The sequence below is a fragment of the Cribrihabitans neustonicus genome (assembly GCF_048820895.1).
Taxonomy (GTDB): Bacteria; Pseudomonadota; Alphaproteobacteria; order Rhodobacterales; family Rhodobacteraceae; genus Cribrihabitans_A; species Cribrihabitans_A neustonicus.
In genome coordinates this window covers 110,448-165,885 of record NZ_JBMERQ010000004.1, presented here as the reverse complement: position 1 = coordinate 165,885, position 55,438 = coordinate 110,448, and the positions used below count along the sequence as shown (strand labels likewise).

Here is a 55,438-nt window from a genome sequence, read left to right as displayed (position 1 = left end):
CAAAAAAAGAGGCAGGCCCTGCAAGGCCCGCCTCAGACCGCCCCGGATCAGGAGGGCGGTGTAACAACCGGGTACAGAGTACCATGTTCCCGGGGATGTAGCAACCTAGCACAACTTAAAAAGTGCATAACGGCGAAGTTTTTGGCACATGTATAAGGATCACAATGAATAAGACTGTGGCGGCTCAGGCCGCAAATGAACTAACCGAAGAGCAGGCAAAGCAAACAGGCGACCTAATCGACCTTGGCGAAGAGATGCGCCGGGAGCAGACCGCGAATGGTCGCCGCCTAAACGACGCAATTATCCGTGGCGAGGATTCCCCGGAATGGCAGGCCCTTCTGGATCGCCCTCTTACATTTATGCGCGGCGGCAAGGCAGAAGCAAAAAAATGGAAGCCGGAAACGTATACCCTACGCGAATGGCTCAGCCGCGCCGATAGCAGCGGGCGGCAGCTTGGTCTTACTGCACACCCTGAAGACGCTAAGAAGGACGGAAAGTGCATCGTCACCGGCGTAGGTGCTGACGGTGTGCGGAAGGCCGCTGCCATGGACACGATGGACGCCATCGGTCTCGACGTGGACAACGGCAGCGACCTGCGCGAGGTGGTCGCAAAGGTGGTAGAGCGCGGGCTTGCCGCTCTGGTTTACACGACGCACTCGCATCTCTCCGACGAACTGGACGTGAAGCGCGATAACGTCCTGCGCAAACTGGACATCGACGGCGATGACCTGACCGACGAACAGTTGCGCCGCTATTTCCGCGAGCACGACAACCACCATTACACGGAAGCAGTTATCGACGCGCTGACCATCGAAGACCCCGACCGCCTGACGGCGGACGGCAGCAAGATCATTGCGCGTACCATTCCGATCCAAAAATTCCGCGTGGTCCTTTTTTTCAGTGAGACCGTGACCCGGCACATGCGGGGTGCAGACGACCGCGCGCGCAAAAAGAACTGGGCTGCTGCGGTGAAGGAATTGGGGGCGGACCTTGGCGTCAAAGTGGACGACGCAGCGACCGACCCGTCCCGCCTGTTCTACACGCCCCGCCATAAACCGGACGCGGCGTTTGAGATGTACCTTGTGCGCGGTCGGGGGGTAACGTGGGAGGAAATCCAGCCTTCTGCAAATCCGTTCGAGGGAGCGGGTGCCGAAGAGAAAGGGCGCAAGAGCTACGCGGCGCCGTCAGGCGCAGACCTTGTGCAGTGGGTCGCCAAACACGGGCGCGGGTTTCAGCCGGCGGCGTTACTGGAAGGGTCCGATTTTGACACCGGTAAAGGCACCGGTGACTTTCTGGACGTTATCTGCCCGTTTGGTGGCGAGCATTCGAACGACGAAGGCGGCGGTTACGTGAAGGACGCGGAGGACGGCGCTTGGCAGTGGGGCTGTCAGCACCATTCCTGCAAACCCCGCGACCGGCTTGAGTACGTCGAAAAGGCGCTGCAAGACGGCTGGTTTGTCGAAGACGACATCGCGGCGGATAGCCCGTTTATTGTACTGAGCGACGAAGAGCTAGCCGAACTGGAGCCGGGCGAGGAAGTGGGAGAGAACGGGGCCGCGTCAGCGGGCGAGTTTGAACCGGTTGAAGACTGGCTGCCCTCCTACAAGTACACCGCGAACGGTTTTACTATCGCCCTCAAAGCAAGTGAAGGCGAGGACAAGGGCAAGCTGATCTGCGGGCAGTTCGACGTTGTCGGGCGCTCTTCAAATGCTGATGGCACTGAGGGCGCGGGACGGATTATCTCGTTTCAGAACGAGAACGCCGAGCGGGTGGAAGTGACCATCTCCCGCGCCGATATTATGGCGGACGGGAACGCTGTTGTGCGAATGTTGGCTGATCGCGGAATGAGGATCGCGGGGCGCGGAAAGAGCGCGAATGATCGTCTGCTGGACCTGCTGCACGACATCACGCCGAAGCGGCAAGTCCCGGTTGTTCATGTGCCCGGGTGGGTGCGCGATAGGGCGGACCAGATCACCGGCTTCATGTGCCCGACCGGCGAGCATATCCCCGTTCAGGAGGGTGCCGTCCGGTTGCACAGCGATGCGCTCGTAAAAGACCGGGGGAAGATGGGAAGTTTCGCTGGGTGGCGCGATAGTGTGCACGCTGCGATGGATGTCCATGAGAACTTTTATTGGTCGGTGGGAGCCGCTGCGGGGTTTGTTGGGCCGATCATGGGGCTTATGAAAATTGATCCGGTAGGCCTCTATTTCTTTGGGGAGTCCGGTCAAGGCAAGTCCGATGCGGAGCGTCTGGCCATATCGCCCTGGACGACAATTACAGCGAAACGCGGGCTGTTCAGGACGCTGGATTCAACAACCAACGCGGTCGAGGACTTGGCGGTGATTGGCACAGGTTCAGTATGTGTGCTGGATGAGGTGGGAGCCATGAAGCGCCCGCAGGACCTGCCCGCAACGCTTTTCGGCCTATCAACCGGTGCAGGCAAAGACCGCAAGAAAGGGCGCGGAGCGGGTTTGGCTGAGACCGCCGAATTCTGTCCGTTCTTTCTGCTTTCGTCCGAGCGTTCCATGCGGGACGTGATCGAGAGCGCAGGCGGGGAGTACAAGAATGGGCTGGGACGGCGGTTTCCTACCATCGACACCAATGCCGGAGTGAAGATCGACGACGACGTGCTAGCCAAGGTCAAAGGCGTAGAACGCAACTTCGCCCACGCCGGGCCTATGTTCGTCCGGTGGCTTGTGGCGAACGGCTACCACGAAAGCCCGCAGACGCTACACAAACGGCGGAACGAACTCACTTCTAAATTGGTGGGAGTGACGAAAAGCAACCGCCTGAAGGAGGCCGGCGCAGTGTTCGCGCTGGTGGCGCTCGCGGGCGAACAGGCCAAAAAGGCGGGCATCATCGACCGCGATGTCTTCCCGGCGGTCAAGAAGGCGTTTGTGGCGTTCAAGGGTACTGATGAAGGTGAGGGCCTTGAAGGCGACGACAAGCTTTTGAGTGAGTTTCGCGCGTGGTTGGTGGGGGAGATGGGTAAAACCGTCGTTAAGGCGGACGCGTTCTCCGACCCTGATGCCCGTCCCAATTACCAAGCGGTGATCGGCTGGTATACAGATGACCAAATCATTCTGATGTGGGACAAACTGGCGCCTTTGCCGAAAGGTATCAATGGCACCAGAACAGGCCTTGCGAAGGCATTGAATGCACTCCAAGCCATCGAGAAGAGCGGCGGTAACAACGCGCACAGGTCACTACCTGAGGCGGTCGAGACGGACGGCGGGGGAGTCCGCAAGGTTTCCAACGTGCGTATCTGGCGAAGTGTGCTGGAAATGTGACCCGGTAATATTGGGTGAGGGTGAGGGTGAGGGGCCGCGTTAGCGGCCCTTTCGCATTCCCCCTGCCGAACGGATTATCTGAACGGGCTGAACGGAAAAACGGATAACCAAATTCCGTTCGGTTTCGTCCATATAAATAAGGGGTGAACGGGCAGGACGGGCTAGACGGGATAGATATTGCATAGTTCTTCAAAACAAGGCCAACTACCCAAACTCTGCGAGGGGCTGGGCCGCTCTATGTGCGTGTATTTACAGCCCGTCCAGCCCGTTCGGCCCGTTCAGGTATAAAAATCAGGGGTTTGTCTGAACGGCTTACGTGGATCGTTTTTCCGTTCAACCCGTCCGGGCGTGCATTAGCAGCGAAGATACTACTCTAAAGGAGGGTGAATTAATCTCCTTTAGGAGATTTCTTCGCGGGATCTACCCCTGTACTAATTCTCACCGCGTCCTCTGATGAGATGTTGAATATCGTACCGGAACCAGGACTCTTAGTGCTCCAGTCGGCCAAGGCATTGCGCTGCGTTCCGAACTGAACGGGTTCGTCTACGTACGTGAAATAGCGGCCATTTGCGAGGGCGTTTTCTTTTTCTCGTTCAATTTTCAGATCTATTACGTCCGATTTCAGTTCCTCCACACGCTTCATTAGGTGCACGACGAGCTTTTCCTGTTCTGTGCCGCTCTTTTCGACTGCGGCGTAAGCACCGGCGACGGTCACGGGGTTGCTAACCCCCTTTTCCTCTTCCATCTGCTGTATCTGATTTTGAATTCTCTCGATGGCGGTTTTATGCGTACCGGGATCATCATGAACGAAGCGAATGATGTTGACCCCTGAAACGTCGAAAGGCGGCGCAGGATTCCAGTTCGAGAGCATGATGCAGGGCTTCTGCGCTGCGTGACGGATACCTAACTCATAGAAGACGTTAGGATTCACGCCTGAAAGGTCTGCGATAACTAAGTCGGCATCCATCAAGTGTTGGATTATGGTTGTCGTGATGTGTGCGGACTTGTCCAGTTTGTCCACCCGGACTGGTTCACCGTAATCAGTACCCTGAAGCGCTGGCTTTGCGATGTACTCAAGAAAGCAATCGGCATGCCTGCGAACCTCGCTGTGCTCTTCACCAATCGGCGAGATTACGAAGCACGTCTTTTCCTTCTTTGCCTTGCCCACGATGATATCCCCGTCAAACCGCTACAAAATTTCTAGCTAAGGGGTAAAACAGCCTGATGGAAATGTCGAGAATGCCTTCTGCAGTGGCCGCCGGTCTCAAGGGATACAAGCATATAGGTAAGCAAAGTTGACCCATTATCAGCACCGCACAGCTCGCTGACGCGGGCACCTACCAACTCTCCACCACCCAACCCCATTTATCTTTCGAAATTAATGACTTAGACCGAATCTAAGCATTGTGCGCTGACGCGCACAACCACCATTTCAACCGTTTTGAGAGACATGCGCGCTGACGCGCGGAAGTACCCCAATACCGCTTTCGAAACTTAACATAATTAAAGATTATAGCGCATTGTTACACTTGCGACTAAATCGCTGTCTTTCTAGTTTAGCATATCTCCAAGGCGGCGGACAGGGCAGGAGAGAGGCGTGGGGAGGCGGTGATTTGGTGGAGGCCCGCGGGAGCGGGGCAGGGTCAACATCCACTGTGTAAGCCGCTGGGGACCCGTCACGGGGATACCCGTGGCGCCCGTGAGGGCGCGCAGCACCCGGGACTCGCTACCAGAGTAAGTAGGGGACCCGCCCCTCGGCTTGTCGGACCAGCACCCCCCTCCCCAAAAAAAACTGGGACTCGCACTTAGGCAGGATTACAATTCCACAGTTTAGTTAGGTATCTGTTTGACGTCTACAGCATCCCAAACGCATCCGTTTAGCTCCCGACGGTTACCGGCTTTCCGCCCATGTCAATCAATGCTTTCATCGCATTGTTAAATTGCGCGTTTCCGTTAATTTCTAGCTTTTTAACTTGACCAAAAGCCATTTGTGTTTCGACCCACTGGTGAAGTTGCACCCTCGTTTGTCCATTCACGGGGTAGATGGTAAATCTCGCATACTGTTCAGGCGTGGTTGAGTATGAGTTTCCTATCAATAACTGTGTCATAACAGCACCTCCGCCTTGCATGGTGCCGCCGCATACAACCTCTTGCGGTGAAGATTTTTGGATAAGCCAACCCTTTTGTGCGCACATAGCCGTAAGTTTTTCACTGACCGATGCTGCACTCTTAGACGCAAAACTCACTTCCGGCCGCCCCGATGGGGTCTGTACCATTCTCTCTACCGGTTCCGCACAGCCTGCTAGCGCTATGGCCGAAAACATGGCAGCCAATACTTTCTTCATCTAAGAAGCCTCCTGTTCCAAGAATTTACAGGCCAACAGAAGCTCTGAAAGACATCGCAGTCAACTAGAAACTGAACTCAGATCTTTCATAAGCTCTGAAAGTGTGGGGTCGGAAGGTGCATAGTTCTCCGTGTTTGACCTGCCAACAGCAAAGACAGACTTGGCGGAAGTCGGAATATAATCACCAAGCCGATAACCCGGTATCTGGCTCTCCCACGGTTGACCCTTTTCTGAGCGAAATTAGGAAATTTAGTAAAAATTTGCTACAATGTCAGAAACGATACTGACATCGAAGACCCGAAAAAATAATGTCATTTTCTACCAATCCGCGCGCAGGCATCGCGGCACAGTTTCATATTATCCAGACGGGTGCCCTGCATCCAGATTACACCTATTGGGCGCCGATTTGGTTGAAAATCCGCGATGCGGAACTCGGTGAAGTGCAGATCAAAAGTAAGGGGCAGCAATACCTGCCCAAGCTCGCCGGCCACGACGCGGAACAGTACAAATCATTCCTCCAGCGGGCCACGTACTTCAACATGACGTCCAAAACGGTGAACGCGCTGTACGGCAGTTTGACAAGTAAAAAGCCGGTGGTGAACACCCACGGCTTCGATATCCCGGGGCGGCTGACCAAGGACGGCCTATCGCTCCCGCTGGCAGCTAAAACAGCCTGCCGCGAGGTCGTGACGCTGGGCCGCTTCGGGATGCTTGTAGACGCTGACGCTGACGGCAAGGGGTCCCCGTTCGTCGCCACGTATACCGCTGAAAACATAATGGACTGGGAAGTGGCGGAGCTAGATGGCGAGGTGAAACTCAGCCGCGTTGTACTGCGCGAAGCTTCCTTCGACCGGTCCCCGGATGCATCTCCACACCAGATAAACAGCCGCTTCCGGGTCCTGTGTCTGGAGCCATCGCCCTCCGGGTGGCAGTACACAGTATATCTATATGACGACCGCGACGGCTCCGGGATTCCCGACACCCGGGGGCTTCCGGATCAAAGCTTTATGCCCACCGTCCGGGGACGCACCCTCGATCATATTCCGTTCGTCATCGTCGGCCCGGTCACCATCCATCCCGATGTACAGAAGCCGCCGCTCCTAGACATCGTGACTTTGAACCTCAGCCACTATCAGTCCTACGCCCACTTGGAGCAGGGACGCTTCTATACCGCGAGCCCAGTTTACACCGTGAGCGGCGACACCGGCGACGGCGAAGCTGGCGAGTACTTCGTCGGACCGGACATGGTCTGGGAACTGGGCCAGAATGGCGAGGCCAAGATTCTCGAATTTGCGGGCAAAGGCCTGACCTCCCTTGAACATGCCCTGACACAAAAAGAGGCTCAAATTGCCGCCATTGGCGGACGCATGATGCCCACCACCGATGGCGCTCCCGGCGAGGGTAAGAACGCGCTGCGCCGCCGGGAGTTTGACGAACGGACTCTATTGCTGAACATCGCGGACTGCGTCGATGGGGCCTTCACGCAGGTCCTGCGATGGCTGGCGGACTGGAGCAACGCGCCCAAATCAGCCCAAAATCTGACCTTCAAGCTACCGCGCGATTTCGTGACGAAAAAGCGGAGCGATGCGCGGGAACTGCGCGCCCTTCATATGCTCTACAAAGAAGGCCACATTCCTCTGACCGTGCTGTTTGATGCGCTCCAGAATGCCGATGTCATTCCCGATTGGATGGACCGCGAAGAGTTCGAAAATCTCCTTAATGACGAAGATCAGTTCCCGAACCTCCCAGATATCAAGGCGCGGATGCGGGGCTATCCAGATGCCGAAACGATGATGGGGGCGACATGAACACCGCCCTCCAGAACCTAAAAGAGCGCTGCCTAGGCTACCGCACGCGCACCGAACTTATGCGGAAAGACCCGGCATTGTATCGCCGGATTCACAGAGCAGGCCCGGCGGCAGTCGAGACCTGTTTTCGGCACATGCCGTCCCGCCGCCGCTGCTGGGATGTCGAAGAACTAATCCGCGAGGCGCGGAAATATGAAACCCGCACTCAAATGCTCCGGGAGAACCCGGGGCTTTACATGGCCCTGACCCGACGCGGGCTGCACCACCTCCTACCACCATCCCGCAGAGGCCAGAAAGCTAAATGACAACCGAACTAAAATTGGGCATCGACGCCCGCCTCGCCAAGCAAGGCGCCCGGGAGTACACCGCCGCCATAAAGACGATCAAGGCAGCGATGGCGGACCTAGAGCGCGACACGGACGGCCTCTTTAAGAAGGTCTCCGCCACCGCCAAAACAGCCGCGCCAAAGAACGTCAAAGCGCAGTTCACTGCCATCAATTCCGCGCTCCGCAGCGCCGAGTCATCGGCATCCACGCTCCACAGGCAACTGAACAAAATCGGCAATGTGGCGGGGCTGAAGAAGACCGACGCCGCGCTGGAAGCCTTTCGGCAAGAGACCACCCAAGCCGCCCTCACCACCACTGAACTACGCGCCGCGCAGGACCGCCTTGCGCAGGCCTTCCACGAAGTGCGGCAGCAGGCCCGGGACGCCACCGAGATACAGAGGCTGCGGACTCAGTTCCAGCGCGCGACAGCAGCACTCGACGCCACCACCACCGGGACTCATGCATATCGGCGGGCGCAGCTAGCCATTGAACAGGCCCATCGCTCCGGGGCTATCAGCACCGCGCAGATGAATAGAGCGCTCGCCGCCGCGAAGCAGGAATATATCAGCGTCGGCGCCGCCGCCGCGAATGCAGCGGCCCAGAAAGCTAGGCTCTTCGGCACCCGGGCCGGTTGGGGGCAGAACATGGACGCCCGGCAGATCGCGATGCAGCTTAGCCAAGTTGGCCAGCAAGGCGCCGTGACTGGCAACTATTTGCAAGCTCTGGCCGTGCAGCTTCCAGATTTGGCGCTAGGCTTCGGGCCGGTGGGCATCGCGGCGGGCGCCGTGGCTGGCGTGCTTGGCACGACCCTGATTGGCGCCATGGGCGCGACGGAAAAAGAGACCGACCGGCTAGGGGACTCCCTCTCCACATTGGAATCCGCCGTGCAGGCCCTGTCACTTGACGCCATGGCAGAGAAATACGGAGTCGTCACCGACGCGGTGAAGGGCCTCACCCGCGCGCAGGCTGAGCTAGCACTGTTCAACGCGACCGACGCCCTGAAGGGAGCGCAGGAAGAACTAACCGCTGACTCGTTCTTTGACACGTACGCAGACAATGCGGCGGGCCGGATGCGCAAACTTCAACATGAACTGCACCTATCCGTTGGCGCCGCTGGTGAACTGTACCAAGGACTCGAGCGCGCAATGAGCGCGGAGACTCCCCGCGAGGCGGCGGAACAATATGCAGCGGTGCGCCAATTGCTCCTAGATGCAGCGGGCGGCACAGAGAACATGACCGCCGCCCAGCGGTCATTCTACGGCGCGATCCTTCGCACTGAAGAGGCGCAGCGGCGTGTTGCGGACCTGACCGGCGATGTGACTGGGCAAACAGAAGCATGGGCGTCCCGAATGGCAGGCGTCCGGTCGGAGATCGACGCCATCAAAGTCAGTCTAGGTGGGATCGGCGGTGGGCTGGTAGACAATGCCGCAAAGGCTGCGGAACTAGCCGGCCTGAAAGAGGGCAAAGGTATCCGCGAGGCCGCGTCAGCGGCAGCCCGCGCGCGGAAAGAGATCGAATGGGGTGCCCGCAGCCAAGGTGCAAATTGGTTTGAGCGGCAGCTTATCGGCGCCGAAAAGTACCAGTTTGAAAGAGGCCAAGCGCTCGATGCGCAGCTAGACGCGGCGCGCGCCGCCGCCCGGGAAGCGGCCACATCCGCCGGCAGCGGCGGCAGGTCCAAGAGTCTTTCCGATGGCATCACCCGAACCACGCAATCGCTGCAGGAGCAGGCGCTCGCAACCGCCGCGCTGACCTCCAAGCGATACGAGTCCCGCGAGGCTGCGCGCCTCTGGGCTGAGGCCATGGCCGAAGGGAAGGGGACTATCTCTGAGCAAACCGCCGCCTTGATCGAAAATGTGGACAAGCTGGCAGTTCGGAATGCCGAGATGGCCAAGAGCGGCAACAACTTCGGCGAGGCGCTGGCGGCGGGCACAGAGAATGCCCTCGAAACCGCCATCCGAAACGGCCTCACCGGTAACGAGGTCTCAATAGCAGACTTCGGCAGGGCCATTCAGGGTGAGGTGGCAAGCTCAGTTGCCAAGGGCATGGCGTCCAAAATTACCGACGCGCTGGGGCTGGACCAACTGTTTGATGTCGGCGCCGTGACATCGGGCCAGACGATTGCCAGCGCGATGATTTCCGCCTCTGCGACCGGGGCGTCTCTGTACGCGCAGGCGATAGCGACAGGCTCAGTTGCCAGCGCGCCGGCGTCAGCCGGAAACCTGTTTTCCTTCTTCGGATTCTCCGAAGGTGGCTATTCAGATCGCCCCGGGATGACCGTTCACTCGGCCCCCCTGAGGGCGTTCTTGAACGCCCCGCACTATGCGGAAGGAACTGCAAACACCACAAACGGGATTCCGTCGATCCTGCACCCGAACGAAGCTGTCGTGCCATTGTCGCGCGGCCGGAAAATCCCTGTGGAACTGGGGGGAGGCGGCACCGGCGGCGGGCTGACCCTGAATGGCGGTATCAACGTGCAGGTCGAGTCCAATGGTGAGGACGACGACGGTCTCGCGATGAAGATCGGCGTCCATATCCGGGAAAGTTTGGAGGGGCTAATCGAAGAAAAAATGGCAGAGGGCATGATGTACGGCGGCGCTCTGAATCCGCGCGGCGCGCGCCTCCAAGAGCTATGATTTCGTCATTTTCGCAGGTGATCCGATGAGCGTCATATTGAACAAAGCGCAGTTCCTGAAGTCTCTCGACTTTGCAGAAATAGAGGCAGAAGACCGGTTCCGCGACCGCGTCCGAGATACCGTCCGCGAAGGGCTGCGCAGGCTCATAGCGCGGACGCCGGTCTGGTCCGGGCAGACCGTGGCTAACTATGTCGTGACGGCAGGCGCCCCGTACAGCGGCCTAGTAAAGGCCGGATTTGAGCCGACCCCCGGAACCAACAATATGCCGCTCGGCACCGAACCGAACCGGCCCCAAGCGGAGGCGATAGCTTGGGCGACCTTCGAGTCCGTCTCCTTCGACGATCCATATCAGCAATTTTATATCACAAACCGGGCACCGCAGGCCGCGCTATTGGAAATCGGGGCGGCCCCAGACGTGGCCCGCAGCCGCAGTCCCAATGGCATGTTCGTGGTCACCGCAGCCGAACTCGAACTACTCCTACAGAGCAACAAACTATGACGCTGAAGAACAAGAAGCACGAGCAATTCGCCCAGCTAGTAGCCAAGGGCGCTAACCAGACGACGGCTTACAGGTGGGCGTACGGGGGTAAGGTCTCTGGCGCCAAGCAGTCCGCGCAGCGCCTTGTGCAGCGCGGGGACGTGGCGGAGAGGATCAGCCAGCTTAGAGAGGATCGCCGGGCGGAGAGACGGGCTGAGACGCTGCCGCTGGAGCTTTCGCCGCTGTGCGCCAACCCTCAAAGCCTCACAGAGGCCGGTTATAATCGTCGCTATTTCGCCGAGTGCTACCGGCGGCTGGCTGAAGCGGCGGAAGAGGCCGGGCAGATGAACCATGCCGTGACGGCGCTATCCAAGATTCAGGGGATGTATGAAGCGGAAGTGGGGCCGGCTGGCGCTAACGCGCCCGCGCCGCAATCCGCCGCCCGGGTGGACGTCGAAGCGCTCGGCGCTATCCTCGACAAAGTTACCAGCCTCGTCGCTAAAAGCACCGGGCGCGATGGTGACTCGGCAGTCCACACCCACGCGGATTTTAAGGCTCTGAGCGCATCAGAGAACGAAACTTAGGCCTCAAAAACGTCACACAAAACGTAGCATTTTGCCGTGTGACGTTTCCAAATTTTCCTTTTAAAATCAATACTTGCGAGAAAAGTCCGAGACTCGAGTCTTCTCGACCGCACCATCTGGCCCCCTGGGGCCAAGTTCCCTTTCCAAGAAAATCAGAATTCACGAGATCTTGCGGCCTGTGCCGCCGGCATAGCGCTTCGCGGCGGGGCCGCGGGACAGGCGCTTTCGCCCATGCGCCGATGCCGGGCCGCTCTTGTGCCTGCCGGTCCCGGTCCGGCTCAGGCAAAGCGGTTCGGGCTGAACGGGCGCATGTCGGTGTTGATCGGCTGGCCCGCGATCAGGGCGGCCACCATCCGGCCGGTCTTGGCGCCGCCGGTGAGGCCGATGTGGTGGTGGCCGAAGGCGGCGTAGACGCCGGTGGAGGCAACCTCGCCGATCAGGGGCAGGCTGTCGGACGGGGCAGGGCGGTGGCCCATCCACTCATCCACGCTTTCGGCCTGCATCTGCGGGAAGACCTCGCGCACCTTGCGGCGCAGGAAGCCGAGCGGCGCCTTCGAGCGTACCTCGGTCAGCCCGCCGAACTCCACGACACCGGCGCAGCGCAGGCCCTGCTCCATCGGGGTCGCCACGAATTTGGCCGAGGCCAGCATCATTGGGTTCTGCGGCCGCTGACTGGGGCCCCGGAAGGTGAGGTGATAGCCGCGCTCGGACTCCAGCGGCACCCTGAGGCCCAGCTTCCGCATCAGGGGCTTCGACCAGACCCCGGCGGCCAGCACCGCGGCGGTGCAATCGAACCGGCCCGCGCTGGTCTCCACTGCGGCAAGCCGCCCGCCCGCGAGATCGAAATCCCTGACCTCGGCCCGCACGAAGCGCCCGCCCATTTCCTCCAGCAGCGTCACGAGGTCCTGCACGTAAGACGCCGGGTTCAGGATGTAGCCATGGTTTTTGTTGACCGCCAGCAGTTGGATCGCATCCGACAGGATCGGCTCCTTCTCCTGCACGGCGGGGCCTTCGATAATTTCGGGGATGAAGCCGGCCTCGCGCCGCAGCGCCCAGCCATAGGCGTCCGCCTCAAAAGCGGCGCGGCTCTCGTAGGCGAAGTTGTACTCGCTGGGCTGCACCCATTTCGCGGCGGGCGTGCCGGCGGTCAGCGCCTGGTGCTGCTCCAGGCTGTCGGCGGTGATACCGGTGAGCGCGCGGGCGATGCGGCGGGTGCCGCGGTCGTTGGCGTGGGAGAGATAGCGCGCCAGCCAGGGCAGCAGGCGCGGCGCGTAGGGCCAGCGCAGGAACAGCGGGAATTCCGGGTCGAGCAGGTATTTCGGCCCCTTCAAGGCGAGCCCCGGCACCGTCACCGGCACCATCGCGCAGCTCGCCAGCAGGCAGGCATTGCCATAGGAGGTGCCCATGCCCGGTGTGCCCTTGTCAATCAGCGTCACCTCATGGCCCGCACGGGCAAGCCAGATCGCGGCGGCGGCGCCATTGATACCGGCGCCGATGACAACAGTCTGCGGCGCATTCATGCCGGGTGGCCTGTGCGGAAGGTGAGGGCGGTCATGCGGCACTCCTGCCTGATGCTTGCGCTGACCATGCACAGCGCCGCGGCGCTTTTCAACGCCGGAGTTGCAGTGCGCGAAGCCGGCAATGCGCTCAGGCCAGCAGCAGCAGCCAGAACCACACCGTAAAGATGCTGGCCCCGGTGGCTATCAGCACCGACGACGCCGCCACCCGCTTGGCCCGCCCGTACATGTTCGCAAAAATGTAGCCGTTGAAGCCCGTCGCCATCGCCGCGTTCAGGACACCCGAACGGAACAGGTCCTGCGGTAATGCCAGCGCTGTCCCCATGCTCCAGACGATCGTGGGGTGAATCATCAGCGAGGTCAGGCACACGAACAGGATCGCGCGCAGATCGCCCTCGGGCCGGTAGCGCACCAGCACGCCGCCAAGCGCAAACAGCGCGCCGGGCAGGGCAGCGCGGATCACCAGCTGCAGCGCCTCATCCACCACCAGCGGGATCGTGAGGCCGGAGAGGTTCACCGCAAACCCCAGCGCAATGCCGAGGATCAGCACGTTGCGGAACATTGCGGTGAGCACCGACGACACCATCCGCACCCCGCCCGCGCCGCGGCTGCGCACGATTTCCATCACGGTGATGCCGATGCCGTAACAGAACGGCGAGTGGAAGGCGATGATCGCGTAGTTGCCGGTGAGGTTCTCCGCCCCGAAGGCGCGCTCGGTGATCGGCAGGCCAAGGAGAACGGAGTTGGAGAACAGGCAGCAGAAACCGATGGCAACGCAGTCCTCCCAGTCGCGCCGGAAGAAATAGCGGGCGCCGAACAGGCCGATCAGGAAGCAGGTGAAGGCGCCGGTGTAGAAGCTGGCCAAGAGTGCCGGGTGGAAGCCCGCCGACAAATCCAGCGTCGCCATGGCCCGGAACAGCAGGCAGGGGATGGCAAAGCCCTGGGTGAATTTCGCCAGCCCGTCGATGTGGCTTTCGCTGAACACGCCCTTCAGCGTCGAGAAATACCCTGCGCCAATGACCAGGAACACCGGCAGGATAACGTCGATCAGGCTTTGAAACATGGGGCCTCAAATCGCGGGCATCGCAGGAGCGCGCCCTGGCGCGGCAATTCAGTCAATATAGCCGGCCGCCGCCCGGGCGGGGGCGGCGGCCGTTCAAATCTGGTAGCGGATCACCATGCCGTCATAGGCAGGAGTGATGTGGTCCGGAGTCTCCGCATCGACGGTGGCGTAATCCATGTCGATATGCATGTTGGTGAGGATTCCGCGCTTGGGCGCCATGCGGCGGAACCACTCCAGCGCCTCGGGGTAGCTGAAATGGGTCGGATGCGGGGTGCGGCGCAGCGCGTCGAGAATCCAGCAGTCCAGTCCGCGCAGCGCGGGCAGCGCGCTGTCGGGGATTTTCGAGACATCCGGCAGATAGGCCAGCCCGCCAATGCGGAACCCCAGCGCGTCGATCGAGCCATGCTCGACCTTGAAGGGGCGGAAGCCGATCTTGCCGCCCGCACCGCTCACCGTGAAGGGGCCGTCGATAGAGCGCAGCTCCAGAATCGGCGGGTAGGGCGAGCCCTCGGGCTGCACGAAGGCATAGCCAAAGCGCGACAAGAGGTCGTTCTGGGTATCGCCGTCGGCATAAACGGGGATGCGGGTGCGGGTGTTGAAATAGACCATCCGAAGATCGTCCAGCCCGTGCAGGTGATCGGCGTGGGAATGGGTGTAGACCACCGCGTCCAGCTCGCCCGTGCCGCTGTCCAGGAGCTGGCTGCGCATGTCCGGCGTGGTGTCGATCAGCACCCTGGTGGTGCCCTTCGGCCCCTCGCGCTCCACCAGCAGGGAGCAGCGGCGGCGGCGGTTCTTGGGGTTTTCCGGGTCGCAATCGCCCCAGTGCCCGCCGATCCGCGGCACCCCGCCCGAGGAGCCCGAGCCAAGGATGGTGAAGCGCAGCTCTCCCATCAGGCGGCGGCCTCGTACTTTGCGGCCTTCCAGAACAGCCGGTCGAAATTGGCCTGCGTCTGCGCCGCGAAATCGGCGTAGTCCATCCCCAGCGCCTCTGCGCCCGCCTTCGCGGTATGGACGGTATAGGCCGGCTCGTTGCGCTTGCCGCGGAAGGGCGGCGGCGCGAGGTAGGGGGCGTCGGTCTCCACCAGGATGCGATCGGCGGGGGCGGCGGCAAAGATCTCGCGCAGCTCGCGGCTTTTCGGGAAGGCGGCGATGCCCGACATCGACAGGTAAAATCCCATGTCCAGCGCCGCCCGCGCCAGTTCCGCGGAGGAGGAGAAGCAGTGCATCACGCAGCTATAGGCGCCGTTCTTCATCTCTTCCGAAAGGATACGCGCCATGTCATCATCGGCGGCACGGGCGTGGATAATGAGCGGCAGGCCGGTCTCCCGCGCCGCCTCGATATGGATGCGCAGGGACTCCTGCTGCACGGCGGCGCTGTCAGCGGTGTAGTGGTAATCCAGCCCGGTCTCGCCGATGCCGACGAATTTCGGATGTTCCGCCAGCGCAACCAGCTCGTCCACCGTCGCCAGCGGTTCGCCGGCGGCGCTCATCGGGTGGGTCCCCGCGGCATAGAACACCGGCGCGTGGGCTTCGGCGATGGCGCGCACCGAAGGCTCGTTCCGCAGCTTCGTGCAGATCGTCACCATCCGCGTCACCCCGGCCTCGGCGGCGCGGGCAATCACCTCGTCCAGCTGGCCTTCGAAATCGGGGAAGTCCAGGTGGCAATGGCTGTCGGTGATCTGGGCCGGGGATTCGGAAGTCGTCTGGGGGGAAGTCTCGGTCATGGGTCCTCTGCTGGCCTTGCCAATGCGCGGCGTGGGACAAGCAGCGTCCGGCGCTTCTCAGCGCGACGCGGTGTCCTGCATCTTGAAAACCGTATCTAGGACAAGCGCCGCCGGGTCAAGGTTCACCGCCTGGCCATGGCGCGCGCGCGCCGTGGCTTCCGCCGCCAGGTCCGCCCAGGCCCGCCCCTTGCGCGGATCGGGCGCCAGGCGCGCCAGAACGGCGGCCTCCCCCGCTGCCGCCTCGGGCGCTGGCGGAACGCCGGTGGCCCCGGTGCGCGCGAGCCGGGCCAGCGCCATCTCCACCAGCGACAGCAGAAGCTCGAAGCGCGCCGCCTGGCCGCGCTGGGCGGCGGCCTCGGCCAGCGCCATCGCCCGCTGCCGGTCCAGCCGCGGCATCGAGTTCAGGATCTGCACCAGTTCCGCGTAGATCTTCAGCCCGCCGAGGTTGATGAGCCGCAGCGCCGCCCCGACCGACCCGGCAGACAGCGCCGCCAGATGCTCCATCTCGTCCGGCAGTTCCACGCCCGACTGCGCCAGCGCCGCCTGCATGTCATGGGGCGGGAGCGGTCCCAGCCGCAGCGTCCGGCAGCGCGAGCGGATCGTCGGCAGCAGCCGCGAGGGCTGGTGCGAAATCAGCAGCAGCGTGGTGCGCGCGGGCGGCTCCTCCAGCATCTTCAGAAGCGCATTGGCCGCGCTCACGTTCATCTCGTCCGCGGCATCGACGATCACCACCCGCCGCCCGCCATCGGTGGCGGAAAGGCCGAAGAAGCGGTTCAGCGCGCGGATGTCCTCCACCACGATTTCATTGCGCAGCTTTTCCTTGTCGTTGTAGCTGCGGGTGATGACCGCCAGCCCCGGTTCCGCCAGCGCCTGAATGCGGTGGGAGACCGGGTGGTCCGGGCTGATGTCCAGTGTTTCGGGCGGCGGCGGCGCGCCGAACAGGCCTTCCTCCGCCGGAGGCGTTGCCAGGAGGAACCGCGCGATGCGCCAGGCTAATGTTGCCTTGCCGACGCCCTGCGGGCCGGTCAGAAGCCAGGCATGATGCAGCCGGCCGGAGTTGTAGGCGGTCAGGAAATCACGCTCCGCCTCATCCTGCCCGATGAGGCGCTGGGTTTCGCGCGGGTGCGGCGCGCCTTCGGCCTGGTCGGCGCGGGGCAGCTCGTCCGGAGTGCTCATCCGCCGCTGTCCTTACGGGCGGCGCCCTTCACGGCTGCGTCTGCCAGCGCACGCACGTCCGCGGCTACGTCCTCCGCCGGGCGGGCGCCATTGACCGTGCGGAAGCGGGCGGGAAACTCCTGCGCCAGCGCCAGGAAGCCCGCGCGCATCTTCTCCTGCAGCTCCACGCCGAAATCCTCAAAGCGTTCCTCATGGCCCTTTCGGCCCTTGGCACGGGCAAGCCCCTCGGCCGGGTCCATGTCGATCAGGATGGTGAGGTCCGGCTCGCGCCCGATCATCAGCGCGTGCAGCTGGTCCACCGCGGCGCGCAAGTTCCCGCGCGACAGGCCCTGATACATCCGCGTGCTGTCGGCAAACCGGTCGCAGATCACCACCTTGCCCGCCTTCAGCGCCGGTTCGATGGTGCGCTCCAGGTGGTCGCGCCGCGCCGCGGTGAACAGCAAGAGCTCGGTCTCCGCCGACCAGCGGTCCGGGTCGCCCTCAAGCACCAGGCGGCGGATCTCCTCCGCCCCGGGCGAGCCGCCGGGCTCGCGCGTCAGCACCACCTCGCGGCCGGCCGCGCGCAAGCTGTCCGCCAGCAGGCGGCATTGGGTCGACTTCCCGGAGCCGTCGATGCCCTCGAAGGTGATGAACAGGCCGCGCGGCAGCAGGGCTGCCGGACCGCCGGAAGATCCAGTACTCACGAGGCGTCCCCGGGGCCCCGCAGGAAGCGTTTCATCAGCACCTGCGCCGCTGTCTTGACCCGCACCGCAAAGCCGCCCGCAGGCACGTCCTCCGCGGCCACCAGGGGCAGGCGCACCTCGGGAAGGTCTTCTGGCTTCATTACCAGCTCGGCCAGCCGCTGGCCCTTCTTCACCGGCGCATCCACCGGGCCGGTATAAACCACCTCGGCCTCGATCTTGTCATCGGAAAGGGCAGGGAGCAGGATCTCCAGGTCTTCGGTCGGCACCAGCCCTACCGATCGCTTGGCACCGCGCCAGATCTCGGCCTCGGCGACGGGGACGCCTGCCTTGGCGACGGTCTTCTTGGCAAATTGGCGAAACGACCAGTTGACCAGCGCCTCCGCCTCCTCGGCGCGGGAGGAGGTGCTGGGCATGCCGGAGATCACGAAGATCACCCGCCGGTCGCCCTGCTTGGCCGAGCCGACGAGCCCGTAGCCCGCTTCCTCGGTGTGCCCTGTCTTCAGCCCGTCCGCGCCGATGCCCAGCTGCAGCAGCGGGTTGCGGTTGCGGGTGTTGGAGGGCGCGCGGCCATCAAACTCGAAGCGGGTTTCGGCAAACAGCGGGTAGTATTCCGGGAAATCCTCGATCAGCCGTTCGGCCAGGATCGCCAGGTCCTCCACCGACATCCGGTGACCAGCCGCGGGCCAGCCGTTGGAATTGGCGAAGTTGGAGTTCTCCATGCCCATGTCCTGGGCGCGTTTGGTCATGTAGCGGGCAAAACCCGCCTCGGTGCCATCCGGGCTCAGCGCCTCGGCGATCACCACGCAGGCGTCGTTGCCCGACAGCACGATGATGCCGCGCAGCAGGTCCTCGACCCGCACCCGGTCGGTGGTGTCGAGGAACATGGTGGAGCCGCCGTAGCTCATCGCGTGCTCGCTCACAGGCAGCCGCTCGTCCAGCGTCAGCCGCCCGTCCCGCAGCGCCTCAAACGCCACATAGAGCGTCATCAGCTTGGACATCGAGGCAGGCGGAAGCGGCTCCTCGGGGTTCTTCGACAAAAGCACCGTGTCGGTGCCCTGGTCCACCACATAGGCCGCGCGTGCCTTGGTCTCGAAGGCGGCGGCGGCGAGGGTGGAGAGGCCAAGCGACAGGCTCGCGGCGAGGCTCAGCCGCAAGGCAGGGGCGAAGACGCCGCGCAGGCGGGCAAGCGGAAGTCCGTTGCGGACGCGGGCGGGGACGGTTTTAGCTGGAGACGGCATAGGCATCCGAAAATCCGGTTTCCTTTACGCTGTTAAGCAATTGGCTGCGTTCGGACTTGTTCTGCGCGGGGCCGACCAGCACCCGCCAGAAGGTCTTCCCGCTTGAATTCTGTTCCTGCACCGAGGGCACCATGCCCGCACTGCGCATCATGCCGGCGGCGCGTTCGGCATTGGCCTCGACGCTGAAGATGCCGATCTGGATATAGGGTTTGTCCAGGCCCGAGGCCTGCGGTTTCGGGCGGGCGGGCGCACGGGCCGGCGCCTCCGCCGCAGCGGCTGCCTCCACCGAAGCGGCTGCGGGGGCCGGGTCGAGCGCGGTGGCAGTGATCGCCGCGGCGGCGTCGGCCGCCAGCGCGGCAGAGCCGCCCTCCGCCGCATCCGCTTGCGCATCCAGGTCCAGACCGGCCGCGTTCAAGTCCTCAGCGGGAGCCTCGTCCTCGACGGCCTCGCGGCGCAGCGCCGTCACGTTCAGCTCCACCGGCGCACCCGCCAGCATGCCAAGCGCCGCCGCCGCGTCCGAGGATACCTGCAGCCGCGGCCCCGGGATCTCGCGCTCGCGCCGGAACAGCGCGCCGATCACGAACTGGCCGTTGGCGTTGTTGCGGATGATCACCCGCTCGGGCTCCTTGGTGTCGGGATGCGCCACCCAGACGCCGCCAACCGAGGGCCGCCCGTCCCAGAGCCCGGCCTCGGTCACCTGGAACACCTCCGGCGCCTCGACATCGCGCTCCACCAGCCGGGTGCTGCTGGACTGGGTGACGGGTTTGTCCTTGGCTTGCAGGAACGGCAGCTGCGGTCCTTCCGCGCAGCCCGCCGCAAGCAGCAGCCCGGCCACGGCGGCCACCAGCCGCGCATTGCGCCTGCGCCCGGCGGCGGCCTGCCGCACCTGACTGCCCGGCGGAATTCCGGCTTGATGCCCGGCCGGTTCTCCAGCCTGGTTTCGGGCAGGATTGGGGTTTGTCATGCTTTCTTCCTTGCCTGTCTCGCCTGCACCCGCCGCGCTGCTGCGCGCAAGCGTCCGGGTTTCCCGGTCCTTTTTCGCTTGCGCGGATCATAGCCTGCCCGCGGGAGCATGAAAACCCTGACCGGCCCCGGTAATAGGGCCTGCGGAGAGGGCGGCATGATTTCGCGCGCCTTCGCAGGCCCTGCCAGGGATGGGGCGCCCGAATTTCCCCACTGTTTTCCCCTTGCCAGCCCGGAGGAGGCGTCTTAAACCGCAGGCGGACCGGGGAGGTGGCAGAGTGGTCGAATGCGGCGGTCTTGAAAACCGTTGAACGTGAGAGCGTTCCCAGGGTTCGAATCCCTGTCTCCCCGCCACTAAATCAATACTTTAGCTGCCACCTGATCAGATCGCTTTGAGGCGGTGTTTTGGGGGTTTCCCAAAAAGTTTCCCACGTTCATGGTCTGTTTTTGTTCCGTTCTCTGAGGTCTTAGGCTTCTTTGGCGAGGCGTTTCTGGCCGGCGCCCTTCGAATATTTCTGGACCACCGAAAGGCTTTTGTGCCCCGTGATGGCCGCGATCTGCTGATCGGTGCAGCCAGCTTCCGCGAGTTCGCCAGCCGCGCTGTAGCGAAGCCCGTGCAACGAGTATGCGGTCAGACCTGCAGCTTTCCGCACGGCCATCACTTTCTTTTGTAGCTGGTCGTAGTTCAGCGCCCGGCCGAATTCGTCGGCAAGTATATAGCGCAAGCAGGTGCGCTTAGTGTTCGCCAGCGTGGCAGCCAAGCGGGCGGTGACGGGTATCCAAAGGCGGGCTTGCGTCTTGCCTTGGGTAACCCAGATGCCGCCATCCTCGATATGGTCCCATTCCATTCGGGTGAGGTCTGAGGCGCGCTGTCCTGTACCTAGTGCAAGCTCGAAAATCAGCAGGGCCAGGCCATCGGCATGCTGGCGGAAGATCGCAATGGCCGAGGCGGGCCAAGGCTTGTGGCCCTCACCAGTTTTGATCTTGGGGATCCCCTTGGCCGGGTTGTCCCGCTGCCAGTCCAGATCGATCGCGTGTTCGAAAAGGATGGACAACATGTGCGGGATGTAGTTCGCAATGCGTGCCCGGTGCCGGTTTGCCATTTGCGCTTCTATGATGGTGGAGCGCCGCATCTTGGTCGGATCTCTGCTACCAATGGTGTCGGACAGATATTCCAGAACCTTCGAATAGTCCGACTTGGTTCGCGCGGCCAGACGGTCCCATTTAGGTGACTGCTTGTAGCTTGAGATCAGCTTTTCGAAGGTAAACTTCGCCGAGAGGACGCCACCGCCTCGCATCAGCCGCCAATACTCGCGGTCATACTCTTCGCTGGTCGGGTCGTCAGGTAGCCGAACATAGCGGCCGTCCTTACGAAAATACTGGTACAGCCGCCCTTTGACTTTCTTGGTCGTCGTGAATTTCTTCTTCACCATTTCACATCCTCGAACCCATCGACGAAGTCGCCGCGCATCACCGCTCGCAGCTCTTCTGCATCCCAGCGTTCATAGGGGCCGACCTTGCGGGGCCGGGGTAGCACGCCCTGGGCGACGAGCGCGCGGAATTCGGCGGGCTTCATGTCCAGAAGCTGCGCTGCGCCTTTCTCCGCAACTGCAATGGGTGCAATTCTCCCCATAATCGTCTCCGTGTTCTATAGGGGGTGCTTGGTAAGGAGGGATGAGTTGGGCTGGATCATGCCGCAGCCGCCTGTGTATTGACCCAGCTGCCCCATTGATCGGCCGCGGCATTCATCATCCCAGGGAAGGAGCGGCTGCGCAGACGTGCGCGCTCCGCGCTGGGCGGCATCCGGTGGATCCGGTTCCATTTCTTCCATGCGTCGGTGCCCCGCTCAGGTTCCGGCAGGCGCTGGGTCTCGGTCAGCTGCGGTAGGCCTCGCAAGTACCAGCCTGTCGCGTTATAGGCAGCTTCGCCAAACCAGAATGGCTGCACCATCTGCGGGGCTGGCAGATCGGCGGGCATCCGGTCGCGGGCGAGATCGTTCATCTCAGGGTTCTCGATCGCCACGCGCGGGATCGGCGCCGCAGAGCAAGCGGTGAAGATGCTGACGCCCTCTTCGAACTCGGCGCGCATATCGTTCCAGCTACGCCCTTTCGGCAGCTGCTTGGGTCTCGTCCATTTGCCCGGCCCGGACATCCAGCGGCGGCCGGACCGGCAGAGGCGGGTGCAGGGCGGATGCATCACCGCGAGCAGATCCCAGTCTTCCTGCAGGATGCCATCGCGAATGTCGCAGGGGATATGCCGGTTTGAGCCGTCCTCGGCCGCCTCGATGTCGCAGGACCACACGTCATGGCCACGATCGGTAAAGGCGCGGCGAGCAATGCCAGAGGTCTCACAGCCAATCAATACACGCATTGGTGCCATCGTGGTCTTTCCTGTTGGATTGAGAGTGCTGGGCGCGGCCGGTTCGTGAGTGGTGGCTGCCGCGCCCGGGCATAGCGGGTGCCAGCCCGCGGGGCGTGCGGAACAGTAGAGAGTCTATTTTTGTGCAAGTTGTTGCGGGGGCGTGTTTCTAGCTGCCGCAACAGGGAGGTTTTCGGTCAAGGGTGCCTGGCCACTATAGGGGCAATCGGAGCGCCCATCGGTCGCTCGGCGTGACCCGTCGAGTGTATGGAAAAGGCGCGCTGCCCGGATCCACGCATCAAGCGCGTTGGGCATGTCCTCGCCGCTGGCTGAGATATTCAGCAGGGTGACGTGCCACCGCATCGCATCGAAATCGAAGCGGTCGCCACAATGGATGCTGCCAGGTGTGATTTTGCCACCCAGCGACCAGAGCAGCATCGCCTGGCCGAACCTGTCGCGGTTTTGCATGTCCTGAACCGCGGCGTAGATTTGTTGGCGAGGCGCAGCCATCATTCCGCTCCTGTGGTCTCGGCGGGCGTGGGGCACGCCTTGGCGATCCAGTTGTCGATTGCTTCGGTGACGGCGCCGCGCCGCCGGGGGCAGCGCATGTTTGCCGCGGCTGAAACTGACCGCATGACCAGCGGTTGGACCAACACGCCTATGCCTGCTGATCAGATCATCCGCCGCAATTGGCGGGTGCTGGTGGCGCGATCGCGCGAGCAGGCCGCCAACAACGGTTATGCCAAGGCTTTTAAGGCGAGCGCGCGCCGCAATCTGATCGGCCAAAAGGGGCTGGTGCTGCAGGCGCAGGTGTCCGAGGGAGATGGCAAGCCAGACGCAGGCGCAAACAAGGCAATCGAGGCGGCATGGCTGAACTGGTGCAAAGCCCGCAATTGCGATGTGAAAGGCCGCCGCACCTTCCGCCAGATCCAGAAAACTCTGGTGAACGGTCTTTGCACCGATGGCGAGTTCATGGTGCGTCTGGTCTATGGGCGCGATGCCGGGCCTTGGGGTTTTGCATTGCAGGTGCTCGATCCGGTTCTGTGCCCGGTGGATTTCGACGAGGAAAAGCGGCCCGGCGGGCGCTTCATCCGGGCCGGTATCGAATACAGCAAGATGGGCCGTCCCGTGGCCTATTACTTCACCACGCTGGAACCGTCGCAGGCGGATTACCACTATTCCGGGCGGGCGTCCATCCGGGTGCCAGCCGATGAAATCATTCATTGGTTTGAAGAGGATTTTGTGGGCCAGAAACGGGGCTTGCCCTGGATGGCCACGGCGCTTTTGCGCATGCGACAGCTGGGCGAGTTCGAGCGCAGCGCGCTGAACAACGCCCGCGAAGCCGCCAACAAGGTCGGCGTGATCGAGTGGGACGAGGGCTATGGCCCGGCGATCGAGGAAGGCGAGGAAGGCGAGACCTTCGAAGAGATAGAATTCGAAAGCGAGAGCGGGATCTACCATCAGATGCCCCTTGGTGCGCGCATGAAAGAGGTGGAAAGCCAGTACCCGAATGGCGAGCTGGCGATCTTTTCCAAGCACATGCTGCGCGGCGCGGCGTCTGCGCTCGGGGTTGCCTACAATGATCTGGCGAATGATCTGGAAGGCGTGAACCTGTCGAGCATCCGGCACGGGGTGCTGAGCGAGCGCGACCAATGGCAGGAACTGCAGGAAAGCCTGATCGAGGCCTTCGCGCTGCCCTTCATCAGCCGGGTGTCCAGAACGTGGCCTTGGCCAGCCCGACCGCGGACATCGTGGCCGACGCCGGGCAGGCGCCCTATTGCACCGGAATTTCCGTGAGCGTGGGAGGCACAGGTGTCTGACACCCTGCTGCCCCATAACGCGACCAGGCAAGAGCGCGCGCTCGAAGCAGTGACCGGCCCGGCGATGGCACCGGCTGTACTGCTGCGCGCGGTGTGGGACCCGGACAATTGCCCGGCGGACCTGCTGCCCTGGCTTGCTTTTGCCTTCTCTGTCGATGTCTGGAACCCAGAGTGGTCGGAAAAGGCCAAACGGGAAGTCATTCTCCGGAGCTTTGAGGTGCATCGGAAGAAGGGCACTCGCAAAGCCGTGGAGACCGCGCTGGCGGCTATCGGCTTTAGCACTGATCTGTCGGAATGGTTCGAGCATGGCGGCGATCCTCATACCTTCCGAATTGACGCGTTCGGCGAGGACATCTTTGAAGCCGGGCAGCAGATCGACGCTGGCCTACTGGCCCGGGTGACGCGGACGATCGAAACCGTGAAGCCCGCGCGCTCCCATTTCGAGCTTCGGATCGGAGAGAGATTCAAGGGGGCAGTCGAGATCCGCAGCGGCACCCGCCCCGCATACTTGCACCGGCTCGAGACCGACGCGGGGCTGCGCCCGGCCCGGGCAGATGCTGGAGCGCATCTCCGCACAGGTTCCCGCGCGGTGCTCCTGTCCGAGGTAACGCATGATCCGCGGCCGCGGGCAAGGCTGGCGCGCTCCGGTGCCGGTATCGCGCTGGGCGCCCGCGTGACGCTGATCAGCCTAGAATTCCACGATGTGAAAAGGAGGGCTGCAGTCTAATGCCGTCGACACTTCTGACTGATATAGCGGAGGCGAAAATCACGGCCGCCGCCGGTTCCGGAACCCAGGTCGCGATCACGCATATCGCGCTAGGGGACGGGAACGGCTCGAACTACGGCCCCGGATTCTCGCAGACCGCATTGCAGCGTGAGCTGGCGCGCCAGCCCATCGAGAACCGCCACATCGTCGGCGGCAACGCCTGGCGTGTGAAGGCAGAGCTCGGACCGGAAACCCCGGCGTTCTACGTGCGCGAAATGGGCTTCTTCGATGCGGACGGCGATCTGATCGCCATCTGGGCGGGGAATGATGTGCAGGCGCGCCAGACGGGGGCGATCACCTATCTTGTGGACCATGTGCTGAGCTTCTCCCGGGTCGCAGAGGGGGTGCTTATCGTGAACGCGCCTGATGACGCGTTGTTCGATCTGGCGGTGACCACAGCGCACAATTTCGCAACCCTTCATCAAGAGCAAATGCGTCAGTTGGAGCGCTATCGCGCAACGCACGGCACCTATTGAGGAGACCAAAATGACGACTTCAACAGAGCAGCTGAACGCTGCCATTCTGGCACTGCACAGTGCAGCTTCTGCCTATAATGGCAAGGTGGCCGAAATCGACGAGACGTTGAAAGCTGCAGCGGATCGCTGGGACAGTTTCGAGACTTCTTATTACGTGGATCAGGCTGCTGGAGATGATGATTTTGACGGAACGGCTGCGTCTCCGCTGGCCAGCATTCAAGCTGCAATTAACCGTGCCCCTTTTCGGTCGCGTGTGAAGGTGTTCATTCGAGGCCAATACACGACCACTGCCCAGCTGCATGGAAACGGACGGGACGTTGTGTTGGTGGGAGCGGGTCCAAACTGGGAAACGACTGTGGATCATCGCCCCGACCTTAATCTCGGCTACGGTCTTTCGGGCGGGTATAGCTTCGGCGTAGCTGGGCCGGTCAGTATCCGTTGGTGTATTATCGACATCCCGGAGACGGATTGGTTCACCTACCTGTTCAGTCGCGGAGTGTGGCTTGTGATGGTCGACGCCTTGACTGCACCGCAAGCGCTGGCGGGCAAATATCTCGTCGACGTGCTCGCGAATACGCCGTCTGAAGATGTCCGGAACATCACCACAAACATTCAAACTCTATAAAATCAGGAGTGTGGCATCATGCTTTCTTTCGACTACAATGGTCACCGGTACGAGCAGTGGACGGAACAGGATGCGTTGCAAGCTGGCGTGCCCGCGGATGTAATTGCAGGCGCGAAACTGAAGGGTCGCCGTAGTACGGTGAGCGCCGAGTGCCGCCGCCGGATCTATGCCGCCGCCAGCGTAGAAACGCAAATGAATATAGCAACCGCTGCATCTGTCATTTCCGGCAAGCCAGAGACTGACCGCTCTGAAGATGAAAACGGCATTCTGGCCGGTGTTGGCCTGGCCTTGGAATGGGTGACTGCAATGCGGGCCAATGTCGACGCGCTGACAGCGGATCCTGCCGCAGACTACCAGTCGGATGCGGTCTGGCCAGAACTGCCTGCGGAAGTACTTGCGGTGATCGATCGTTACTGATTTCTGCCTGGACTTGCGGATTGGCGCCCCTGCCTCCGGCGAATGGAAAACCGCCAGAGGGAGGGGCGCCTGTCTTCTTTCATGATCGTTGCAACATGCAGTTAGCAGCGAGGATGAAATGGCTGGTTTTCTCCACGGCGTCGAGGTGCTCGAGATCGATACGGGCCCGCGCCCGATCCGCACCATTTCCACTGGCGTCATTGGCATTGTCGGCACGGCTCCGCAGGCCGACGCAAACGCCTTCCCCCTCAACACTCCGGTTCTGGTCGCGGGCAGCCGCGTCGAGGCGTCCAAGCTGGACACCACGGAAGATGGAAGCGGCGGCGGGACCCTGCCGGGAGCGCTCGACGGCATCTTCGACCAGATCGGGGCGGTGGTGATCGTTGTGCGCGTTGATGAGGGTGCAGATGATGCCGAGACTTTGGCCAATGTGCTCGGCGGCGTGAACTCAGGAACTGGCCAGTTTGAGGGCGTGCATGCGCTGCTGGGCGCCGAGAGCGTTGTCGGCCATGCCCCGCGCATTCTCTGCGCGCCGGGTTGGACCCACCAGCGCCCGGAGGATACCGGCAACCCCGGCACCTACCTTGCCAATCCTGTTATTGCCGAGCTGGAGGGGATCGCTGATCGCATCGGGGCGGTGATCATTGCGGACGGGCCGAACACCACCGATGCAGCGGCACAGCTCTATGCGGGTGGCTGGGGCACATCGGGCCGCATCTATGTGGTCGACCCATAGGTCAAGGTGCTCGACAGCGCCGGTGATGTGGTTGATGAACCGGCATCGGCCCGCGTGGCGGGGGTGATTGCGCGCACCGACAATGACCGCGGGTTCTGGGTGTCGCCGTCCAACCAAGGCATCTATGGCATCATCGGCACGTCGCGGCCGGTCGATTTCAAGCTCGGCGATCAGTCGAGCCGCGCAAACCTGCTGAACGAAAACGACGTCGCGACCATCATCCGCCAGGACGGTTATCGCCTCTGGGGCAACCGGGTGCCGACCGCGGATCCGAAATGGCAGTTCCTGTGCGTGCGCCGCACCGCGGACGTGCTGAACGAAAGCATCCAGCGCGCCCATATGTGGGCCGTCGATCGGGCGATCACCAAGACCTACATCGACGATGTGGTCGAAGGCGTGAACGGCTTCATTGCCACGCTGATCGCTCAAGGGGCGCTGCTGGGCGGCGAGTGCTGGGCTGATCCGGATCTGAACACCCCGGCTAGCATCCAGAACGGGCAGGTGTGGTTCAACTTCGACTTCACGCCGCCCTATCCGGCCGAGCGGGTGACCTTCCGCTCGCATCTCACCAATGAATATATCTCGGAGGCTCTGGGCTGATGGCTATTCGCAACATCCTGAAGAACTTCAACCTGTTCGTTGATGGCCGCGGCTTCGCGGGCGAGCTGGGCGACTATACCCCGGCCAGCCCCTCGGTGGCGGCCGAGGAATACCGCGCAGGCGGCATGGACGGCCCGACCGACATCGATATGGGCATGGAGAAGTTCGCCTGGGACAAAGGCATCAAGCCGATCACTGACAAGCTGGGGATCACGGACCACATCACCGAAACCTGGGCAAAGGTTGGTCGGTGGTTCAAGCGCCATTGGGACGGCGTCAAGGCGACGTTTGGCGGCTTCGGCCGGTTCGTCGGCGGCGCGTGGCGTGGCGACATGGACGCGGCGGCCGCCGGGCTTGCGGTTGCGTGGGAGGGTGGCAAGGCCGTCCTGTCCAATGCGCTCAATGGAATCGGCGCTGCGTTCCGGTTCGCTTGGGACAACGGCATCAAGCCGATCGCCGACAAGCTGGGGGTTACGGATCGCATCACCGGTGCCTGGTCCAAAGTCGGCCCGTGGTTTGAACGCCATTGGGACGGCGTCAAAGCGACGTTTGGCGGCTTCGGCCGGTTCGTCGGCGGCGCGTGGCGTGGCGACATGGACGCGGCGGCCGCCGGGCTTGCGGTTGCGTGGGAGGGTGGCAAGGCCGTCTTCTCCAATGCGCTCGATGGAATCGGCGCTGCGTTCCGGTTTGCTTGGGACAACGGCATCAAGCCGATCACCGACAAGCTGGGGATTACGGATCGCATCACCGGTGCCTGGTCCAAAGTTGGCCCGTGGTTTGAACGCCATTGGGACGGCATCAAGACGACATTTGGCGGCTTTAGCGATTTTGTCAGCGGCGTGTGGCGGGGCGAACTGGACGGGGCTGCGGCGGGGCTTGGCACCGCATGGGATGGCGCGAAGTCGGTTCTGTCGAACTCTCTGGACGCGCTGGGGGGCGTGTTTCAGACGGTGTGGTCCAATGCCATCAAGCCGGTCACCGACAAGCTGGGCGTGACCGAAACGATCACCGCGGCGTGGAAACGGGCCCGGGCGGGGATCGACACGGTGGTGACCGGGATCGGCACCGCGCTGCGCAGCGCGTATGACGGCACCATCGGCCCGGTGATCGAGGCGCTGGGCGCGACCGGGGGGATCTCGGCGGCTTGGGAGGCGATCAAAACCTCCGTCGGGGCCGTGATCGACTGGCTCGGCGAGAAGTTCGATTGGCTGATGGGCAAGCTGGAGCCTGTTCTGAACGAGCTGTACTGGCTGCGCGACAAGGGCGCCGGGGCCGTCGAAGGCGTTCAGGGAATCGGTTCGGGCATTCGCAGTTGGTGGAATGGGGAAGACCAGGGGCAGCCCGGCAGTCAAACCGGGGAACCAGCGGAGCAATCTGCGCCCCCAAGCAATCCGCGCAGCGGGCGCGCTGTACCGAAAAAGATCTCTGGCTCTTACTTGGGCGGCACGATCGGGCGCGGCTTTCGCGAAGTGGGTGAGCAGGGGCCGGAAACGATCTGGACCTCGAAAGGCGGCTATGTGGCGCATGCCAATGCGACCGAGCGGCTGGCGCGGCTGTCCGACCGTGCTGCACCGTTGCTTGATGCGCTGGGTGGTGGTCTGCGAAATGCTATGGCCAAGGCCGAAACTGCGGCGGCGCCAGTGGTGCAGCAGGTGCAGCTGGCCGCCGAACGCATGGCACCGGCCGCGATACCAGCCCAGGCACCGGCTCCGCAACCGGCCCCGGTGGTAATTCATGCCCAGATTATCGCGCAGCATCTGAGCGCCGCGCAGATCGCCGAAGAATTGGAGCGCCGCGGCCGCGCTGCGCAGGCAGGCGCGCTCTATGACCAGGCGCATGATTATGGCCAGTACGGGGGCGGATGATGGCAGGCACAATGCTGCAGCTCGGCAGCTATCAGTTCAGCATAGACAATGCGGCGTATCAGAACCTGCAGCGATCGACAGAATACCGCTGGGCCGCGCAGGAACGGATCGGCGCCGCCGACGCGCTGCAATTCACCGGATTCGGCTCGGATACGATCACGCTGCAGGGCGTGATCTATCCGCATTCCCGCGGCGGCCTCGGCCAGGTCGACAAGATGCGCCTAACGGCATCGCTGGGGTTCCCGCTGCCGCTGGTGGCAGGCACGGGCCGGGTGCTCGGCGTGTGGGTAATCGAGGGCGTCAGCGAGGGGCAGCGCAGCTTTGCCGCCCAGGGCGCGCCGCTGCGGCAGGACTTCACAATCAGCATCAGGAGATATGATGGCGGGCTCCGCAGTCTTCTACCGTTCTAAAGAGGGCGAGACAGCCGACGAAATCGTCTGGCGCCACTATGGCAACCAGGTCGCCGGGGCGCTCGAGATCGTGCTGCAGGCGAACCCGGGGCTTGCCGCCTTGGGGCCATTTCTGCCATTGGGCACCCGGATCGAGCTGCCAGAGATCGAGACGCCGAAAGAGGCGGAGGCGGTGCGGCTATGGGATTGATGAACTTCCGGCCGTTCTTCCGCGTGGTGGTCGACGGAAAGGACATCAGCAGCGCGCTTGCGCCGCGGCTGGTGAGCCTGACGCTGACCGATGCCGCGGGTGTTCAGTCCGACCAGGTGCAGATCACGCTCAGCGACACCACGCTGTTCGCCAAGTTGGCCGAGCCGCGGGCCGGTGCCGAGATCCGCGTCTGGCTCGGCTACCCTCTGCAGCTGAAATACATGGGGCTGTTCACCGCCGACAGTGTCGAGGTGGCGGGGCCGCCTGACCAGATGATGATCACCGGCGTGGCCTTGGTGAACGGAGAAACCTCCGGCGGCAAGACAGCTCTCACCGATCAGAAAAAACGCAGCTGGCCGCTCGGCAACACCATCGGTGCCATGGTCGAGAAGATCGCGGGCGAGCACAGCCTCGAGCATGCGGTCTCCGAAAGCCTGGGCGGGGTGGAGCTGCCGCACATCGACCAAATCGACGAAAGCGACATTAACCTGCTGTCGCGTGTGGCGCGCGATCACGACGCCATCGCTAAGCCCGGGAATGGTCGGTTGGTTATGGCGAAGCGGGGCGAGAGCCTGACTGCCTCCGGCAAGCCGATGCCGGTGCTGGCGCTGACGCCGAAGAAGGTAAGCCGCTGGCGCTACCGCAACAGCACCCGGGAGCAGGCCGGTTCGGTGGTCGCCGTCTATCAGGACCTCGGCCAAGGTAAACCGGTGGAATGCACCGCGGGCGAGGGCGAGCCTGTCCAGCGGATCAAGCGCCGGTTTCCAAACCAAGCAGCGGCACAGAAGGCGGCCGAGGCGGAGCTGCAGCGCCTGCAACGCGCTGGGCGGTCCCTGTCGGTGTCGATGCCAAGCGATCCAGATGCCATGGCCGAGGCCAAGCTGCGAGTGGCCGGGTTCCGGCCCTATGTCGACGGCGAATGGCTGATCACGCGGGCTGTCCACGTCTTAGACAACGGCGGCTACAAAACGGCGATTACGGCAGAAACGTTCCAGTCGCAGTGACCTGCGCGAAAAGGTCGGCAGGATGCGCTGGCTCAAGTCTCGAGTTGCCTAAAGTTTTAAGGATAGGGCGCTTGCGGAGAAGCGGGGATATTGCTTTCGATCCCAAGCGCTTAATTGATTAAATGGGATGTAAACGCCAATGCCAACATCGTTTTTGTCTTTCACTGGCAGCTATCTTACGAACCCGTCAGAAGACTTTTCGTATCACAGTATTACGCTGCAACAGGGTATCACCTACGATTTCCATACCGCTGCCTATGTCGGCGCTGGGCAAGACATCTCTCATGATGTGGACACTGCAATTTTCGACCCTGAAACTGGCAGATACATTTACTCCAGTGGCTACTCCGCACCTGGCGCTTCTTGGACGCAGCTAGAATCCGGAACTTTTACTCTGAGGATCGACCCCTCAACTGTCTACTCCACTTGGGGTTACCGAATTGTTCTCGATCGTGAAGACGTTGTGAGAAGTGACTTAGGAACTGAACATGCTTTGATCGATGGCAGCGAAATCTCAGGAACCATCGATGTAGCTGGAGACGTCGATACGTATGCCTTGGAAGTCGAGGCCGGAACAACTTACACAATCACGTTCACTGATAGCGTAGGGAACGGAGCTCTGAGCTACGGCGTTTTCGAGGTAGTAGACGACCTTGGAAACACAATCCAAGAGCATGGCCGAAACGAAGCATATAAGCCTATCGTATTCACGGCAGACAGCTCCGAAACAGTATTTGTCAGGGTTGGCGGAGATTACTCAGACACCGGTGATTTCACGCTTTCCGTTGCATCAGACGCATACTTGGTGGAAGGAACCGGAAAAGCTGACCGGATCAATGCTGCAGGAATTGACAACTATATTCAGGGATATGGTGGCGCGGACACTATCTTCGGCGGTGATGGTGACGATATCATTTCTGGGGGTCGGGGGCGCGATGAGCTGCACGGAGGTGCTGGAACCGACACTTTGATCTTCACGTCTCCCAAAGGGGCTGTGGTCAAAATGACGGCCGGTAAGGCGAAGGTGAAGAAAAGCAAGGAAGTCGACACTTTCGACGGGATCGAAAACGTTCAGACGGGCCGTGGCCGCGATAAGATAATCGGAGACGGATACGACAACCGTCTTGATGGCGGCGCCGGAAACGACAGGCTGACTGGCGGCGGCGGTGATGATACTCTAATCGGTGGGCGTGGCCGCGATACTCTGATCGGCGGTGCTGGCAATGATGAGTTTGTCTTTAGTAGCGGCTTTGGGCGTGACGTCATCCGCGACTTCACTGTCGGAGAAGATGCCATCATTCTGGATGGGCTGAGTGAAGATAACCTGTCGACTAGAAACGCGTCAGGAGATCTTCAGATAGATACCGGTTCTGGGGTGATAACTGTTTTGGACGTGGGCGGTGCAGATCTGTCCGACATTCTATTCTTTCAGTGAGGCTCGATCTTGGGAGCCGGTCTGCAGGCAAATAGTCCCTTGTCTGAGATGGCGTCACCATTCCAGAATTTTGCAGAGTAAACAGGGCGCAAGCAACCAACGTTTCCCAGAAAGGCTCCGCGATGGCGGGGCCTTTTTAGTTTCCCACTTTCATCCTTTTTTTCACGATTTGTCGTGGGAAAAAATACGACTAGTGCACTGATTCCGATTGATTTCCGCCAGCCTTGAAAACCGTTGAACGTGAGAGCGTTCCCAGGGTTCGAATCCCTGTCTCCCCGCCACAAGCCTCAGCAAAAGCGTTCTTCCATCTGGCTCCGGTCCGGGTTTCCCGTGGTCTGCGGGGGTTATGCGGGACGGATTGGACACTCCTCGATTTGGAAACACGCTGCAATTGCGGCGGCCGTCCGGTGCTGCCATCGCGCAGCAGGCCGGTACTTTGCGGGAGTCCCGCTCGCGGGGGGCAGCGGACGGTTCCCCAGTTCGAGTGCCTCCGTCCTGCCGGCGGCACCGGTTGGGCTTTCGGCAGCACCGGCTGGTGTGCTATGCCGCTTGCCGCCGGCAGCTTTTGCCACGTGTACTCCCTCATTCAGCGTCCGCGGGCGGGCCTGCCACCTGCGCCATCAGTCAGCCGCCGATCAGATCGCCACCGTTCGGGTGCAGCACCTGTCCGGTGACGTAGGATCCATCCTCGCAGGCCAAGAACAGCATCGCAGGAGCGACCTCGTTCGGTTGCCCGGGGCGGCCGAGCGGGGAAGACTTGCCGAAATCCTTCACTTTGTCCGGCGGGAACGAGGCGGGGATCAGCGGGGTCCAGATCGGACCGGGCGCAACCCCGTTCACGCGGATGCCCTGCGGTGCCAGCTTGGACGACATGGCGCGCACGAAGGACAGTATCGCCCCCTTGCTGGAGGCGTAGTCGACCAGCAGATCCTGCCCCCGGTAGGCGGTGACTGAGGTCGTGCAGATGATCGACGCTCCTTCCTTCAGATGCGGCAGCGCCGCCTGAACCATGAAGAACTGCCCTCCCAAGTTGGTTCGGAAGGTGCGGAACAACTGCTCCTCGGAGATTTCGGTGACGTCTTCCCGCGCGTGCTGTTCGGCTGCGTTGCAGACCAGAACGTCCAGCCGCCCGAATTTACCGAGTGTCTGGCGCAGCACCTCCTCGCAGAACGTTTTGCTGCCCACGTCGCCCGCCAGCAGAAGGGCACTGCGGCCCTCATCCTCGACAAGGCTGCGGGTCTTTTCTGCATCGTCATGCTCATCCAGGTAAACGATCACCACGTCGGCTCCTTCCCGGGCGAACAAGACCGCGGTGGCCCGTCCTATGCCGGAATCGCCGCCAGTGATTATCGCCACCTTGTCCTCGAGCCGCCCCGATCCCGGATAGCGCGGCATGTACTCCGGCGGCGGGTCCATGCGGGCTTCATGCCCCGGCTGCCGGTCCCCGGTTTTCATCTTATCCATTTCCTGCGGGTCCATAACTATCCTCCTTTCCTAGTGAGCAACCTCGCCCGCGCAGCCGGTGTTCCCCGCCGGCCTTCAGCCTTCCTCAAGGAACCGTTCCAGCGCAGCGATCACGCCGCCGGACAGGGTTTGCAAGTTCTCCTGCACGGCCAGCGCGGGACAGGGTGCATCCAGTCTCGCCGCCGCATTCTCCAGCGTGAACGCGCCGGGAGATTCCACCTCTTTCAATTCGTTCCATGTCACCGGTACCGCTACTGGCGCGCCGGCGCGGGCGCGGAGGGAGTAGGGGGCGATAGCGGTCGCCCCCCGCTCATTGCGCAGCCAGTCGATGAAAATGCGGCCCTTGCGCTTTGCCTTGGACATGGAGGCAGTGAAACGTTCGGGTTCCCGCGCTGCCATCCCATGGGCGAAGGTCTTGGCGAAGAGCTTGAGCGTTTCCCAGCTGCGGGTGCGCCGGAGTGCGGCCCAGACGTGCACACCCTTGCCCCCGGTGACGATGGCGCCAGTCTCCAGGCCGAGGCCCTGCAAAGTGTCCCGGATGTCCAGCGCGGCCGCGCGCACATCCCGCCAGCCCAGCCCTTCGTCCGGGTCGAGGTCGAACACCAGCCGGTCGGGACGGTCCAGCCGGTCCCGGCGGGCGCCCCAGATATGGAATTCCAGCGTTCCCATCTGGGCCGCGGCGACCAGGCTCTGCGCGCGCGTGGCATAGAGGTAGTCTTCGGCCTTCCCGTCGCTTTCCTCGATCTCCACCCGGCCCAGTTCCGGCGGCATTCCGCCATTGTCGTGCTTCTGGAAAAAGCACTGCGCGCCGATCCCCGAGGGGCATCGGAACAGCGACAGCGGGCGCTGGCCGATCAATTCGATCATGCGGGCACCGAAGCGGTCGTAATGCTGTGCCACGTCCCCTTTGGTGCAGCCTGCTTCGGGGAACACCTCCCGGCTGGCGCTGCTGATCCGGATACCGCTGACTTCCAGTTCTCTGTCCTGGTCCATGGGCTCCTCCAGGCTGACCTGTTCGGCGCTCTTGTCCTCGCGGAGGCCAAGGAACGCGCCGTGCCGGATATGTCCGTCGGCGGTGAACTCGCTGAACTCCACCTCGGCCACCAGGTCCGGGCGCAGCCAGACCGCCACACGGGCGATCCCGGCGGGCACGTCTCCGGCCGGGGGTGCCTTGCGAACCGCGAAGGCGGCGGCCAGATCTTCCATCGCGGCCTCGGAAAACCCTGTGCCGACGCGTCCCTTGTAGCGCAGTTTGCCGCCTTCATGAGTGGCCATCAGCAGGGAGGCGAAAGGCCGGCCCTTCTTCTCCGAGGGGCTGTAGCCGACGATCACGAACTCCTGGCGCCGGGTGCACTTGACCTTAAGCCACGCCTTGCTGCGCCGCCCGCGATAGGGGGCGTCGGCGCGCTTGGAGATGATACCCTCGGCCCCGGCTTCACAGGCGGCTGCGAACACCTCAGCGCCGTTGCCGCGGACGTGGCTGCTCATCCTCAGGGGAGACTGCGGGTCCAGGCCTGACAGCAGCTGGGCCAGCCTCTCGCGGCGGTCGAGCTGGCCCATGCCGCTGAGGTCTTCGCCGTCCACGCACAGGAGATCGAAGGCAAAGAACAGAAGGCCGCCGCCATTCTTCAATGCCCGCTGCAGCGAGGAAAACGCGGAGCCTTCGACGCTGGCAGCCATCACCTCGCCATCGATCAGGGCGGTGCCGCAGGGCAGGGGGTCGAACGCTGCAGCCAGCTCTCCGAACTTGCCGGTCCAGTCCTTGCCTGACCGGGTATACAGCCGCGCCCCGCCTTTCCCCAGCGCGGCAAGGCACCGGTAGCCGTCGAACTTCGTCTCATGCAGCCAGCCGTCGCCCTCCGGTGCCGCGCCCGCCAGTGTGGCCAGCTGCGGCTTGACGAATGCAGGCGGCTTGCGGCGTCGCTTTACTGCGGGTGCTTCCGGTTTGACCGGGTCTTTGGCCGGGGCGGCTCCATCGGCGATCTGGCCCATCTTGCGCCCGGTCTTGACCGAGGTTTCAAACGCGCCGGTCAAAGCGTTCCCGCCGGTCTGAGCGTAATCGTCGCGCTCCTTGATCAGCAGCCAGTTTTCCCGTTTCCCGTCCTTTTCCCCGCGCATGCGGACCAGCGCCCAGCCGCCGCGCATCCGGCTTCCCTGAAGCGTGATCTTCAGCTTGCCCTTCTTCAGCCCCTCGGCGAAATCCTCCTGCGGTGTCCAGGTCCCATCGTCCCACAGCATCACGGTGCCGCCGCCATATTCGCCCTTGGGGATCGTGCCCTCGAAATCGGCATAGTCCAGCGGATGGTCCTCGGTGCGCACTGCCAGCCGTTTCTCTCCCGGATCAGACGAAGGCCCCTTGGTCACGGCCCAGCTTAACAGCACGCCTTCCCATTCCAGGCGGAAGTCATAGTGCAGGCGGCGGGCGGCGTGTTTCTGCACGATAAAGCGGCGGGTTTCGCCCCCGGCCGCGGCGATGCGGCCCTCCGGCTCGTCTGTACGCGAGAAGTCGCGCTTGGCATTGTACTCGGACAGGCTGTCAGCCGCGCGGGTCATCACGACGCCTTTTTGCGCGGCTTCTTCCTGCCGCCTGCCTTGGCGTCCTTCAGGCTCTCCTTGAGCGCGCTCATCAGGTCGACGACGTTGCCGCCGGCGTCCGCTTTCCGCTCACTGCCGTCACGCGCCCGCGGCGCCTTTCTGTCCTTGCGCTTGGCTTCCAGAAGGTCCTGCAAAGCTTCGGCGTATTTGTCGGAATAGGCGCCGGCGTCGAATGGCGCGGTCTTGCGGTCGATCAGCGACGTGGCGACCTCCAGCAGTTCGGCATCGGCGGTGTCGTCCTCAATCCCGGTAAACACCTGATCGGCCTCGCGCAATTCGTCCTCGTAATAGAGCGTCTCCATCAGAAGCCCATCGCCGCAGGGCTTGACCGCGGCCAGATGCTCCTTTCCGCGCATCGTGACCTGGCCGAGCCCGACCTTGTTGGATTGGCGAAGCGCGTCGCGGACCACGCGGTAGGCGTCCTTGGCCAGATCATCCGATGCAGAGATGTAGTAGGGCTTGTCGAAATAGATTGGCGGGATTTCGCAGGCATCCACGAATTGCACCAATTCGAAGGTCTTTTTCGTCTCAAGCCTGATCGCGTCGATCTCTTCGGGATCTATCAGCAGGTATTCGTCATCCCCGATCTCATAGCCTTTGACGATGTCCGTCGGGTCCACCGGCCCGACGCCCGGCACGGTCTTCTGATAACGCACCTTCTTGCCAGTAGATTTATGTATCTGCCGGAACGACACGCGGGCACCGCTCTTGGTGGCCGAGTAGATCTCGACGGGGATAGAGACCAGAGACAGCCGGAGCTGGCCTTTCCAAACAGCGCGCGGAGCCATGGGAATTCCTCGGTTCACTACAGGGACCAACGTTTGTCACGGCGCGGCGGTTCCGCCTTTGTGCCACGCATCCCGGCAAACCCATTCTCACGGGAGCCCCCGCGTCTCCGATAGCGTGCGGCTTTGGGACGGAAGCGCTTTCGGCCGCTTCCGGACCCCGGCCAGCGGCCAGCCAGTATCCCGGTATTGCCGCCCTGCTGGCCGGGGCGGCCGGGCGGCCTAGGTTTCTTCTAGACCGCCGCCGCGCCGCCCGCGGCCCTGCCGCTCATTTATCCCGGCCCGGAGCTCATGCCAGAATACCGCCGCTGCCATCTTCTTCCCGGCCGTCTTTGCCGCCCGCGGGACCTGGCCGGAGGCAGTGCCGGACTTACGCTCGGCGCCCCCGCACTGGATGACCCGGCCCCGGTGCAGCTTCTGGACAGTTTTTGCGGCACCCTGCGCGAAAGCGGCCGCTTGCTTTTGCAGAGCGGCGGACGGCTCTGCCTGTTCGGCCCGCGCGGCAGGCTCAGCCAGCCCGGGGCCGGCGGGCTGGTCAGCGGATTGCCCGGCGGCCCGGTGCAGCGCGTGCTCAAAAAGCTCTGCCCGCTGCGCCGCCTGCTCCCCGTGGCCGAAGGCCGGCTCACCCGGTTCTGGTTCCGCCCTGCCCGCAGGGACAAGCCGCGCGGGGAGCTTATGGTCTTTGGGCTCGAAACACCGCTCGGCACTGCCAGCCTCATTTGCAGCAAGCTTTCGGGCGGCAAAACCCTGCGCGCGCTGGAGCGCCATCTCGAAGCGCTGGGCGCAGCGCCTGGAGAACCTGCCGCGCTTTATGCGCTGCTGGCTCCAGAGCAGCCGCACGGCCATGCCAAGCCGATGCTGCGGCTCATGCCGGATCTGCCCGCCCGCCAGGCGGCGGGCCAGATCTTCGCTGCGCACCTGGCAGCCGCGCGGCAGAATGAGCTGGGCATCATCTCCGATCTCGACACCGAGTTCCTGCACGATTACCGCATCGCCCTGCGCCGCAGCCGGGCGCTGCTCTCCGGGATGAAGGGTGTTCTGGGCGCCGGTGCCGCCGTCCGCCTGCGACGCGATCTATCGGCACTGATGAGCAGGACAGGCCGTCTGCGCGACCTCGATGTCTTCCTTCTGGAACAGGACCGCATCCGCGCGCGCCTGCCCGCAGCGCTGCACCCTGCACTCGCGGCTCTCTTTGCCGCGATCAGCGCAGAGCGCGCCGCCTGCCAGCAAACCGTGGCGCGCCACCTCTGCGGCGCGTCCTACCACTGGCACATGGCCGGGCTGACCGCGGAAGCCGCCTGTGCCTCTGCCACCGCCCGGCTTCAGGATCCCGGCGCGGCGCAGCCCATCGGCCCGCTGGCCCGGAAGCTGATCCGGAAACGCCACGCCAAGCTCTGCGGCCAGGCCAGGCAGATCACCGATCGAAGCCCCGATGAAGACATCCACGCGCTGCGCATCGGCTGCAAGAAGCTGCGCTACCAGCTGGAGCTGTTTGCGCCGCTGTTTCCGGAAGAGGCGCTGGCCCAGGCGTTGAAGCCCTTGCGGCGCCTGCAGAACCGTCTCGGCCGCTTCAACGACTGTGCCCAGCAGGAGACCGTGCTTTTGGAATTCGCCGCCCGCGGATTTGCCGCCCCCGGCGGTGATCCCAACCCGGCCGGGGTCAAGGCGGCCCTGGCCGCTGGCGCTTTGGTTGCACTGCTGCACCAGGAGCAGCGGGCCACGCGCGCCCGGCTCGGCAAGCGCCTCAAGGCCTTTGCCAGCCCGGCCGCGCAGGCCCGGTTTCAGGCCCTCTGCAGGAGGGGTTGAGCCGCTAGCCTCCGCTGCGCCGCAGCAGGTAGATATCCATGATCCAGCCATGCTCGGCGCGGGCCCTTGCGCGGGTCTGGACGATCTGCTCCGCGACTTCGGCCAGACGCCCGGCAATGGAGATCTCGTTTGCCATCCCGGCATAGGCGCTCCACCAGATCTCCACGCCCTCGGGCGCAACCGCGCGGAAGGAGCATTCACCGTCCAGCATCACCACCAGCGTATCGGCGCTGTCCGGCCAGCCTTCCTCGCGCAGCCGCCGCCCGGTGGTGATGGTGAAGGGCGCGCCAATCTCGTTCAGCGGCACCGCATGTGCCGCCGTCAGCGCCTGGATCGAGGTGATGCCGGGGATCACCGCAAGCCGCAGATCCGCCCGCGCCCGGAGCCGTTCGGCGATCCGCATGGTGCTGTCATAAAGCGCCGGGTCGCCCCAGACCAGGAACCCCGCTTTGCCGCCGCCGGGCAGGGCTTCGATGAGCGCCCGCCACCAGATATCCGCGATGGCGTCATGCCAGTCATCCACCCGCTGGCGGTAATCGCGGGTTGCCTCATCGCGCCGGGGCAGGGCGAATTCCACGATCCGCGGGCCGCCCCCCGTGATCGCCTGCGCGCAGATCTCCTTGCGCAGCCCGGCGAGGTCATCCTTGCCCGCGCCCTTGGTGGGGATCAGGATCACGTCCTGCGCATTCAGCGCCGCAACCGCTTGCAGCGTCATGTGCTGGGGGTTGCCGGTGCCGATGCCGATCAGGGTGAGGTCAATCATGCCAGGGCCTTCATCTTCGATGCGCGGCTTACCAAAGACGGCGCCGCGCGCTGTTGTCCGCAAGCCTGCCGTCTGCAAGCCTGCGCTTCACTCACAAACCTTCGCCATCTGACTGCACGGTGACGCTGGCCGTGACCGGCTCGCCCTTCACCGTCAGCGGGCTGTGGCTGTTGCTGTTGAGCGAAACCGTCACCTCGGCGCTGCCCGCGGGCAGGGAGGGGATATGCAGCCACTCGCCGTACAGCCGGGCGACCTTCTCGCCGTTCACATAGACATGCGCATGGCCCTCTCCGGCTGCATCCGCGGCAGAGGCATTCTGCGGTGCAAAGCGGAAGTTCTCCGTCGTGGCCTGCAGGTTCCAGCCGGACATCGGGTCCTTCATCACTTCGAGCGCCACCCGGGGCGCATCGCCGCCCGCGGGCAGGTCGGTGGCGGTGCCATGGGCATGGCCGGCGATCTCCGCCTGGCCGCCGCCGTGATGCGCCGGGCCGCCATGGTCGTGGCCGTCGAAGGTGACGCCATTGCCGGCCGCAGTCACGAAGCCCGCGCCGCCGCCAAAGACCAGCCCGATGGCAAAAAGAGCAAGAGAGCGGGACATTTTCTCATCCTCATCAATAGAACGCCCCCGCCGGTCTGCGGCCAGCGGGGGCGGAAAGTGCTGCGGATCAGGCCGCGGCCGCTTCGCGCTTGCCTTCCGCCTGCCAGAAATGGCCGGCGAATGTGCCCAAGAGCACCCAGGCCGCCATGCCGACGCCGAAGGCGCGGGCGGCAAACAGCGCGCCGATCTCGGTCGGCACCGGACCGGAGAAGCTTTCCGGCTCCGGCGCGCCTGCCACATGGGGGGCCAGCAGCAGCACGGCAGCGATCAGATAGGCGGTAAGCCCGCCGCCAAAGGCAATGAGCCACATGGCAACACCGGCCGCGGCGACGGTCAGCGTCCACCAGACCTGGCGCAGTCCCACGTCCGCAGCCGCCACCCCCGGCACCTCGGGCGCCAGCGACAGGCCGGGCGCAAAGTGGAAGGTGATGAAGCCCGCCAGACCCCACAGAAGGCCGCTGCGGGCGGTGACGGCATGGCCCTGGCGCTCGGCCAGCGACATCAGCGCCACCATCACCAGCGCATAGCCGGTGTAAGTCAGCATGGTGAAGATGATGCTGAGCCCGTCGCGCATCAGGTCAGCGCCCGGCAGCTCGGGATGCGCCGAGATGGCCGCGCCCCCGAAATGCACCAGCTCACCGGATTCATAGAGTTCGGCATGCAGCAGCACCGGCTGCACGAAAACGAGCTGCAGCAGGGCGGTAATCAACCCTGCTGCAGCACCAGCGAAAAGGCCGCTGGTCAGAATACGGCTGAACATGGCCTTAGTGGCAGGGGAAGCCGGTGGCGTGGCGCACGTCATGCGCGGCGTCATGCAGGGCGGAGGCCTGCACGTGGCCGGTCAGCGTGATGATGCCCAGGCCCAGAACCACGGCAAACAGGGCCGGGATCAGGCTGGTGCCGGCGGCGGATGCCTTAAGCGTTTTCGTCGTCATGTCTTGTCCTCCTTGCCGTCACACCCGACGGCACAAGTGTTCCGTTGCGCTACGGCCGGTCTCCTGACTCGCGGGTCGCTGCTGCCGTCCACCTTCCCGGCTTGCGCCAGTGGCATTGGACGGCCGCTCGCCGCTCACAGTCGCGGGGGCGGTTGAGGCTGCGGCGCCGCGATTTGGTCCGCCGTTCCTCATTCCCGTTTCAGTCCTGGCGCTTGGCACCACTGGACACCGTATCAGTTTGTTTTGCCCGCCGCGCACCGCTCTGGTCAAGGCTGAAACCGTCCTGTTGCGCATGCTTCGCGGCAGGGCCCCGGAAAATGGAGATTCTCCGGCCAAAATTCCGGGCCGGAATCTTTCCCGCCCGCGGCAGACGGCGGCTCAGCATCCGTGCGCCGGGATGCGGGCCAGCGCCTTGAACCGCAGGGCTCCCAGCGGGCGGGCATCGGCGAAATCGCCATCGAGGCTCCCGGCATACAACCTCAGGAAGGTCATCAGGTCCGGCAGGTCGGCGGCGCTGATTCCTCCGAACAGATAGGCGGTCTTGCCGCTTTGCCGCACCGCCAGCGTCTGCGGGCGGCGGCAGCCGGACATGCAATCGGCCTCAGCCAGATCCGCCGCCAGCCCTGCCTCCTGCAAGGCAGCCGCCAGCTGCGGCAGCAGCTCCGGAGCGGCATCGCGGCAGGTGCGGCAGAGGGTGATGGCGGGGCGGCTCATGCGTTCGGTGATGCGTGGTCTGGTGCGGCGGGCAGCTCGCTGTCCGCCAAGGGCCCGTAGAGGATCAGCACCGGCGCGCTGGTCTCCATCTTGCGCAGGACCTGCGGCAGCTCGCCCACCGTGTGGCAATAGAGCGACTGCGCAGGCGTCGAGACCCCCAGCGCCACCAGCGCATGGGTTTCCGGCGGCAGCCCCGCCTGCATCAGCTTTTCCGCCAGCGCCGCAAAGGTGCGCTTGCCCATGTAGACCACGGTGGTCGCCTCGGGATCCGCGAGGGCTGCGAGGTTCAGGTTCTCCGGCAGCCCGCCGGTCACGTCATGGCCGGTGATGAACTGCAGCCGCCGCGCCGTCATCCGCCGGGTGAGCGGGATGTTCGCTGCTGCCGCCGCCGCCGAGGCCGCGGTGACGCCGGGCACGATCTCAAAACCGATGCCGGCTGCGCGCAGCGCGGTGATTTCCTCTTCCAGCCGCCCGAAGACACCCGAGTCTCCGGACTTCAGCCGCACCACATGCGCGCCGGAAGAGGCGTATTCCACCAAGAGCTGGCTTACGTGGTCCTGCTTGGGCGAGGGGCGGCCTGCGCGCTTGCCGACGCCGACCAGATCGGCGTCAGCGCGGGCGTGGGACAGGATCGGCCCCGACGACAGGTCGTCGAACAGCACCGCATCCGCCGCCTCTAGCCGCTTCACCGCCTTGATGGTCAGCAGTTCAGGGTCGCCGGGGCCGGAGGAGACGAAACTCACGAAACCGCTCATGCGCGCTCTCCGGTGATCAGGTGGAAGAAAGTGCCGGTGACATGCCCCTTGACCGATCCGGTCTCGGGCACCGGGTTTCCGTCGGCGTCCATCACCCGGGCCAAGGGCGCGTCGGGCTCGTCCAGGATGGTGGAATAGTGGAATTCATGCCCGCGCAGGGCGCAGCCCGCGGCAAAGCCCGGCATCCCCGCCTCCAGAACGGCGCGGCGGTAGCCAAGGTGGAACTTGCGCTTTTCGTAAGACGTCACCAGTCCCAGCAGCCCGGCCATCCGGTGCCGGTTGCCCTGCTTGTCGATCAGCGCCTCGCCAAGCGCCATGTAGCCGCCGCATTCGCCATGCACCGGCCGTGTCTCAGCGTGCTTGCGCAGGCCCGCGCGGAAGGTGTCTGCCGCGGCCAGCGCTGGCCCATGCAGCTCAGGATAGCCGCCGGGCAGCCAGACCAGATCGGCGTCCGGGGCCGGGGCCTCGTCCGCCAGCGGTGAGAACGGCAGGATCTCCGCCCCGGCCGCGCGCCAGCCTTCCAGCAGGTGCGGATAGGTGAAGGAAAACGCCGCATCGCGCGCCAGCGCAATCCGCTGCGCGGGCGGTTCGGGGAGCGTGGCTGGGCCGGGCGCCGCGCCCGCCAGGGCGGCCGACTTGATGGCCTCCAGGTCCACATGCTCCCGCAGGAACGCCGCATAACCCGCGATGGCCGCTTCCAGATCGGGATGCTCCACCGCCTGAATGAGGCCCAGATGCCGCTCCGGCAGGGTGAGGTCGCCGCGGCGGGGGAGGGAGCCCAGCACCCTGATGCCCGCCTTCTCCATGCCAAGCCGCGTCAGCCGCTCATGCCGGGGGCTGGCGACCCGGTTCAGGATCACACCTGCAAAGGGCAGTTCCGGATCATAGGCCCGGAACCCCAGCGCCGTGGCCGCCGCCGACTGCGCCTGCCCGCCCACATCGACCACCAGCACCACCGGCCAGCCCATGCGCTTTGCGGTCTCCGCCGAAGACCCGAACCCGGATTGGCCGCGCGTCGCCACGCCGTCGTAGAGCCCCATCGAGCCCTCGCCGATGCAGATCTCCGCCCCCGCCGCCTGGCCCGCCACCGCGTCGAGCAGCGCGCCGTCCATTGCCCAGGTGTCGAGGTTGAAGGACGCCCGCCCCGCCGCCGCCAGATGGAAGGCCGGGTCGATGTAGTCTGGCCCGCTCTTGAACGGCTGCACGGTGAGCCCGTCCTCGGCCAGCGCCCGCAGGAGGCCCAGCATCACGGTGGTCTTGCCGGTGCCGGAGGAGGGGGCCGAGATCATCAGTCCGGGAGGGGTCATTGCGCGGTCTCCTTTAGTCCCGCCCGGCCGCAGGCCGGGCCGCGCCGGCCCGCCCCCTCGGGGCGGCGCGTTTGCGCCGCCCCGCGGTCCGGCGCGGCCCTTAGCGTTTTTGTGCTGGCGTTGCAGAGGTCTGAATTCACGCCAGCGGCATGTGACACTGTTTCAATCATCCCCATGGCTCCAGCTCGACCACGGGCTGTCCGCGCTTTGCGGCCGGTAGCGGCGGTCATAATCCGCCGCATAAAGGCAGCTCTCGTCAAACCCCTCGCCGTTCAGCACCGGGCCCACGAGGATCAGCGCGGTGCGGGAGATCTTCTCGTCCAGCGCGTCCTTCAAGGTCTCCAAAGTCGCCCGGATGATCTGCTGATCCGGCCAGCTCGCCCGGTAGACCACGGCCACCGGGCACGTCCCGCCATAATGCGGCGTCAGGCTTTCGACCACGTGATCCAAGTTGCCGATCGACAGGTGGATCGCCAGCGTCGCGCCGGTCTTCGCGAAGTTCTCCAGCGTCTCGCCCGCAGGCATCGAAGAGGCCCGCCCCGGCGTCCGCGTCAGCACCACCGACTGGCCAAGGCCGGGCAGGGTCAGCTCGGTCCCCAGCGCGGCAGCCGCCGCCGCAAACGACGGCACACCGGGGGTGACGCTCACCGGGATACCCTCCGCCTTCAGCCGCCGGATCTGCTCGCCCATCGCCGACCACACCGACAGATCGCCGGAATGCAGCCGGGCCACGTCCTGGCCCGCCTCATTCGCGGCCCTGATCTCCGCAATGATGGCATCCAGGTCCATTGCTGCGGTGTTCACGATCCTGGCGTCCGCCGGGCAATGGCTCAGGATTTCCTCCGGCACCAGCGAGCCGGCATACAGGCACACCGGGCAGGAGGCGATGATGTCGCGCCCGCGCAAGGTCAGAAGGTCGGCGGCGCCCGGTCCGGCGCCAATGAAGTGAACGGTCATGGCTCAAGTCTTTCTGCTATGGCCGCGGTGGCAAGCCCATCCGCGGTGACAACTCTGGGGGCGAGCAGGCGCGATCCGGCGCCCGGGGCCCCATGGCGGGCACCAGCCAGCGCCGCGGCTTCCGCCAGCGAGCCGGTGCCGAAGCGCGCCTTGATCCGGGGCGAGCAGGTCAGCGTCTGCTCCCCGGCAATATCCTGATTTTTCAACGCAATCACCGGCAGACCGGCAGCGCGGGCAAATTCCAGCATGGCGGGGGCCGCGGCCTTCTCTGCGATGGAGGCGACGGCATCCACCTGTTCGCCGGTCAGCGCCAGCGCCGCCTGCAAATCTGCCGCCGTGGCAGACCTGCGAAATCCGATGCCTGCCACCTTCATCGCGTGACGCTCCACTGGATCACCGGCCGCGAACGCTCCCAGCCGCGCATGCTGCCCAATGGGCCGGCCTCGGCGATCTCCGCCTTCAAGAGATGCCCGCCGCGCGCCGCGTGGGCTTGCATCAAGAGGGTCTCGGTCTCCAGCGTCACGCCATTGGCCACGACCCGCGCACCCGCGGGCAGCAGCTCCCACAGGTGGTCCAGCAGCGCCCGGCTGCCGCCGCCGCCGATAAAGACGCAATCGGGCAGGGGCTGGCCTGCCAGAACCTCCGGCGCCTTGCCCTGCACGGGCAGCATCCGGTGCTCGATCCCGAAAGCCGCGGCATTGGCGCGGATGGTCTCCAGGCGGTCCGCGCGCGGCTCGAACGTCACCGCCCGCGCGCCTGGCGCCGCGAGGCACCACTCGACCGAGACCGACCCCGAGCCGCCGCCGATGTCCCACAGCATCTCTCCCGCGCGCGGCGCCAGCGCCGAAAGCGTGAGCGCCCGGATCGGCCGCTTGGTGATCTGACCGTCGCTGGCAAAGAGATCATCCGCCAGCCCCGAAGCCCGCGGCAGCCCCTTATGGCCCGCGGCCTCGATGGCGACGGCCACCGGCGCCTGAATCTCCCGCAAATCAAACCCTTCGGCCTTGGCGGAACGCACCCGCTGCCGCGGCCCGCCGAGGCACTCCATCACGGTGAGCCGCGATGTGCCGAAACCCTGCGCCGCAAGCCATACCGCCAGCTCTGCCGGAGCCTCCCCGTCGCGCAGCGTGCAGAGCAACCGGCAACCGCCGCCCAGCAGCGGCCGCAGCCGCGCAAAGGGTGCCGCGTGCAACCCAAGGCACAACACTTCCTCCAGTCTCCAGCCCAGATGGTTCGCCGCCAGCGCGAAAACAGACGGCGCCGGGTGCGACACCCATTCGCCGGTTTTCAGATGCCGCGCCAGCGACCCGCCCGCGCCGTGCCAGAACGGATCGCCAGAGGCCAGAACCGCGACCTTTCGCCCGCGCATTTCCAGCACCGGCGCAACCGAGAAAGGCACCGGCCAGGGCAGCCCCCGGCTGCCCGCCTCCACCAGCGCCAGGTGCCGCGGGCCGCCAAAGATCACCTCGGCCTCCGCCAGCGCCTTCCGGCTTGCGCCGCTGAGGGATTCCAGTCCATTTTCGCCAAGACCGATGATCGTGAGCCAGGGATTGGAAGGACACTCAGACATGACACGCATCCTGCTTCTCGGCGGCACCACCGAAGCCTCGCGGCTGGCGGCTGCCCTCGCCGAAGCTGGCCTCGACGCCGTGTTCTCCTACGCAGGACGTACCGCGCAGCCCGTCCCCCAGCCGCTGCCCACCCGTGTCGGCGGCTTCGGCGGGGCAGAAGGGCTCGCCGCTTTCCTCCAGTCCGGGGGCATCACCCATGTGGTCGATGCAACCCACCCTTTCGCCGCGCAGATGAGCGCCAACGCGGCTTATGCCTGCGAGCTGGCAGGGGTGGAACTCTGCGCTTTCGAACGCCCGGCCTGGCACGCGGGGGAGGGCGATGACTGGCTGCATGTGGACAGCCTTGCGGAGGCGGTGAATGCCCTGCCGGAGACCCCGGCGCGGGTATTTCTGGCGATCGGCAAGCAGAACCTCGCAGCCTTCGCCGCCAAGCCCCAGCATCACTACCTGCTGCGGCTGGTGGACGCGCCGGAAGCTCCCCTGCCGCTGCCCGGGACCACAGTGGAAATCGCCCGCGGCCCGTTTGACGCGGCAGGCGATACCGCGCTGATGCAGCGCCACGGCATCACCCATGTGGTGGCGAAGAACGCTGGCGGCGCCGGGGCCGCAGCCAAGCTCACCGCCGCGCGCAGGCTTGGCCTGCCGGTGATCATGATCGCCCGCCCGCAGGTGCCCGCGCGGCCCGTCATGGGCAGCGTGGCGGAGGTTATGGACTGGCTCTCTCATCCTTCCGCCGCATAGCGGGGCGTGTAGACGTAACGCCCCACCCGCCGCGTATCGCGATTGCCGACAATCACCACGGTGCGCATGTCCGCCATCTCCGGCACCGCCTCGCAGAGCGGCACCGTCAGCAGCTCCTGCCCCGGCTTGGTCACGTCGCGGGCGAAGGTGATGAGCGTGTCCCCGCCGCAAGCTTCCCGCAGGATCTCCAGCGCGCGGGCAAACTGATGCGGCCGCGACTTCGAGCGCGGGTTGTAGAAGGCCATTGCCAGCCCAGCCTCGCCCACCAGCCGCAGGCGCTTCTCGATCAGGCTCCAGGGTTTCAGGTTGTCGCTGAGGTTGATGGCCGCAAAGTCATGCCCGAGCGGCGCGCCGATGGCGGCAGCGGCGGCAAGCATCGCGGTGATGCCGGGCAGCACCTGGATCTCCAGGTCCAGCCATTCCGGACGGGCTTGGGCACTGTTCTCCAGAGCCTCGAACACGGCCGAGGCCATGGCAAAAACGCCGGGATCGCCCGAGGAGACCACCACAACCCGTTTGCCCGCCGCGGCCATCTCCAGCGCATGAGTGGCGCGGTCGACCTCGACGCGGTTGTCGCTCGCGTGCAGGGTCAGCCCTTCGCGCGGTTCCACCCGTTTCACGTAAGGAATATAGCCAACGATATCCGTGGCTTGCCCGATGGCTTCACGCACCTCCTGCGTGACCAGCGCCTCGCCGCCCGGGCCCAGCCCCGCGATCACCAGCCAGCCGTCCTGTGCCCCGCTCATGGCCGCCGCCCCTGCCCATGCACCAGCACGATGGAGAAATAGGGCACCTCGCCATTCACCTCCGACAGCCGCCGCACGCTTTCACCCGGCATGGTGCCGTGCTCGACCAGCCAGGCATCTCCGGCCCGGCCCGCACGCTCCAGCGCCCGGCGCAGCTTGGGCAGATTGCGGCCGATCTTCATCACCACCAGCGCATCCGTCTCGGTGGCGCGTTTGGCCAGCTCATCCTCGCTCAGGGTGGCCATTGCCACCGTCAGCACATCATCGCCCCAGGTGATCGGCTGGCCCGAGGCGGTCCAGCAGCCGGACATGCCGGTGATGCCGGGCACGATCTCCTGCTCCGCGCGGTCCTTCAAGCGGGTATAGAGGTGCATGTAGGAGCCATAGAGGAACGGGTCGCCCTCGCAGAGCACCACCACGTCGTCGCCTTTGGCGATCTCCGCCAGCGTCTCTGCCCAGCGGTCGTAGAACTCCGCGAGCAGCCGGTTGTATTCGGGGTCGGAGAAATGGATCTCGGTCGTCACCGGATATTCCATCGCGTGTTCGGTCACGCCCTCCGCCAGCATGCCCTCGACGATGGTCCGCGCCTGGCCCTGGCGGCCTGCCTTGCGGAAGTAGGCAACATGGCGCGCGCCAGCAATCAGCCGGTGCGCGCGCACGCTCATCAGGTCGGGGTCCCCGGGGCCAAGCCCAGTGCAGATGACTTTGCCCATCGGTTACTCTTTCCAGCTCGCCAGTGCGTTGACCGCGGCGACGGTGATGGCAGAGCCGCCGAGGCGGCCTTTCACGACCATCGACGGCACGGGGAGATCCTGCATCAGCGCTTCCTTCGATTCCATCGCGCCGACAAAACCCACCGGGCAGCCGATGATGGCGGCGGGGCGGGGGCAGGCGGGGTCCTTCAGCATGTTCAGCAGGTGGAACAGCGCGGTCGGCGCATTGCCGATGGCCACCACGGCGCCGTCCAGTTTCGGGCGCCACAGTTCGAGGGCGGCGGCCGAACGGGTGTTGGACATTTCCTTTGCCAGTTCCGGCACCTTCGGGTCGCGCAGGGTGCAGATCACCTCATTATCCGCGGGCAGGCGCGGGCGGGTGATGCCTTCGCTCACCATATAGGCGTCGCACAGGATCGGCGCCCCATCTGCGAGCGCGGCGCGGGCGGTCTTTGCCATGCCGTCTGAGAAGCGCACGTGCTCTTCCAGCCCGACCATGCCGGCCGCGTGGATCATCCGCACCACCACGCTCTCCTCGTCCTTGCTGAAGCGCGCGAGATCGGCTTCGCGGCGGATGGTGGCAAAGCTCTCGGCATAGATCGCGGCGCCGTCGGTTTCATAGGTGTGGAGCATGTCAGCTGCCCTCTGTCAGGATGGTGGGAGCGGCGCGCAGGGCGCGCGCGCTCAGGTTTGTTTTCAGCGGAGCGTCCGCGGCGGAGCCGTTGCGGATCAAGGCAAAATCGTCCCTGCCCGTTGCGGTGAGGGTCAGCGGCGCGGGACCGGGATGGGCGCAGCCCTTGGCGCAGCCGGAGACATGCAGGCGGGTCCCCGCGGGCAGGCCGGGCGCAAGATCGCGGGCCAGCGCGCGGGTGGCCGAGAGCGCCTGCAGGCACCCGGGCGCCCCGGTGCAGGCGGTCACTTGCAGGCGCGGATCCGTTGCATCAAGGATCAGGCCGGGCAGGGACGGAAGATGGCCCGTTCCTTCCGCCAGCAGCATCCGCCAGGGGGTGAGCCGCAAAGACCCGTGATCTGCCAGCTGCGCCAGGGTGGCGGCGGGCATCTGGCCGAATTCCAGTGCCGCAAGAATTCCACCGGCGGCAGGCCCCGGCGCCGGCTGTGGCGCGGGGGAGCCGCGGTCTGCGCCATGCGCCGGGGGCGGCCCGCGGCGCGCAATCAGACGGTGCATCCGCCCCCGCCCCTCCGGCGCGCCGCCTTGGTCCAGGAACCAGCGGGCCAGCGCCAGCGCTGCCTCAGTTGCGGTGCCGGCCGTAACCGGCAGGCCGGCCTCCGCGCCGTCGGCGCGCAGGATCAGGCGCTCCGGCCCGCGCTCGATGCGGATGTCGGCAGAGGCGTCCCGCAGCAGCGGCGCCGGGCCGCAGTCGACGGCAAAGCCGAACTTGCCCGGCAGATCCAGATTCTCGGCGTCGGCCAGCGCTGCGTTCAAGGCGGTTGCAATGGCATGGGTCTCATCCCCCGCCTGCCAGAAGGGCTGCACCACCAGGTTCCGCCGCGCCTCGGCCCGAGCGTCCGGATCGAGCAGGCCCAGCCCGTGCAGGCCGTCAAGCAGCGCCTCGTACGCGCCCTCCCGGATGCCGCGCAATTGCAGGTTGGCACGGGCAGAGATGTCCAGCAGCCCGTTGCCATGCGCCTGCGACAGTTCCGCGAGCCCGCGCGCCTGTTCCGGCGTGAGCCGTCCCAGCGGCGCGCGCACCCGCACCACCAGCCCGTCGCCCGACATCATCGGCCGCAGAGCCCCGGGGCACCAGCCGTAGACCTTTGGCGCGGCGGCACTCATGCAGCCCCCTCCAGCTCCGCCATGATCGAGTTGCGGCGGGTCACCCAGAGCCCGGCGTCATGCAGAGCCCGGAAGCGGTCGCGCATCGCCTGCAGCGCCTGCGGGTTCTCGGCCTGCATAAAGGCCACGAGGTCCTCGCGGCCCAAGGTGGCCTCGAAATAGAGATCGAAGAGATGCGGCGGCACGACCTGCGCCAGATGGGCGAAAGCCGCCATGTGATCGAGCGTGGCGGCAACCTCAGCAGCCCCCCGGAAGCCGTGCGCCATCATCGACGTCACCCAGTCCGGGTTGGCGGCGCGGGCGCGGGTCACCCGGGCGATTTCCTCGCCCAAGCTGCGCGCCTGTGGCTTGCCGGGGCGGGTGGCGTCCATGTGGTAAAGCGCTGGTGCGGTCTGGCCGATGCGGGCCATGGCGGCGGCAAAGCCGGCCTCATGGGCGGCATAGTCGGACGCGATCAGAAGGTCGGTTTCCGGAAGGTCCTGCAGGTGCACAAAGCTGTCGGCGCCCTGCAGGCGGGTTTCCAGCGCCTCGCGGGCGTCATGGATGGTGCCTTTGGCGTCGATGGCGTGGGAGGAGGCGTTGAGCCAGGCCTCGCCCGCGGCCTGGCGGGCCTCGTCGCTGTAGCCGTCCAGATGCGGATTCATCGAAAGACCGTACTGGCCCGGCTTGGGGCCGAAGACGCGCGGGGTCTCGGTGAGATAGGGATTGTCGGCCTGGGTCTCCTCGCGGCACGCGAGGGCAGCGGCGGCACTTTCAAACATCTGGGCTAGGCCGGGGAACACATCCCGGAACAGGCCGGAGACGCGCAGGGTCACGTCGATGCGCGGGCGGTTCAGCATCGAAAGCGGCAGCACCTCAAAGCCGGAGACACGCTCGGAGCCTTCGTCCCATATTGGCGCGAGGCCTGCGAGGTGCAGCGCCATGGCGAATTCCTCGCCTGCGGTGCGCATGGTGGCAGAGCCCCAGAGGTCGATCACCAGCCCCTTCGGCCAGTCGCCGTGGTCCTGAAGATGGCGGCGCAGCAGCTCTTCCGCCAGCTTGACCCCTTGCGCATGCGCCGCCCGCGACGGCACCGCGCGTGGATCCGTGGTAAAGAGGTTGCGGCCCGTCGGCATCACATCGGCACGGCCGCGGAAAGGGGAGCCGGAGGGGCCGGGGGAAACCAGCCTCCCGTCCAGCGCGGCGGCCAGCCCGGCGCGTTCCTCAGGCCCGCATTGGCCGGTGCCAAAAACGTGCAGCCCCTCGCCGTACTGGCTTTCCTTGATGTCGCAGACAAAGGCGTCGATGCGGGTGATCGCCTCCGCCGGGGAGGTGTCAGGCGTCAGGCCCAGGTCGGCCTCAACGCCGGTGCCTTGCGCCTCGGCGCGGATGTCGCCGATCAGCCGGTCGCGGCGGGCGGGGTCCAGCCCGTCGGCGGTGGAATATTCATCGAGCAGGCTTTCGAGCCGGGCCATACCCTCGGGCAAATTGGTCTGGGCCAGGGGCGGCGGCAGGTGGCCGATGGTGACGGCGCCGATGCGGCGCTTGGCCTGGGCGGCCTCGCCCGGGTCGTTGACGATGAAGGGGTAGGCGACGGGCAGCGGGCCGGTCAGCACCTCGGGCCAGCAGGTGCCGGAGAGGGCCACCGCCTTGCCCGGCAGCCATTCCAGCGTGCCATGGGCGCCGATGTGGATGAGGGCGTCGGCCTGGGTGCGCAGCCACAGGTAAAAGGCCACATAGGCGTGGCGCGGGGTGCGGTCCAGGTCGTGGTAGTCGTCGACGCGGGTTTTCACCTCGCCGCGTTCGGGCTGCAAGGCAACCAGGGCGTTGCCAGAACGCAAGGCCTTGAAATGAAACGCACCGTCGCGGCACTCCGCGTCTTCTTCCGGGTTGCCCCAGGCCTCTGCCAGGGTGTCCTGCAGCTCTTGCGGCAGGATGGCGAGGGCCTGGCGGTAATCCTCCAGCGGGACACTGAGGGTCTCTTCCATCAGCCGCAGGCCGGTGTTTTCTAGCGCTTCGGCGGCGTAGCCTTGGGCGGAGAGTTCGCGCAGGATCTCGTCGCAGGACGCCAGTGCGTCGAGGCCGACGGCATGGGCGAGGTTGTGGTCTCTCCCGGGGTAGGTGGAGAGGATCAGGGCGAGGCGTTTGTCTGCGTTCGGCAGCTTGGCAAGGTGCAGCCAGCCCTCGACGCGGTCCACGGCGGCCCTGATGCGGTCCGCGTCGGCGCGGTGGGCGAAGCGGGAATATTGCAGGTCCGGGTCTTTCTTGCCCGGCGATTTGAAGCTGACGACGCCTGCGAAGATGCGGCCGTCCACTTCGGGCAGGACGACGTGCATGGCGAGGTCGGCGGGCGACAAACCGCGGCCGGCCCCGGCCCAATCCTTCTTGCGGGCGGTGGAGAGGGCGACCTGGAACACCGGGCAGCCGGTGGCGGAGAGCGGCGAGGCGCTGCCGTCGCTGCCTTGGGCGGAGAACGCCGTGGCGTTGATGATAGCAGCCGGGTTCAGCCCGGGCAGCTTGTCGCGCAGCCAATCGGCAGCGGTGGGGGCCTTGAGGCTGGCGGCAAAGGCGCCGAATGCCGCATAGCCGCGGGCGCGCAGTTCCGCGATCAGCGCATCCACCGGCGCGGTGTCGGCAGCAGTGAGGTAGGAGCGGTAGAAGCTCACCAGCACCAGCGGCTTGTCCTGCGGCGGCAGGTCGGCCAGCACGCCTTTGGCCGGGTCGTAGAAGCCGTGTTCGGGCATGGTCTTGAGGCCAAGGACAGGGCCTGCGTAGAGGCCTGCCGCGAGGGAGAGCTGGGCCAGGGCAGCCTGGGCGGCAACGGCTCCGCCAGCGTCGCACAGGGCCTGCAGGCGGCGCAGGGTGGAGACGGGCAGGGTGGAGAGCTCATCCAGCCGCGCATCCTCGCGCCCGTCGGCGGGCAGGACCGCCAGCGCAATGCCCTTGCGGCGGGCAAGGTCCTGGAGGGTTGCCAGCCCGTAAGACCAGTAGCTTTCGCCGCCGATCAGGCGGACGAGGACACCCTTGGCGCCCTGCAGCGTCTGTTCCGCGTAAACATCGACCGAGAGCGGGTGCTTCAGCGCCACCAGATTGGCGAGCCGCAGCGAGGGCAGCTTGCCGTCTGCCCGGTGCCAGCCAGCCGCAAAGGCGCCGAGATCGCTGTCGGAAAACGATAGCACCACGAGGTCGCCAGGCGTCTGCCCGAGGTCCTGCGGGGTGTCGGTTTCGTCAAGGCCGTGGCTTTCGCGGAAGACGACGTGCATGGGTCAGTTCCACTGCCTTGAGGGTCGTTTGGAAGCCGGGAGGGCTGCGCCCGGCCTCGGGTGGGTGCGAAGCGCCCTCCCGTTTTGCCGGAGGCAAACCTCCGGTTTGACGGGGAGGCCGGGCGCGGCCCGGCCTATCGGCCGGGCCAGGCATGTCAGTATGCGCTGCGCCCGCATCAGGTTTACGCCCCCAGTTCGGCGCGGATCGCCTGCTCGTCGATGTCGTGATGCTCGGCGATCACCACCAGCTGGGTCTTGCGCGGCTGCGCCCCCCATGGCTGGTCGTACTGCGCGCGCAGGCGTTCGCCCACAGCCTGAACCAGCATCCGCATCGGCTTCCCCTCCACCGCGACATAGCCTTTGACGCGCAGGATGTTACGTTCGCGGGCCAGCTTCACGATGGCATCCTGCAGCGCCTGCGGGTCGGAGACTTCGCCCATTTCGACCACGATGCTCTCGAAATCGTCATGCTCGTGGTCGTGGTGGCCGTCGTGGTGGCTGGGGCGGGCCTCCAGATCGTCTTCGGCGGCGGCGCCCAGGCCCAGGATGATGCGCGGGTCGATGACGCCTTCGCTCATCGGCAGGATCGGCAGCTTGCGCGGCGCCTCGGCCTCGATCACGGCGCGGGCTTTCTCCACCCCCTCATCGCCGGCCAGGTCGGCTTTGGACAGAAGCACGATGTCGGCACAGGAGATCTGGTCTTCGAACACCTCGGACAGCGGGGTTTCGTGGTCGATGCTGTCATCGGCCTCGCGCTGGGCCTGCACGGCGTCGAGATCAGGGGCGAACTGGCCCTTGGCGACGGCCTCGGCATCGGCGAGCGCAATCACCCCGTCGACGGTGATGCGCGAGCGGATCGCGGGCCAGTCGAAGGCCTTCAGCAGCGGCTTCGGCAGCGCCAGGCCCGAGGTCTCGATCACGATGTGGTCGGGCTGCTCGGGCAGGGCCATCAGCTGCTCGATGGTAGGGATGAAATCATCCGCCACGGTGCAGCAGATGCAGCCGTTGGCGAGCTCCATGATGTTCTCCGCCGGGCAGTTTTCATCGGCGCAGGACTTCAGGATGTCGCCGTCCACTCCGGCGGTGCCGAACTCGTTCACCACCACGGCCAGGCGCTTGCCCTGCGGGTTCTGCATCAGGTGGCGGATCAGCGTGGTTTTGCCCGCGCCAAGGAAGCCGGTGATGATGGTGACAGGGATCTTGTTGAGATCGCTCATGATTACTCCTCGGAAGGGAAGCCGGCCGGCGGGATGCGGGCGACAGATTGTTTGCGGAAAGCGGCGGGGCGCTCGCGCCAGGGCACGAGACCGTCAGCAGTAGCGGCATAGGCGGCGGCACCTTCGAGGATCTCGCCCACGTGCTGGTCCGGGTCCATGTCGCCGTAGATGTAGCTCCAGCGTTCCTCGCCGCCGGTGAGCGCC

The 55,438-nt window shown here is 64.7% G+C and carries 54 protein-coding genes, 1 tRNA gene and 1 riboswitch (1 of these 56 running past the window's edge); of the genes, 20 read left to right on the top strand and 35 right to left on the bottom strand.

All coding sequences use genetic code 11. The features are described from left to right. The first annotated feature begins 164 nt into the window (after positions 1-164). On the top strand, positions 165-3,290 hold the full coding sequence (locus ACOHWE_RS12180; RefSeq protein ID WP_420666693.1) for a DUF927 domain-containing protein: 3,126 nt from the start codon (positions 165-167) through the stop codon (positions 3,288-3,290). A gap of 388 nt (positions 3,291-3,678) precedes the next feature. Here ACOHWE_RS12180 and ACOHWE_RS12175 read toward each other — a convergent pair whose 3' ends face one another. Both ACOHWE_RS12175 and ACOHWE_RS12170 read right to left on the bottom strand, forming a co-directional pair. Then, the gene (locus ACOHWE_RS12175) at positions 3,679-4,458 is read right to left on the bottom strand and encodes a hypothetical protein (protein ID WP_420666691.1); all 780 of its coding nucleotides are present in this window, start codon (positions 4,456-4,458) and stop codon (positions 3,679-3,681) included. Positions 4,459-5,167: 709 nt separating this feature from the next. After that, a complete protein-coding gene (locus ACOHWE_RS12170) occupies positions 5,168-5,635 on the bottom strand; it encodes a hypothetical protein (protein ID WP_420666690.1) in 468 nt (155 codons plus the stop codon). A 308-nt stretch (positions 5,636-5,943) separates the two neighbouring features. Between ACOHWE_RS12170 and ACOHWE_RS12165 the strand changes: the two genes are divergently transcribed. From ACOHWE_RS12165 to ACOHWE_RS12150, 4 genes are all read left to right on the top strand, one after another. Further along, positions 5,944-7,443 carry a DUF4055 domain-containing protein gene (locus tag ACOHWE_RS12165; RefSeq protein ID WP_420666688.1) on the top strand — a complete coding sequence of 500 codons (1,500 nt, stop codon included), beginning with the start codon at positions 5,944-5,946 and terminating at the stop codon, positions 7,441-7,443. A 301-nt stretch (positions 7,444-7,744) separates the two neighbouring features. Further along, positions 7,745-10,402: a hypothetical protein gene (locus ACOHWE_RS12160; RefSeq protein WP_420666687.1), complete on the top strand. Its 2,658-nt coding sequence runs from the start codon at positions 7,745-7,747 to the stop codon at positions 10,400-10,402. A gap of 25 nt (positions 10,403-10,427) precedes the next feature. After that, positions 10,428-10,901 carry a hypothetical protein gene (locus ACOHWE_RS12155; protein WP_420666686.1) on the top strand — a complete coding sequence of 158 codons (474 nt, stop codon included), beginning with the start codon at positions 10,428-10,430 and terminating at the stop codon, positions 10,899-10,901. After that, positions 10,898-11,464 (top strand): terminase small subunit, encoded by a 567-nt coding sequence (locus tag ACOHWE_RS12150; RefSeq protein WP_420666684.1) that lies wholly within the window; start codon positions 10,898-10,900, stop codon positions 11,462-11,464. Before ACOHWE_RS12155 ends, ACOHWE_RS12150 begins: the two co-directional genes overlap by 4 nt. 278 nt (positions 11,465-11,742) lie before the next feature. On the opposite strand, the gene ACOHWE_RS12145 is transcribed toward ACOHWE_RS12150, so the two are convergent. The 8 genes from ACOHWE_RS12145 to ACOHWE_RS12110 form a co-directional block, all read right to left on the bottom strand. After that, positions 11,743-12,984, bottom strand: a complete 1,242-nt coding sequence (locus ACOHWE_RS12145) for an NAD(P)/FAD-dependent oxidoreductase (RefSeq protein WP_420666682.1) — start codon at positions 12,982-12,984, stop codon at positions 11,743-11,745. 127 nt (positions 12,985-13,111) lie between these two features. Continuing rightward, entirely contained in the window at positions 13,112-14,044 is a 933-nt protein-coding gene (locus ACOHWE_RS12140; RefSeq protein ID WP_420666681.1) for an AEC family transporter, read from the bottom strand. 93 nt (positions 14,045-14,137) lie between these two features. Continuing rightward, positions 14,138-14,935, bottom strand: coding sequence for an MBL fold metallo-hydrolase (locus ACOHWE_RS12135; RefSeq protein ID WP_420666679.1), 798 nt, complete (start codon positions 14,933-14,935; stop codon positions 14,138-14,140). After that, complete coding sequence (locus ACOHWE_RS12130) at positions 14,935-15,768, bottom strand: TatD family hydrolase (protein WP_420666678.1); 834 nt, start codon at positions 15,766-15,768, stop codon at positions 14,935-14,937. The genes ACOHWE_RS12135 and ACOHWE_RS12130 overlap by 1 nt, the downstream gene beginning before the upstream one ends. A 57-nt stretch (positions 15,769-15,825) precedes the next feature. Beyond that, entirely contained in the window at positions 15,826-16,944 is a 1,119-nt protein-coding gene (locus ACOHWE_RS12125) for a DNA polymerase III subunit delta' (RefSeq protein ID WP_420666676.1), read from the bottom strand. Beyond that, on the bottom strand, positions 16,941-17,627 hold the full coding sequence (gene tmk, locus ACOHWE_RS12120; protein WP_420666675.1) for a dTMP kinase: 687 nt from the start codon (positions 17,625-17,627) through the stop codon (positions 16,941-16,943). Before tmk ends, ACOHWE_RS12125 begins: the two co-directional genes overlap by 4 nt. After that, positions 17,624-18,865: a D-alanyl-D-alanine carboxypeptidase family protein gene (locus tag ACOHWE_RS12115; protein ID WP_420666673.1), complete on the bottom strand. Its 1,242-nt coding sequence runs from the start codon at positions 18,863-18,865 to the stop codon at positions 17,624-17,626. The genes tmk and ACOHWE_RS12115 overlap by 4 nt, the downstream gene beginning before the upstream one ends. Then, a complete protein-coding gene (locus tag ACOHWE_RS12110) occupies positions 18,849-19,829 on the bottom strand; it encodes an SPOR domain-containing protein (RefSeq protein ID WP_420666671.1) in 981 nt (326 codons plus the stop codon). The genes ACOHWE_RS12115 and ACOHWE_RS12110 overlap by 17 nt, the downstream gene beginning before the upstream one ends. 263 nt (positions 19,830-20,092) lie before the next feature. Here ACOHWE_RS12110 and ACOHWE_RS12105 point away from each other — a divergent pair. Next, positions 20,093-20,182, top strand: a tRNA-Ser gene (locus ACOHWE_RS12105). A gap of 113 nt (positions 20,183-20,295) precedes the next feature. On the opposite strand, the gene ACOHWE_RS12100 is transcribed toward ACOHWE_RS12105, so the two are convergent. The 5 genes from ACOHWE_RS12100 to ACOHWE_RS12080 form a co-directional block, all read right to left on the bottom strand. Beyond that, positions 20,296-21,261, bottom strand: a complete 966-nt coding sequence (locus ACOHWE_RS12100; protein ID WP_420666669.1) for a tyrosine-type recombinase/integrase — start codon at positions 21,259-21,261, stop codon at positions 20,296-20,298. Further along, positions 21,255-21,461: a hypothetical protein gene (locus tag ACOHWE_RS12095; RefSeq protein ID WP_420666668.1), complete on the bottom strand. Its 207-nt coding sequence runs from the start codon at positions 21,459-21,461 to the stop codon at positions 21,255-21,257. Before ACOHWE_RS12095 ends, ACOHWE_RS12100 begins: the two co-directional genes overlap by 7 nt. A 56-nt stretch (positions 21,462-21,517) precedes the next feature. Then, positions 21,518-22,198: a hypothetical protein gene (locus ACOHWE_RS12090; RefSeq protein WP_420666667.1), complete on the bottom strand. Its 681-nt coding sequence runs from the start codon at positions 22,196-22,198 to the stop codon at positions 21,518-21,520. 123 nt (positions 22,199-22,321) lie between these two features. After that, positions 22,322-22,696 carry a hypothetical protein gene (locus ACOHWE_RS12085; RefSeq protein WP_420666665.1) on the bottom strand — a complete coding sequence of 125 codons (375 nt, stop codon included), beginning with the start codon at positions 22,694-22,696 and terminating at the stop codon, positions 22,322-22,324. Beyond that, positions 22,696-22,821: a hypothetical protein gene (locus tag ACOHWE_RS12080; RefSeq protein ID WP_420666663.1), complete on the bottom strand. Its 126-nt coding sequence runs from the start codon at positions 22,819-22,821 to the stop codon at positions 22,696-22,698. The genes ACOHWE_RS12085 and ACOHWE_RS12080 overlap by 1 nt, the downstream gene beginning before the upstream one ends. A 25-nt stretch (positions 22,822-22,846) precedes the next feature. On the opposite strand from ACOHWE_RS12080, the gene ACOHWE_RS12075 reads away from it, so the two are divergent. From ACOHWE_RS12075 to ACOHWE_RS12020, 12 genes are all read left to right on the top strand, one after another. Beyond that, positions 22,847-23,983, top strand: coding sequence for a phage portal protein (locus ACOHWE_RS12075; RefSeq protein WP_420666662.1), 1,137 nt, complete (start codon positions 22,847-22,849; stop codon positions 23,981-23,983). A 15-nt stretch (positions 23,984-23,998) separates the two neighbouring features. Continuing rightward, positions 23,999-24,733: a phage tail protein I gene (locus ACOHWE_RS12070; RefSeq protein ID WP_420666661.1), complete on the top strand. Its 735-nt coding sequence runs from the start codon at positions 23,999-24,001 to the stop codon at positions 24,731-24,733. Next, the gene (locus ACOHWE_RS12065) at positions 24,733-25,248 is read left to right on the top strand and encodes a phage tail-collar fiber domain-containing protein (protein ID WP_420666660.1); all 516 of its coding nucleotides are present in this window, start codon (positions 24,733-24,735) and stop codon (positions 25,246-25,248) included. Before ACOHWE_RS12070 ends, ACOHWE_RS12065 begins: the two co-directional genes overlap by 1 nt. A gap of 10 nt (positions 25,249-25,258) precedes the next feature. Then, positions 25,259-25,873: a hypothetical protein gene (locus ACOHWE_RS12060; RefSeq protein ID WP_420666658.1), complete on the top strand. Its 615-nt coding sequence runs from the start codon at positions 25,259-25,261 to the stop codon at positions 25,871-25,873. An 18-nt stretch (positions 25,874-25,891) separates the two neighbouring features. Then, entirely contained in the window at positions 25,892-26,290 is a 399-nt protein-coding gene (locus tag ACOHWE_RS12055; RefSeq protein ID WP_420666657.1) for a hypothetical protein, read from the top strand. Between the two features lie 118 nt (positions 26,291-26,408). After that, the gene (locus ACOHWE_RS12050; RefSeq protein ID WP_420666656.1) at positions 26,409-27,026 is read left to right on the top strand and encodes a phage tail sheath protein; all 618 of its coding nucleotides are present in this window, start codon (positions 26,409-26,411) and stop codon (positions 27,024-27,026) included. Positions 27,027-27,032: 6 nt separating this feature from the next. Then, positions 27,033-27,626 carry a phage tail sheath family protein gene (locus tag ACOHWE_RS12045; RefSeq protein ID WP_420666655.1) on the top strand — a complete coding sequence of 198 codons (594 nt, stop codon included), beginning with the start codon at positions 27,033-27,035 and terminating at the stop codon, positions 27,624-27,626. Next, complete coding sequence (locus tag ACOHWE_RS12040; protein ID WP_420666653.1) at positions 27,626-29,491, top strand: phage major tail tube protein; 1,866 nt, start codon at positions 27,626-27,628, stop codon at positions 29,489-29,491. The genes ACOHWE_RS12045 and ACOHWE_RS12040 overlap by 1 nt, the downstream gene beginning before the upstream one ends. An 11-nt stretch (positions 29,492-29,502) precedes the next feature. Continuing rightward, positions 29,503-29,901 carry a phage tail protein gene (locus ACOHWE_RS12035; protein WP_420666652.1) on the top strand — a complete coding sequence of 133 codons (399 nt, stop codon included), beginning with the start codon at positions 29,503-29,505 and terminating at the stop codon, positions 29,899-29,901. Then, complete coding sequence (locus ACOHWE_RS12030) at positions 29,870-30,091, top strand: tail protein X (protein ID WP_420666651.1); 222 nt, start codon at positions 29,870-29,872, stop codon at positions 30,089-30,091. The genes ACOHWE_RS12035 and ACOHWE_RS12030 overlap by 32 nt, the downstream gene beginning before the upstream one ends. Beyond that, positions 30,082-31,095 carry a phage late control D family protein gene (locus ACOHWE_RS12025; protein WP_420666649.1) on the top strand — a complete coding sequence of 338 codons (1,014 nt, stop codon included), beginning with the start codon at positions 30,082-30,084 and terminating at the stop codon, positions 31,093-31,095. The genes ACOHWE_RS12030 and ACOHWE_RS12025 overlap by 10 nt, the downstream gene beginning before the upstream one ends. 139 nt (positions 31,096-31,234) lie before the next feature. Then, positions 31,235-32,530, top strand: a complete 1,296-nt coding sequence (locus tag ACOHWE_RS12020) for a calcium-binding protein (protein ID WP_420666648.1) — start codon at positions 31,235-31,237, stop codon at positions 32,528-32,530. Positions 32,531-33,154: 624 nt separating this feature from the next. Here ACOHWE_RS12020 and ACOHWE_RS12015 read toward each other — a convergent pair. The 3 genes from ACOHWE_RS12015 to ku are packed head-to-tail and all read right to left on the bottom strand — an operon-like array spanning position 33,155 to position 37,377. Continuing rightward, entirely contained in the window at positions 33,155-34,009 is an 855-nt protein-coding gene (locus tag ACOHWE_RS12015; protein ID WP_420666647.1) for an SDR family oxidoreductase, read from the bottom strand. 60 nt (positions 34,010-34,069) lie between these two features. Next, positions 34,070-36,547, bottom strand: coding sequence for a DNA ligase D (ligD, locus tag ACOHWE_RS12010; RefSeq protein WP_420666645.1), 2,478 nt, complete (start codon positions 36,545-36,547; stop codon positions 34,070-34,072). Continuing rightward, positions 36,547-37,377, bottom strand: coding sequence for a non-homologous end joining protein Ku (gene ku / locus ACOHWE_RS12005; RefSeq protein WP_420666644.1), 831 nt, complete (start codon positions 37,375-37,377; stop codon positions 36,547-36,549). The genes ligD and ku overlap by 1 nt, the downstream gene beginning before the upstream one ends. A gap of 405 nt (positions 37,378-37,782) precedes the next feature. Between ku and ACOHWE_RS12000 the strand changes: the two genes are divergently transcribed. Then, positions 37,783-39,180, top strand: coding sequence for a CHAD domain-containing protein (locus ACOHWE_RS12000; RefSeq protein ID WP_420666643.1), 1,398 nt, complete (start codon positions 37,783-37,785; stop codon positions 39,178-39,180). A gap of 4 nt (positions 39,181-39,184) precedes the next feature. Here ACOHWE_RS12000 and cobF read toward each other — a convergent pair whose 3' ends face one another. From cobF to cbiE, 10 genes are all read right to left on the bottom strand, one after another. Then, the gene (gene cobF, locus ACOHWE_RS11995) at positions 39,185-39,943 is read right to left on the bottom strand and encodes a precorrin-6A synthase (deacetylating) (protein ID WP_420666642.1); all 759 of its coding nucleotides are present in this window, start codon (positions 39,941-39,943) and stop codon (positions 39,185-39,187) included. Positions 39,944-40,034: 91 nt separating this feature from the next. Further along, positions 40,035-40,541 carry a hypothetical protein gene (locus ACOHWE_RS11990; protein WP_420666640.1) on the bottom strand — a complete coding sequence of 169 codons (507 nt, stop codon included), beginning with the start codon at positions 40,539-40,541 and terminating at the stop codon, positions 40,035-40,037. Positions 40,542-40,608: 67 nt separating this feature from the next. Continuing rightward, the gene (locus ACOHWE_RS11985) at positions 40,609-41,301 is read right to left on the bottom strand and encodes a CbtA family protein (protein ID WP_420666638.1); all 693 of its coding nucleotides are present in this window, start codon (positions 41,299-41,301) and stop codon (positions 40,609-40,611) included. A 4-nt stretch (positions 41,302-41,305) separates the two neighbouring features. Then, a complete protein-coding gene (locus tag ACOHWE_RS11980) occupies positions 41,306-41,476 on the bottom strand; it encodes a CbtB domain-containing protein (RefSeq protein ID WP_420666637.1) in 171 nt (56 codons plus the stop codon). 36 nt (positions 41,477-41,512) lie between these two features. After that, positions 41,513-41,724: riboswitch (cobalamin riboswitch) on the bottom strand. A gap of 130 nt (positions 41,725-41,854) precedes the next feature. Continuing rightward, complete coding sequence (locus tag ACOHWE_RS11975; protein WP_420666636.1) at positions 41,855-42,190, bottom strand: DUF1636 family protein; 336 nt, start codon at positions 42,188-42,190, stop codon at positions 41,855-41,857. After that, positions 42,187-42,945 (bottom strand): uroporphyrinogen-III C-methyltransferase, encoded by a 759-nt coding sequence (gene cobA / locus ACOHWE_RS11970; RefSeq protein ID WP_420666635.1) that lies wholly within the window; start codon positions 42,943-42,945, stop codon positions 42,187-42,189. Before cobA ends, ACOHWE_RS11975 begins: the two co-directional genes overlap by 4 nt. After that, entirely contained in the window at positions 42,942-44,252 is a 1,311-nt protein-coding gene (locus ACOHWE_RS11965; RefSeq protein ID WP_420666633.1) for a cobyrinic acid a,c-diamide synthase CobB, read from the bottom strand. The genes cobA and ACOHWE_RS11965 overlap by 4 nt, the downstream gene beginning before the upstream one ends. 162 nt (positions 44,253-44,414) lie before the next feature. Beyond that, complete coding sequence (gene cobM, locus ACOHWE_RS11960) at positions 44,415-45,209, bottom strand: precorrin-4 C(11)-methyltransferase (protein WP_420666631.1); 795 nt, start codon at positions 45,207-45,209, stop codon at positions 44,415-44,417. Further along, positions 45,206-45,583: a cobalamin biosynthesis protein gene (locus ACOHWE_RS11955; protein ID WP_420666630.1), complete on the bottom strand. Its 378-nt coding sequence runs from the start codon at positions 45,581-45,583 to the stop codon at positions 45,206-45,208. The genes cobM and ACOHWE_RS11955 overlap by 4 nt, the downstream gene beginning before the upstream one ends. Further along, entirely contained in the window at positions 45,580-46,779 is a 1,200-nt protein-coding gene (gene cbiE, locus ACOHWE_RS11950; RefSeq protein ID WP_420666629.1) for a precorrin-6y C5,15-methyltransferase (decarboxylating) subunit CbiE, read from the bottom strand. The genes ACOHWE_RS11955 and cbiE overlap by 4 nt, the downstream gene beginning before the upstream one ends. Here cbiE and ACOHWE_RS11945 point away from each other — a divergent pair. Next, complete coding sequence (locus ACOHWE_RS11945) at positions 46,778-47,521, top strand: cobalt-precorrin-6A reductase (RefSeq protein WP_420666628.1); 744 nt, start codon at positions 46,778-46,780, stop codon at positions 47,519-47,521. The two genes, cbiE and ACOHWE_RS11945, sit on opposite strands and share 2 nt — an antisense overlap. Here ACOHWE_RS11945 and cobJ read toward each other — a convergent pair. From cobJ to ACOHWE_RS11910, 7 genes are all read right to left on the bottom strand, one after another. Further along, entirely contained in the window at positions 47,503-48,267 is a 765-nt protein-coding gene (gene cobJ / locus ACOHWE_RS11940) for a precorrin-3B C(17)-methyltransferase (RefSeq protein WP_420666626.1), read from the bottom strand. The genes ACOHWE_RS11945 and cobJ overlap by 19 nt on opposite strands. Beyond that, positions 48,264-48,980: a precorrin-2 C(20)-methyltransferase gene (locus ACOHWE_RS11935; protein WP_420666624.1), complete on the bottom strand. Its 717-nt coding sequence runs from the start codon at positions 48,978-48,980 to the stop codon at positions 48,264-48,266. The genes cobJ and ACOHWE_RS11935 overlap by 4 nt, the downstream gene beginning before the upstream one ends. Before the next feature lie 3 nt (positions 48,981-48,983). Then, positions 48,984-49,613 (bottom strand): precorrin-8X methylmutase, encoded by a 630-nt coding sequence (locus ACOHWE_RS11930; protein WP_420666623.1) that lies wholly within the window; start codon positions 49,611-49,613, stop codon positions 48,984-48,986. Position 49,614: 1 nt separating this feature from the next. Continuing rightward, complete coding sequence (gene cobG / locus ACOHWE_RS11925; RefSeq protein ID WP_420666622.1) at positions 49,615-50,775, bottom strand: precorrin-3B synthase; 1,161 nt, start codon at positions 50,773-50,775, stop codon at positions 49,615-49,617. Continuing rightward, entirely contained in the window at positions 50,772-54,017 is a 3,246-nt protein-coding gene (cobN, locus tag ACOHWE_RS11920) for a cobaltochelatase subunit CobN (protein ID WP_420666620.1), read from the bottom strand. Before cobN ends, cobG begins: the two co-directional genes overlap by 4 nt. A 182-nt stretch (positions 54,018-54,199) precedes the next feature. Next, entirely contained in the window at positions 54,200-55,234 is a 1,035-nt protein-coding gene (gene cobW / locus ACOHWE_RS11915; protein WP_420666618.1) for a cobalamin biosynthesis protein CobW, read from the bottom strand. A gap of 2 nt (positions 55,235-55,236) precedes the next feature. Beyond that, positions 55,237-55,438, bottom strand: partial view of a DUF1636 family protein gene (locus tag ACOHWE_RS11910; protein ID WP_420666616.1) — the final stretch only. 209 nt of this gene lie beyond the right edge of the window; only the last 202 of its 411 coding nucleotides appear in the window; its start codon lies off the right edge, out of view — the gene reads right to left on this strand; it ends in the stop codon at positions 55,237-55,239.

Coding starts and splice junctions, on each gene's coding strand:
- ACOHWE_RS12020 (WP_420666648.1), top strand. CDS start 31,235: ATGCCAACATCGTTTTTGTCTTTCACTGGCAGCTATCTTACGAACCCG.
- ACOHWE_RS12060 (WP_420666658.1), top strand. CDS start 25,259: ATGACGACTTCAACAGAGCAGCTGAACGCTGCCATTCTGGCACTGCAC.
- ACOHWE_RS12110 (WP_420666671.1), bottom strand. CDS start 19,829: ATGACAAACCCCAATCCTGCCCGAAACCAGGCTGGAGAACCGGCCGGG.
- ACOHWE_RS12160 (WP_420666687.1), top strand. CDS start 7,745: ATGACAACCGAACTAAAATTGGGCATCGACGCCCGCCTCGCCAAGCAA.
- ACOHWE_RS11965 (WP_420666633.1), bottom strand. CDS start 44,252: ATGACCCCTCCCGGACTGATGATCTCGGCCCCCTCCTCCGGCACCGGC.
- ACOHWE_RS12090 (WP_420666667.1), bottom strand. CDS start 22,198: ATGCGTGTATTGATTGGCTGTGAGACCTCTGGCATTGCTCGCCGCGCC.
- ACOHWE_RS12165 (WP_420666688.1), top strand. CDS start 5,944: ATGTCATTTTCTACCAATCCGCGCGCAGGCATCGCGGCACAGTTTCAT.
- ACOHWE_RS12150 (WP_420666684.1), top strand. CDS start 10,898: ATGACGCTGAAGAACAAGAAGCACGAGCAATTCGCCCAGCTAGTAGCC.
- ACOHWE_RS12050 (WP_420666656.1), top strand. CDS start 26,409: ATGGCTGGTTTTCTCCACGGCGTCGAGGTGCTCGAGATCGATACGGGC.
- cbiE (WP_420666629.1), bottom strand. CDS start 46,779: ATGTCTGAGTGTCCTTCCAATCCCTGGCTCACGATCATCGGTCTTGGC.
- ACOHWE_RS12115 (WP_420666673.1), bottom strand. CDS start 18,865: ATGCCGTCTCCAGCTAAAACCGTCCCCGCCCGCGTCCGCAACGGACTT.
- ACOHWE_RS12125 (WP_420666676.1), bottom strand. CDS start 16,944: ATGAGCACTCCGGACGAGCTGCCCCGCGCCGACCAGGCCGAAGGCGCG.
- ACOHWE_RS12035 (WP_420666652.1), top strand. CDS start 29,503: ATGCTGCAGCTCGGCAGCTATCAGTTCAGCATAGACAATGCGGCGTAT.
- cobF (WP_420666642.1), bottom strand. CDS start 39,943: ATGATTGACCTCACCCTGATCGGCATCGGCACCGGCAACCCCCAGCAC.
- ACOHWE_RS12085 (WP_420666665.1), bottom strand. CDS start 22,696: ATGGCTGCGCCTCGCCAACAAATCTACGCCGCGGTTCAGGACATGCAA.
- ACOHWE_RS11990 (WP_420666640.1), bottom strand. CDS start 40,541: ATGTCCCGCTCTCTTGCTCTTTTTGCCATCGGGCTGGTCTTTGGCGGC.
- ACOHWE_RS12155 (WP_420666686.1), top strand. CDS start 10,428: ATGAGCGTCATATTGAACAAAGCGCAGTTCCTGAAGTCTCTCGACTTT.
- ACOHWE_RS12145 (WP_420666682.1), bottom strand. CDS start 12,984: ATGAATGCGCCGCAGACTGTTGTCATCGGCGCCGGTATCAATGGCGCC.
- ligD (WP_420666645.1), bottom strand. CDS start 36,547: ATGACCCGCGCGGCTGACAGCCTGTCCGAGTACAATGCCAAGCGCGAC.
- ACOHWE_RS12100 (WP_420666669.1), bottom strand. CDS start 21,261: ATGGTGAAGAAGAAATTCACGACGACCAAGAAAGTCAAAGGGCGGCTG.
- ACOHWE_RS11930 (WP_420666623.1), bottom strand. CDS start 49,613: ATGCTCCACACCTATGAAACCGACGGCGCCGCGATCTATGCCGAGAGC.
- ACOHWE_RS12040 (WP_420666653.1), top strand. CDS start 27,626: ATGGCTATTCGCAACATCCTGAAGAACTTCAACCTGTTCGTTGATGGC.
- cobW (WP_420666618.1), bottom strand. CDS start 55,234: ATGAGCGATCTCAACAAGATCCCTGTCACCATCATCACCGGCTTCCTT.
- ACOHWE_RS12015 (WP_420666647.1), bottom strand. CDS start 34,009: ATGGACCCGCAGGAAATGGATAAGATGAAAACCGGGGACCGGCAGCCG.
- ACOHWE_RS12095 (WP_420666668.1), bottom strand. CDS start 21,461: ATGGGGAGAATTGCACCCATTGCAGTTGCGGAGAAAGGCGCAGCGCAG.
- ACOHWE_RS12025 (WP_420666649.1), top strand. CDS start 30,082: ATGGGATTGATGAACTTCCGGCCGTTCTTCCGCGTGGTGGTCGACGGA.
- ACOHWE_RS12130 (WP_420666678.1), bottom strand. CDS start 15,768: ATGACCGAGACTTCCCCCCAGACGACTTCCGAATCCCCGGCCCAGATC.
- ACOHWE_RS11945 (WP_420666628.1), top strand. CDS start 46,778: ATGACACGCATCCTGCTTCTCGGCGGCACCACCGAAGCCTCGCGGCTG.
- ACOHWE_RS11935 (WP_420666624.1), bottom strand. CDS start 48,980: ATGGGCAAAGTCATCTGCACTGGGCTTGGCCCCGGGGACCCCGACCTG.
- ACOHWE_RS11980 (WP_420666637.1), bottom strand. CDS start 41,476: ATGACGACGAAAACGCTTAAGGCATCCGCCGCCGGCACCAGCCTGATC.
- cobM (WP_420666631.1), bottom strand. CDS start 45,209: ATGACCGTTCACTTCATTGGCGCCGGACCGGGCGCCGCCGACCTTCTG.
- ACOHWE_RS12065 (WP_420666660.1), top strand. CDS start 24,733: ATGCCGTCGACACTTCTGACTGATATAGCGGAGGCGAAAATCACGGCC.
- cobJ (WP_420666626.1), bottom strand. CDS start 48,267: ATGAGCGGGGCACAGGACGGCTGGCTGGTGATCGCGGGGCTGGGCCCG.
- ACOHWE_RS12140 (WP_420666681.1), bottom strand. CDS start 14,044: ATGTTTCAAAGCCTGATCGACGTTATCCTGCCGGTGTTCCTGGTCATT.
- ACOHWE_RS11985 (WP_420666638.1), bottom strand. CDS start 41,301: ATGTTCAGCCGTATTCTGACCAGCGGCCTTTTCGCTGGTGCTGCAGCA.
- ACOHWE_RS12030 (WP_420666651.1), top strand. CDS start 29,870: ATGGCGGGCTCCGCAGTCTTCTACCGTTCTAAAGAGGGCGAGACAGCC.
- cobA (WP_420666635.1), bottom strand. CDS start 42,945: ATGAGCGGTTTCGTGAGTTTCGTCTCCTCCGGCCCCGGCGACCCTGAA.
- cobN (WP_420666620.1), bottom strand. CDS start 54,017: ATGCACGTCGTCTTCCGCGAAAGCCACGGCCTTGACGAAACCGACACC.
- ACOHWE_RS12170 (WP_420666690.1), bottom strand. CDS start 5,635: ATGAAGAAAGTATTGGCTGCCATGTTTTCGGCCATAGCGCTAGCAGGC.
- ku (WP_420666644.1), bottom strand. CDS start 37,377: ATGGCTCCGCGCGCTGTTTGGAAAGGCCAGCTCCGGCTGTCTCTGGTC.
- ACOHWE_RS12080 (WP_420666663.1), bottom strand. CDS start 22,821: ATGCGGTCAGTTTCAGCCGCGGCAAACATGCGCTGCCCCCGGCGGCGC.
- ACOHWE_RS11975 (WP_420666636.1), bottom strand. CDS start 42,190: ATGAGCCGCCCCGCCATCACCCTCTGCCGCACCTGCCGCGATGCCGCT.
- ACOHWE_RS12135 (WP_420666679.1), bottom strand. CDS start 14,935: ATGGGAGAGCTGCGCTTCACCATCCTTGGCTCGGGCTCCTCGGGCGGG.
- ACOHWE_RS12075 (WP_420666662.1), top strand. CDS start 22,847: ATGCCTGCTGATCAGATCATCCGCCGCAATTGGCGGGTGCTGGTGGCG.
- ACOHWE_RS12180 (WP_420666693.1), top strand. CDS start 165: ATGAATAAGACTGTGGCGGCTCAGGCCGCAAATGAACTAACCGAAGAG.
- ACOHWE_RS11955 (WP_420666630.1), bottom strand. CDS start 45,583: ATGAAGGTGGCAGGCATCGGATTTCGCAGGTCTGCCACGGCGGCAGAT.
- ACOHWE_RS12055 (WP_420666657.1), top strand. CDS start 25,892: ATGCTTTCTTTCGACTACAATGGTCACCGGTACGAGCAGTGGACGGAA.
- cobG (WP_420666622.1), bottom strand. CDS start 50,775: ATGAGTGCCGCCGCGCCAAAGGTCTACGGCTGGTGCCCCGGGGCTCTG.